General features: G+C 56.9%; 58 protein-coding genes and 1 pseudogene (1 of these 59 running past the window's edge). 40 read left to right on the forward strand and 19 right to left on the reverse strand.

The annotated features are described in order from the left end of the window. Positions 1-134 precede the first annotated feature (134 nt). The gene (locus tag PSQ90_RS13090; RefSeq protein ID WP_282210738.1) at positions 135-977 is read right to left on the reverse strand and encodes an aldose epimerase family protein; all 843 of its coding nucleotides are present in this window, start codon (positions 975-977) and stop codon (positions 135-137) included. 58 nt (positions 978-1,035) lie between these two features. After that, complete coding sequence (locus PSQ90_RS13095; protein ID WP_282210739.1) at positions 1,036-2,121, reverse strand: LacI family DNA-binding transcriptional regulator; 1,086 nt, start codon at positions 2,119-2,121, stop codon at positions 1,036-1,038. 313 nt (positions 2,122-2,434) lie between these two features. Between PSQ90_RS13095 and PSQ90_RS13100 the strand changes: the two genes are divergently transcribed. The 8 genes from PSQ90_RS13100 (at position 2,435) to PSQ90_RS13135 (ending at position 10,862) form a co-directional block, all read left to right on the forward strand. Next, positions 2,435-3,598: a mandelate racemase/muconate lactonizing enzyme family protein gene (locus tag PSQ90_RS13100; protein ID WP_282210740.1), complete on the forward strand. Its 1,164-nt coding sequence runs from the start codon at positions 2,435-2,437 to the stop codon at positions 3,596-3,598. A 29-nt stretch (positions 3,599-3,627) separates the two neighbouring features. After that, positions 3,628-4,299 carry an RraA family protein gene (locus PSQ90_RS13105; protein ID WP_282210741.1) on the forward strand — a complete coding sequence of 224 codons (672 nt, stop codon included), beginning with the start codon at positions 3,628-3,630 and terminating at the stop codon, positions 4,297-4,299. Positions 4,300-4,335: 36 nt separating this feature from the next. Then, positions 4,336-4,776, forward strand: a complete 441-nt coding sequence (locus PSQ90_RS13110; protein ID WP_282210742.1) for a hypothetical protein — start codon at positions 4,336-4,338, stop codon at positions 4,774-4,776. 16 nt (positions 4,777-4,792) lie between these two features. Beyond that, complete coding sequence (locus PSQ90_RS13115) at positions 4,793-5,743, forward strand: hypothetical protein (protein WP_282210743.1); 951 nt, start codon at positions 4,793-4,795, stop codon at positions 5,741-5,743. Positions 5,744-5,889: 146 nt separating this feature from the next. After that, positions 5,890-7,323 carry a sulfatase-like hydrolase/transferase gene (locus PSQ90_RS13120; RefSeq protein WP_282210744.1) on the forward strand — a complete coding sequence of 478 codons (1,434 nt, stop codon included), beginning with the start codon at positions 5,890-5,892 and terminating at the stop codon, positions 7,321-7,323. An 8-nt stretch (positions 7,324-7,331) separates the two neighbouring features. Continuing rightward, positions 7,332-8,294, forward strand: a complete 963-nt coding sequence (locus PSQ90_RS13125; protein WP_282210745.1) for an amidohydrolase family protein — start codon at positions 7,332-7,334, stop codon at positions 8,292-8,294. A 2-nt stretch (positions 8,295-8,296) separates the two neighbouring features. Beyond that, positions 8,297-9,334 carry an aldo/keto reductase gene (locus tag PSQ90_RS13130; protein ID WP_282210746.1) on the forward strand — a complete coding sequence of 346 codons (1,038 nt, stop codon included), beginning with the start codon at positions 8,297-8,299 and terminating at the stop codon, positions 9,332-9,334. A gap of 151 nt (positions 9,335-9,485) precedes the next feature. Beyond that, positions 9,486-10,862 (forward strand): sulfatase-like hydrolase/transferase, encoded by a 1,377-nt coding sequence (locus PSQ90_RS13135; protein ID WP_282210747.1) that lies wholly within the window; start codon positions 9,486-9,488, stop codon positions 10,860-10,862. 66 nt (positions 10,863-10,928) lie between these two features. On the opposite strand, the gene PSQ90_RS13140 is transcribed toward PSQ90_RS13135, so the two are convergent. Then, positions 10,929-11,723, reverse strand: coding sequence for an HpcH/HpaI aldolase family protein (locus tag PSQ90_RS13140; RefSeq protein WP_282210748.1), 795 nt, complete (start codon positions 11,721-11,723; stop codon positions 10,929-10,931). A 468-nt stretch (positions 11,724-12,191) separates the two neighbouring features. Between PSQ90_RS13140 and PSQ90_RS13145 the strand changes: the two genes are divergently transcribed. The 9 genes from PSQ90_RS13145 to PSQ90_RS13185 all read left to right on the forward strand — a co-directional run bounded on the left by PSQ90_RS13145 (position 12,192) and on the right by PSQ90_RS13185 (position 21,924). Then, a complete protein-coding gene (locus tag PSQ90_RS13145; protein ID WP_282210749.1) occupies positions 12,192-13,052 on the forward strand; it encodes a GntR family transcriptional regulator in 861 nt (286 codons plus the stop codon). Next, positions 12,955-13,863 (forward strand): sulfatase-like hydrolase/transferase, encoded by a 909-nt coding sequence (locus tag PSQ90_RS13150; protein ID WP_282210750.1) that lies wholly within the window; start codon positions 12,955-12,957, stop codon positions 13,861-13,863. The genes PSQ90_RS13145 and PSQ90_RS13150 overlap by 98 nt, the downstream gene beginning before the upstream one ends. Then, positions 13,851-14,477, forward strand: coding sequence for a sulfatase family protein (locus PSQ90_RS13155; RefSeq protein ID WP_282210751.1), 627 nt, complete (start codon positions 13,851-13,853; stop codon positions 14,475-14,477). Before PSQ90_RS13150 ends, PSQ90_RS13155 begins: the two co-directional genes overlap by 13 nt. A 16-nt stretch (positions 14,478-14,493) precedes the next feature. Beyond that, positions 14,494-15,648: a mandelate racemase/muconate lactonizing enzyme family protein gene (locus tag PSQ90_RS13160; RefSeq protein WP_282210752.1), complete on the forward strand. Its 1,155-nt coding sequence runs from the start codon at positions 14,494-14,496 to the stop codon at positions 15,646-15,648. Between the two features lie 36 nt (positions 15,649-15,684). Next, entirely contained in the window at positions 15,685-17,625 is a 1,941-nt protein-coding gene (locus PSQ90_RS13165; RefSeq protein ID WP_282210753.1) for an ABC transporter substrate-binding protein, read from the forward strand. Positions 17,626-17,807: 182 nt separating this feature from the next. Further along, positions 17,808-18,791 carry an ABC transporter permease gene (locus tag PSQ90_RS13170; RefSeq protein ID WP_282210754.1) on the forward strand — a complete coding sequence of 328 codons (984 nt, stop codon included), beginning with the start codon at positions 17,808-17,810 and terminating at the stop codon, positions 18,789-18,791. Next, positions 18,788-19,930 carry an ABC transporter permease gene (locus PSQ90_RS13175; protein WP_282210755.1) on the forward strand — a complete coding sequence of 381 codons (1,143 nt, stop codon included), beginning with the start codon at positions 18,788-18,790 and terminating at the stop codon, positions 19,928-19,930. The genes PSQ90_RS13170 and PSQ90_RS13175 overlap by 4 nt, the downstream gene beginning before the upstream one ends. Next, on the forward strand, positions 19,905-20,942 hold the full coding sequence (locus PSQ90_RS13180) for an ABC transporter ATP-binding protein (RefSeq protein ID WP_282213066.1): 1,038 nt from the start codon (positions 19,905-19,907) through the stop codon (positions 20,940-20,942). Before PSQ90_RS13175 ends, PSQ90_RS13180 begins: the two co-directional genes overlap by 26 nt. Further along, positions 20,932-21,924 (forward strand): ABC transporter ATP-binding protein, encoded by a 993-nt coding sequence (locus PSQ90_RS13185; protein ID WP_282210756.1) that lies wholly within the window; start codon positions 20,932-20,934, stop codon positions 21,922-21,924. The genes PSQ90_RS13180 and PSQ90_RS13185 overlap by 11 nt, the downstream gene beginning before the upstream one ends. A 17-nt stretch (positions 21,925-21,941) precedes the next feature. Here PSQ90_RS13185 and PSQ90_RS13190 read toward each other — a convergent pair. The 8 genes and pseudogenes from PSQ90_RS13190 to PSQ90_RS13225 form a co-directional block, all read right to left on the reverse strand. Beyond that, a pseudogene (locus PSQ90_RS13190) lies at positions 21,942-22,289 on the reverse strand (MaoC family dehydratase); the annotation flags it as partial. Then, on the reverse strand, positions 22,247-22,390 hold the full coding sequence (locus tag PSQ90_RS13195) for a hotdog family protein (RefSeq protein WP_282210757.1): 144 nt from the start codon (positions 22,388-22,390) through the stop codon (positions 22,247-22,249). The pseudogene PSQ90_RS13190 and the gene PSQ90_RS13195, both read right to left, overlap by 43 nt. Then, on the reverse strand, positions 22,390-23,499 hold the full coding sequence (locus tag PSQ90_RS13200) for an extracellular solute-binding protein (protein WP_407648220.1): 1,110 nt from the start codon (positions 23,497-23,499) through the stop codon (positions 22,390-22,392). Before PSQ90_RS13200 ends, PSQ90_RS13195 begins: the two co-directional genes overlap by 1 nt. Positions 23,500-23,513: 14 nt before the next feature. Then, the gene (locus tag PSQ90_RS13205) at positions 23,514-24,671 is read right to left on the reverse strand and encodes a CaiB/BaiF CoA transferase family protein (RefSeq protein WP_282210759.1); all 1,158 of its coding nucleotides are present in this window, start codon (positions 24,669-24,671) and stop codon (positions 23,514-23,516) included. Then, complete coding sequence (locus PSQ90_RS13210) at positions 24,668-25,216, reverse strand: MaoC family dehydratase (RefSeq protein WP_282210760.1); 549 nt, start codon at positions 25,214-25,216, stop codon at positions 24,668-24,670. Before PSQ90_RS13210 ends, PSQ90_RS13205 begins: the two co-directional genes overlap by 4 nt. Then, positions 25,213-26,292 carry a Gfo/Idh/MocA family protein gene (locus PSQ90_RS13215; protein ID WP_407648121.1) on the reverse strand — a complete coding sequence of 360 codons (1,080 nt, stop codon included), beginning with the start codon at positions 26,290-26,292 and terminating at the stop codon, positions 25,213-25,215. The genes PSQ90_RS13210 and PSQ90_RS13215 overlap by 4 nt, the downstream gene beginning before the upstream one ends. Before the next feature lie 69 nt (positions 26,293-26,361). Further along, entirely contained in the window at positions 26,362-26,691 is a 330-nt protein-coding gene (locus tag PSQ90_RS13220; protein WP_282210762.1) for an L-rhamnose mutarotase, read from the reverse strand. Positions 26,692-26,704: 13 nt separating this feature from the next. After that, positions 26,705-27,481 (reverse strand): IclR family transcriptional regulator, encoded by a 777-nt coding sequence (locus PSQ90_RS13225; RefSeq protein WP_328517506.1) that lies wholly within the window; start codon positions 27,479-27,481, stop codon positions 26,705-26,707. Between the two features lie 228 nt (positions 27,482-27,709). Here PSQ90_RS13225 and PSQ90_RS13230 point away from each other — a divergent pair, with 228 nt between their 5' ends. From PSQ90_RS13230 to PSQ90_RS13255, 6 genes are all read left to right on the forward strand, one after another. Then, positions 27,710-29,038: an ABC transporter substrate-binding protein gene (locus PSQ90_RS13230; protein ID WP_282210763.1), complete on the forward strand. Its 1,329-nt coding sequence runs from the start codon at positions 27,710-27,712 to the stop codon at positions 29,036-29,038. A 184-nt stretch (positions 29,039-29,222) separates the two neighbouring features. Continuing rightward, entirely contained in the window at positions 29,223-30,116 is an 894-nt protein-coding gene (locus PSQ90_RS13235) for a carbohydrate ABC transporter permease (protein WP_282213068.1), read from the forward strand. Then, positions 30,113-30,970: a carbohydrate ABC transporter permease gene (locus PSQ90_RS13240; protein WP_282210764.1), complete on the forward strand. Its 858-nt coding sequence runs from the start codon at positions 30,113-30,115 to the stop codon at positions 30,968-30,970. Before PSQ90_RS13235 ends, PSQ90_RS13240 begins: the two co-directional genes overlap by 4 nt. Positions 30,971-30,979: 9 nt before the next feature. Beyond that, positions 30,980-32,065: an ABC transporter ATP-binding protein gene (locus PSQ90_RS13245; protein WP_282210765.1), complete on the forward strand. Its 1,086-nt coding sequence runs from the start codon at positions 30,980-30,982 to the stop codon at positions 32,063-32,065. Beyond that, positions 32,065-33,180, forward strand: a complete 1,116-nt coding sequence (locus tag PSQ90_RS13250) for a mandelate racemase/muconate lactonizing enzyme family protein (protein WP_282210766.1) — start codon at positions 32,065-32,067, stop codon at positions 33,178-33,180. The genes PSQ90_RS13245 and PSQ90_RS13250 overlap by 1 nt, the downstream gene beginning before the upstream one ends. An 8-nt stretch (positions 33,181-33,188) precedes the next feature. Then, positions 33,189-34,463, forward strand: coding sequence for an L-fuconate dehydratase (locus tag PSQ90_RS13255; RefSeq protein WP_282210767.1), 1,275 nt, complete (start codon positions 33,189-33,191; stop codon positions 34,461-34,463). Between the two features lie 2 nt (positions 34,464-34,465). Here PSQ90_RS13255 and PSQ90_RS13260 read toward each other — a convergent pair whose 3' ends face one another. Continuing rightward, positions 34,466-35,137 (reverse strand): GntR family transcriptional regulator, encoded by a 672-nt coding sequence (locus tag PSQ90_RS13260; protein ID WP_282210768.1) that lies wholly within the window; start codon positions 35,135-35,137, stop codon positions 34,466-34,468. A 237-nt stretch (positions 35,138-35,374) separates the two neighbouring features. On the opposite strand from PSQ90_RS13260, the gene PSQ90_RS13265 reads away from it, so the two are divergent. From PSQ90_RS13265 to PSQ90_RS13320, 12 genes are all read left to right on the forward strand, one after another. Beyond that, on the forward strand, positions 35,375-36,499 hold the full coding sequence (locus PSQ90_RS13265; protein WP_282210769.1) for an enolase C-terminal domain-like protein: 1,125 nt from the start codon (positions 35,375-35,377) through the stop codon (positions 36,497-36,499). Between the two features lie 9 nt (positions 36,500-36,508). Further along, complete coding sequence (locus tag PSQ90_RS13270) at positions 36,509-37,624, forward strand: ABC transporter ATP-binding protein (protein ID WP_282210770.1); 1,116 nt, start codon at positions 36,509-36,511, stop codon at positions 37,622-37,624. Positions 37,625-37,660: 36 nt separating this feature from the next. After that, positions 37,661-38,929: an ABC transporter substrate-binding protein gene (locus tag PSQ90_RS13275; protein ID WP_282210771.1), complete on the forward strand. Its 1,269-nt coding sequence runs from the start codon at positions 37,661-37,663 to the stop codon at positions 38,927-38,929. A gap of 62 nt (positions 38,930-38,991) precedes the next feature. Further along, complete coding sequence (locus tag PSQ90_RS13280) at positions 38,992-39,927, forward strand: carbohydrate ABC transporter permease (protein ID WP_282210772.1); 936 nt, start codon at positions 38,992-38,994, stop codon at positions 39,925-39,927. Between the two features lie 12 nt (positions 39,928-39,939). Beyond that, on the forward strand, positions 39,940-40,827 hold the full coding sequence (locus PSQ90_RS13285) for a carbohydrate ABC transporter permease (protein ID WP_282210773.1): 888 nt from the start codon (positions 39,940-39,942) through the stop codon (positions 40,825-40,827). A 91-nt stretch (positions 40,828-40,918) separates the two neighbouring features. Then, positions 40,919-42,169, forward strand: a complete 1,251-nt coding sequence (locus PSQ90_RS13290) for an ABC transporter substrate-binding protein (protein ID WP_282210774.1) — start codon at positions 40,919-40,921, stop codon at positions 42,167-42,169. A 58-nt stretch (positions 42,170-42,227) separates the two neighbouring features. Next, positions 42,228-43,190 (forward strand): carbohydrate ABC transporter permease, encoded by a 963-nt coding sequence (locus PSQ90_RS13295; protein WP_282210775.1) that lies wholly within the window; start codon positions 42,228-42,230, stop codon positions 43,188-43,190. Between the two features lie 3 nt (positions 43,191-43,193). Beyond that, on the forward strand, positions 43,194-44,039 hold the full coding sequence (locus PSQ90_RS13300) for a carbohydrate ABC transporter permease (RefSeq protein ID WP_282210776.1): 846 nt from the start codon (positions 43,194-43,196) through the stop codon (positions 44,037-44,039). A 9-nt stretch (positions 44,040-44,048) separates the two neighbouring features. After that, on the forward strand, positions 44,049-45,125 hold the full coding sequence (locus PSQ90_RS13305) for an ABC transporter ATP-binding protein (protein WP_282210777.1): 1,077 nt from the start codon (positions 44,049-44,051) through the stop codon (positions 45,123-45,125). Positions 45,126-45,144: 19 nt separating this feature from the next. Next, a complete protein-coding gene (locus PSQ90_RS13310) occupies positions 45,145-45,369 on the forward strand; it encodes a hypothetical protein (RefSeq protein ID WP_282210778.1) in 225 nt (74 codons plus the stop codon). Beyond that, complete coding sequence (locus tag PSQ90_RS13315) at positions 45,351-46,313, forward strand: enolase C-terminal domain-like protein (protein ID WP_282210779.1); 963 nt, start codon at positions 45,351-45,353, stop codon at positions 46,311-46,313. The genes PSQ90_RS13310 and PSQ90_RS13315 overlap by 19 nt, the downstream gene beginning before the upstream one ends. 4 nt (positions 46,314-46,317) lie before the next feature. Further along, positions 46,318-48,237, forward strand: coding sequence for a hypothetical protein (locus PSQ90_RS13320; protein WP_282210780.1), 1,920 nt, complete (start codon positions 46,318-46,320; stop codon positions 48,235-48,237). Here PSQ90_RS13320 and PSQ90_RS13325 read toward each other — a convergent pair. Genes PSQ90_RS13325 through PSQ90_RS13345 form a run of 5 tightly spaced genes read right to left on the reverse strand, consistent with a single transcriptional unit; the run spans position 48,234 to position 51,190 of the window. Beyond that, the gene (locus PSQ90_RS13325; protein ID WP_282210781.1) at positions 48,234-49,019 is read right to left on the reverse strand and encodes a sulfite exporter TauE/SafE family protein; all 786 of its coding nucleotides are present in this window, start codon (positions 49,017-49,019) and stop codon (positions 48,234-48,236) included. The genes PSQ90_RS13320 and PSQ90_RS13325 overlap by 4 nt on opposite strands. Positions 49,020-49,039: 20 nt before the next feature. Then, the gene (locus tag PSQ90_RS13330; RefSeq protein WP_282210782.1) at positions 49,040-49,363 is read right to left on the reverse strand and encodes a TIGR01244 family sulfur transferase; all 324 of its coding nucleotides are present in this window, start codon (positions 49,361-49,363) and stop codon (positions 49,040-49,042) included. A 26-nt stretch (positions 49,364-49,389) separates the two neighbouring features. Beyond that, positions 49,390-50,256 (reverse strand): MBL fold metallo-hydrolase, encoded by an 867-nt coding sequence (locus tag PSQ90_RS13335; protein ID WP_282213069.1) that lies wholly within the window; start codon positions 50,254-50,256, stop codon positions 49,390-49,392. 47 nt (positions 50,257-50,303) lie between these two features. Further along, positions 50,304-50,759, reverse strand: a complete 456-nt coding sequence (locus PSQ90_RS13340) for a DUF6691 family protein (RefSeq protein ID WP_282210783.1) — start codon at positions 50,757-50,759, stop codon at positions 50,304-50,306. After that, positions 50,759-51,190: a YeeE/YedE family protein gene (locus PSQ90_RS13345; RefSeq protein ID WP_282210784.1), complete on the reverse strand. Its 432-nt coding sequence runs from the start codon at positions 51,188-51,190 to the stop codon at positions 50,759-50,761. Before PSQ90_RS13345 ends, PSQ90_RS13340 begins: the two co-directional genes overlap by 1 nt. An 82-nt stretch (positions 51,191-51,272) precedes the next feature. On the opposite strand from PSQ90_RS13345, the gene PSQ90_RS13350 reads away from it, so the two are divergent. The 5 genes from PSQ90_RS13350 (at position 51,273) to PSQ90_RS13370 (ending at position 55,298) form a co-directional block, all read left to right on the forward strand. Further along, positions 51,273-51,584: an ArsR/SmtB family transcription factor gene (locus PSQ90_RS13350; protein ID WP_282210785.1), complete on the forward strand. Its 312-nt coding sequence runs from the start codon at positions 51,273-51,275 to the stop codon at positions 51,582-51,584. Between the two features lie 67 nt (positions 51,585-51,651). Beyond that, positions 51,652-52,035: a nuclear transport factor 2 family protein gene (locus tag PSQ90_RS13355; protein ID WP_282210786.1), complete on the forward strand. Its 384-nt coding sequence runs from the start codon at positions 51,652-51,654 to the stop codon at positions 52,033-52,035. A gap of 115 nt (positions 52,036-52,150) precedes the next feature. Beyond that, positions 52,151-52,900 carry a GntR family transcriptional regulator gene (locus tag PSQ90_RS13360; protein WP_282210787.1) on the forward strand — a complete coding sequence of 250 codons (750 nt, stop codon included), beginning with the start codon at positions 52,151-52,153 and terminating at the stop codon, positions 52,898-52,900. After that, positions 52,893-54,029 carry a mandelate racemase/muconate lactonizing enzyme family protein gene (locus PSQ90_RS13365; RefSeq protein ID WP_282210788.1) on the forward strand — a complete coding sequence of 379 codons (1,137 nt, stop codon included), beginning with the start codon at positions 52,893-52,895 and terminating at the stop codon, positions 54,027-54,029. The genes PSQ90_RS13360 and PSQ90_RS13365 overlap by 8 nt, the downstream gene beginning before the upstream one ends. 69 nt (positions 54,030-54,098) lie before the next feature. Next, positions 54,099-55,298, forward strand: coding sequence for a mandelate racemase/muconate lactonizing enzyme family protein (locus tag PSQ90_RS13370; RefSeq protein ID WP_282210789.1), 1,200 nt, complete (start codon positions 54,099-54,101; stop codon positions 55,296-55,298). Positions 55,299-55,302: 4 nt separating this feature from the next. Here the strand turns inward: PSQ90_RS13370 and PSQ90_RS13375 are convergent, their stop codons facing one another. Together PSQ90_RS13375 and PSQ90_RS13380 are read right to left on the reverse strand one after the other, a co-directional pair. Next, a complete protein-coding gene (locus PSQ90_RS13375; RefSeq protein ID WP_282210790.1) occupies positions 55,303-56,076 on the reverse strand; it encodes an exodeoxyribonuclease III in 774 nt (257 codons plus the stop codon). After that, positions 56,073-56,240 carry the 3' end of an alpha/beta hydrolase family protein gene (locus PSQ90_RS13380; RefSeq protein ID WP_282210791.1) on the reverse strand. 477 nt of this gene lie beyond the right edge of the window, so only the last 168 of its 645 coding nucleotides appear in the window; its start codon lies off the right edge, out of view — the gene reads right to left on this strand; it ends in the stop codon at positions 56,073-56,075. The genes PSQ90_RS13375 and PSQ90_RS13380 overlap by 4 nt, the downstream gene beginning before the upstream one ends.

A 56,240-nucleotide genomic window follows, 5' to 3' on the forward strand; every position in this document is an offset into this window, starting at 1 on the left:
CCGGATAGGGATTTCATCAAGAAGTTCGAGATAGCGGGCTAGGTATCTTTCCGCAAATTCGGCAGATCGCGGCGGCCTGTTCGCGGTTGATGTGGATCGTCCGGGTCAGCCAGCCATCGAAGCCAGGCTGTTGGTCAGGTCGAAAGGCTGATTTCAATCTGCCATTTGCAGCTGCCGCCGGGCGCAAGTATCCGGTGTGTTGCTTGAGTGATTGCCTCATCCAGCTGCCCCACCGGCGCCGTTGTTGGTTCAATGGCGATCTGGTGGGTGGGATTGTCCTTTGGCCAGCCGCCATAAGACAGCCAGAGACCGATGAAGGGCACGTCCTGCTCGGCCCATGAGAAGTGGATGCCACCGTTCGGGCCCTGAACGCCCATGCGTGCGCGGCCATCAATTTTGCCGTAGGACTTTTGCGCCAGACCGTCCTCGATGCCGCGAATGGGGCTTAGATCGGCCGACTCACCATCATCGGTGCAGATGTCGAGGATGCCTTCCACCGCGAATGTTTCGTCGGGCTGGCAGGCTAGAAGGCAATGCTGGCTCCAGAGCCAGGGCAGGGCTGTGCCGCTTGTCGATTGGAGTTCATAGGCCGCGACCAGTTTTGCGCCATCCACGGTTAGTCGGCGCGTAAAGCGGTAATTGGGATCGATATAAGTGCAGCTGATCTGGTTGGCGCTGCTGGTGTGCGTCCACTCGCGCGCCCAGAGGTCGCCGTGGTCACGCAGATTGCGCCCCCACGTTGGATCGGTGCATCGGCTGACGGTCGGGAAACATTCGTCCCAGCCACGTGAAGGAGCGCCTGTAAAGTCCGCCTCATTGTCTGTGGCACCAACCAGCGGACCCTGCGTCAACCAGTTGCGACCGGTGCGCCGGTCTATCAGTGAAACGACCCTTGCACCAAATGCGGGCGCGACTTGAACTTCAAGCGCATCCGAACTGAGTTGGCAAATTGACCTGGATCGGAGGGTATGGGACATCAATTTCTCTCAACCGATAGCGGCAGCGCGTGGTTGTTTTTTAAATGGGCCGAGACAGCTATTCGGCGGGTGTCGTCTGTTCGACGTGTTTCTTGATTGCTGGTGCCCGCCGCGTGGGCTGAACCTTACCGATGGATTTGCGCAAAACCAGTTGGCTGGACTGAATGATGGTTCTTGGGGGAAGGGCGTTGCCGGCGAAACGATCGAGCAGAAGTTTTGCGGCCATACGGCCGACCTCGCGCATGTCGCGCTCGATGGCGGTGATTGGCGGACCAGCGATTTCGGCCAATTCGGTATCGTCGGCGCCGACAAAGGAAAGCTGGTCAGGGATAGAAAGATCCAAAGCTCGCACGGCCTTCAGGGCGCCAAAGAAAAAGTCGCTGCCTGCTGCGATGAGGGCAGTGGGCGCTGCGCCGTTGGTAAGCAAGTCATAGGTTTCGGAGGTGCCGTAGGCAGCGCCCCGTCCGGCGCCATCTGTACGCATCAAGTCCGGATCGACGGTGATCCCCGCCCGCTGCAAAGCGTTGCGATAGGCTGCAACTCTGAGACGGCCGGGGCGGTTAAGCGCCGCGGTTACAAAACCAATTCGTTCGTGTCCCATCGCAATCAGTTGCGCCATAAGCGCTTCCATTGCCTGAGTGTGCTCGACAAAGACACGGTCGGCGTCAAGTTTGATCTCGCGATCAACCACAACAATTGGCACGCCCATCATCTGCAATTCGCGGGCAGTTTCTGCCGATGTTTCATCGACCACTGAAACAATCAGACCATCCAGTTGACGCTGGCGCGCGGCCTGGAGAAAGGTGATTTCCTGGGAGACTTCGGATTCCGATGAAAAGGTGAAAAGCATGTAGCCATTTTGGGCCAGCACTTCTTTCACACCGGCAATCATCCGCACAAAAACAGGGCAGCCCAGATCGGGCACCAGCATGCCAACGGTTTTGGAAATATTGGTGCGCATGGCGCGGGCGGCGGCGTTCGGCTGGTAAGACAGGTCCTTCATGGCCGCGAGAACCCGGGCGCGGGTCACCTCGGAAATGCGGGTGCTGCCGCCTGCTACGCGTGAAACCGTTCCCATCGATACGCCCGCAGCCGCAGCGACTTCGCGAATGGTGGCGCGGGGGCGGATGGGGTTACTCGTCATGGCCATATCTCTGAATTGCGCATTCTCGTATGGTCTACTTAGCATGAATATGTCGCAAAGACCACGGATTCATGTGATGACGTTTGCATTGGCTTTCTCGATTTCCGGTCACTGACAATATCAGAGTTAAATCAAAGTGTTAACGCGAATGTTCAGAACTATGGTGACATAGGTGACCGAAAAGACGCTTGACAAAGTCGGGCGTTGTGGCGACGTTTGCACAGATGTCGGTTACCGGTGGGTCGCATTGCTGTCGCGATTCAAATCGTGCAATACCCAAGCGCGCAATAGAACGTCTTAAGGCTTTAAAACAATGAAAATTTCCAAGGTTGAAGCTTTCCCAATCAAGTTGAAGCGGGAGGACGAATATACGGAAAATTTGCGCGAAGAGGACATGAACGATTTTGGCGATTACGTCATTGCGCGCAATCAGTGGACGTCGATCTACCCCAAACACATCGAAACCACCCTGGTGCGGATTGAAACCGATACTGGAATTGTTGGTTGGGGTGAGGCTTTTGCGCCGGTGGGCCGACGTACGCCGGCGACAGTAGTTGAGGACATCTGCCGCACCGTCATTATGGGCCATGATCCCCATGATGTGGAATATCTATGGTACCGCAGTTATAGCGCGATGCGCGAGCGCGGCCATGGCACTGGGTTTTTCGTCGACGCGCTTTCGGGCGTGGACCAGGCCCTGTGGGATATCGTTGGCAAGTCCCTGAACAAGCCAGTTTACAAGCTTTTGGGTGGTCAATATCGCGATAAGGTTCGGGTTTATTCCGGCTTTGGCGGTACTGACCCGCAGACAATGGCGGGCCAATCGGCTGAAATGGTTCGGTTGGGGTATACCGCCCTGAAGCTGCACGTTCGGGTCAGCAATTCGCGCATTCTCGATATTGTCAGCGCAGTGCGTGAGCGGGTCGGAACCGATGTGGAATTGATGGTGGATGTGCACACCACCCGCTCGGTTTCCGAGGCGATCCAACTGGGTCGGGGGCTGGAAAAGCTTGGTGTGAGTTGGCTTGAAGCGCCGGTCGCACCTGAAGATGTTTCAGGGCACGCCGAGGTGGCGCGCGCCCTCGACATGGATGTTGCGAGCGGCGAGTGGCTGCGAACGTCATACGAGTGGAAGCCCTGGTTTGAAAACCGCGCGCTGGATATTCCAATGCCCGATATCGGGCGCACCGGGATCAGCGAAGGCAAGCGCATCGCCATGCTTTGCGACTATTACAATATGCCGATGGCCCCGCACATTGGAGCTGGTTGCATTCTGGCGATTGCTGCGGGACTGCACGTGTCGCTGGCCGCCCCACGTTTGCAAATCATGGAGCACGGCCATCATGCCATGCCCATCAAATCCTCGTTCGCCGATGTCTATCCTGACGTGGTGAACGGCCATTTTGTGGCGGATAATCGCCCCGGATTAGGGGTGGAAATCAATGAAGACAAAGTGCGCGCCATCACCAGCTATTGATATTTTTACTGCCTGAAAGGTCGACCTGAATGCTGCAAGTTTACAATGATTTTGAACGCCGCCCGGATTTGTTGGCCAAGTTCGACGCTGTGGTCAAAAGTTACTCGGCGAGCTGCATTTTTGCTGACGTCATGTACCGAACCGGTGTGATGCATTCTGGTATCAAGCCGCCATTTCGCGCTAAAACTGTGGGGCAGGCGCTCACGGTGCAATTGTCCAAGGGGGATCTTGTCGACCCACTCAAGGCGCTTGAAATGGGCACCGAGGGTGACATCATCGTCGTGGATGCTGGCGGGGATATGCAAACGTCGGTCTGTGGTGGACTAATGGGCGGACTGGCCAAAAACCGTGGTATTCGTGGCATGGTCGTTGACGGCACTGGACGCGATATTGATGAGCTGGAAGATATCGGGTGGCCGATCTGGACACTTGCCATAACGGCGCGGGGCACCCACACCATGTTCTCCCAGCGCAAGGAAGAACTGTCGATCAATGTGCCGATCAGTTGTGGCGGCGTGGTCGTGCATCCGGGTGATTTTGTCGTGGCTGATACCAACGGCGTTGTTGTCGTCCCGTTGAGTGAGGCCGAGCGCGTTGTGGGACTGGCGCAGGAACAGGCCGACCGAGAACAGGCAACGCGCGAATGGGTGGCCAGAGGCAAGACCATTGATGATCTGCTGGCTGAGTTTGGCCGCATCTAAAAGACAATAAAACTAGGCCAATTGGGGGAGACTGTGGTGAGCAGCGATAGGCTGGGTGTAACCGTAATGCCCGAATATGTGCAAAGCGAGGGCGCCGAAGCAGTTCTCGATCGTCTGGTTGGCCAACTTGGTGCCAATCAGATTACCACCTCTCCCTATGTAGCGGCTCAAACCAAGCCGGGCGAAGGATTGCGCGAGCCGCCAGCGGACGCCGGGGCAGGTGCTGTTCGCCTGCTTGATCGGCCTCTTTGGGGGGCGGGCGCCGTCTATATGCGTGCCGCGCCAAGTTTTGTGCCTGATGACGCGCTCTATGCGCGGGGTAGCTATGCACCTCAGCCCGCCGATGAATTGACGCACACTCAGGGTCATCTGGTTGGCGATTTTCTGGGGCTGGCCAAGCGTCGGGGCGTCGAAACGCATTTTGCAGGTAATGGCGGCCATTCCGCCGTGTTTGCGGGTGCAGTTTGGAGGGCCTAACGCCGCCGATGAATCCATGCTGCCGGATGGTCGTATTTTGCCGCCACGGGTGGACAAGAATGCCAGCCTGGCCGCCAGTGGTGTGCGTGACTATATGCGGGCGCTGATCGTCGACTTATGTCGTAATTATCCCGAGGTCGACGCGTTCAAGTTCGATTGGCCGGAATATCCGCCCTATGATTTTTTGGCGTTATTTGCCGACTATAACCCGCAGGTGCGCCCTTACGCCGAGGATCTGGGTCTGGATTTTGATCAACTGGCAAGCTCCATGGCGGGGTTGATGGGGAAAATCATCGGGGGTGAACTGCCCGATCTAGGCCTAATGGACGCAAGAGATTTTGGCGATGTGTTGGCGAGGCTGCAAGAATTTTGTCCGGCCCTGACAGACCATTTGGCATTGAGGGCGCATCTGGTTGAGCGCTATGCGGCGTTTCTGCGGCAATGCGTGGATGAGGCCAGTGGCGGGACCAAGAAGATGATCCTGCAAGGTTTTCCGACGCCCTGGGATCAGTTGTCAGGGTTTGCGGTCAAACCGCTTTCGCAGCATGCCCATGGATTGGCGGTTAAATTTTACACGATGCATTGGCCAATGATGCTGCGCAATTATGGTGACCGCCTCGTTTCGGCAATGCCGGAGCAGGATGCTGCAATCGCCCAATCGCTATCGCGCCTGTTTTTATCGCATAGCCCGGCATACGCGAGCATTGGCGACTTCCGCTATCCCGAACCCGGCCAGCGGCACGGCATCAGTGCGGCAACGATTGCGGCCAAGTTCACGCCGATGCAGAAAGTGGCTACCGTGCCGATTGCTGGCATTGCGCATGCCTATGGGCCGATACCGGATGTGGTGGAGCGCTTCAAAGCTATCTGGAATGCCTCTGGGCGGCACGTGGAAATCAACCGCTACTGCTATATGGGCAATGCCAAGATTGACGCCTTGGCCGAAGTTGTCAAAGGCGATGCCTAGCCAAGTAGGCGAAGGCGTGCGTGAGCGTTGATTAATATCGAAATGGTATTAAACCATCCCAAAAAGGGTATTGGCGGTATTTGTTGAAAGGGGGTTTAAGGTTGGGTACGCGAAGGAGCGTTGTCGGACCTGTGAGGAGTTGAACCTTGAAGCCGCAAAATCTCATTGTCATCATGGCCGACGAGCATCGGCGCGATTATCTGGGCGCGAGCGGGCATCCGTTGGTGCAAACGCCCAACATCGACGCCCTGGCGGCGCGCGGAACGCGTTTTACGGCCGCTTATACGCCTAGCCCGTTATGTGTTCCGGCTCGCTCCTCATTCGCCACCGGTAAGCCAATTCGCGATGTTGGAGCGTGGTGCAACGCCTGTGCTTACACTGGTGAACAGGAAAGCTGGCACCATAGGCTGCGCGAGGCGGGGCATCATGTCCATTCAATCGGTAAACTGCACTATCGCGGCGCCGAGGGCGACGACAATGGCTTTTCTGAATCCGAAGTGCCGATGAATATCGTCGACGGCCTTGGCGATGTGTTGGGGCTTATTCGCAATCGAAATATCGAGCGTGGCGCTGCCAACAAGATGGCCGACATGGCGGGGCCGGGCGAGTCGGTTTACACAACCTATGATCGCGATATTTCGGGGCGGGCACAGGTCTGGTTGCGCGAAACTGCGCCGCAGATCACCGACCAGCCGTGGGTGCTTTTTGTTTCGCTGGTAGCGCCACATTTTCCGCTGACGGCGCCGCCTGAATTTTTCTATCTTTATGATCAAAATCAGATCGAGATGCCAAAGCAATATGGCGACGATGAACGCCCGCAGCACCCTTATCTCGATGATTATCAATCGGTTTTCGCCTATGACCGGTTTTTCAAGGATGGTGCCGACGTCAAGCGAGCAATTGCGGCCTATATGGGACTTTGCACTTTCGTTGACCATCAGGTGGGTGAGATCCTCAAGTCGCTGGATGCCTCGGGGCTCGGCGAGGAGACGCGAATTGTCTACACGAGTGATCACGGCGATAATCTGGGTGCGCGGGGCCTATGGGGCAAGAGCACGCTTTATGAAGAGTCAGTGGGTATTCCGCTCATCGTTTGTGGACCGGATATTGAGGCCGGGGCCGTGCGCGATCAGCCGCGCTCGCTGATCGATGTTTCGCGCTTCATCCTCGATGCGACCGGGGGCGATTCATCGGGATTTGGGGAGGTCGATTTATTCAGCGATGCCGAGGTGCCGGTAGTTTCGGAGTACCATGGCACCGGCTCGCGAAGCGGGGCATTCATGCTGCGTTCGGGGCGGTGGAAATATGTGCATTATGCTTTGTATGACGCCCAGCTTTTCGATCTTGAAGCCGATCCTGAGGAGTTGAACGATCTTGCGGATGACCCGGCATATGCCAATACGGTCAAGCAATGCCTTTCCATTCTGCTATCGCGGCTGGACCCTAAAGCGGTGCATCTGGAAGCCTTGGCAGACCAGCGTCGACGCATTGATGCGCTTGGCGGCGAGGGGGCAATCTTGGCACGCGAGGACTATGGATTTTCGCCACCGCCCGGCGTTCGCGCCCGCGTCGGCCAGTAGTCTTTGCCATGATTGAGCCAATGACGGTTGGCGATCAGGGGGCGATCATTGCTCGTATCGGCCCACTGGTTGACAGCCACCATCACCTGTGGGATCTCGATGCTAATCGCTACCCCTGGTTGCAGGATAAAGTGTTCGATAATGCCCATTTCGGCGATTATGCCGCCATCAGGCGCAACTATCGCGCGTCGGACTATTTGTCCGACCTTGGGGCGGTTCAACTGTTAGCATCCGTGCACGTTGAGGCTCACTGGCGTGGGTTTATTGACAGCGCCGGGGAAACGGCGTGGCTGGATCGGGAAGCGAGTGAACAGAATGTTCCGTCCGCCATTGTCGGCTATGCCGATTTGACGGATCCGAATCTTGAGGTCACGCTTGATGAGCACATGCGTTCGCCCCGGTTCCGGGGCGTGCGGATGATGACCAAGCGACAGCGGGCGCCTTCGGGGGCCGAATTGCTCAGCGATCCCGCCTTTTGTCGCGGCTTGGGAATTGTGCATGAGCGGGGGCTCAGTTTTGATCTACAGGCGCCGCCGTCGATCATGGCCGCCGCAGCAGATCTGGCTGATGCCTTTCCCGATCCATCAATAATATTGACCCATGCTGGGCTGCCGCTGGACCGCAGTGCGGCGGGCGTGGCGCTGTGGCGGCACGGCATCGCCGCCCTGTCGGAACGTGCCAATGTCACCGCAAAGCTTTCCGGGCTTCCCATGACCGACTGGCACTGGGATGTCGAAAGCCTGAGGCCATTTGTGGAGCACTTGCTGGCCTGTTTTGGTGCCGACCGCGTGATGTTTGGCAGCAATTTTCCTGTCGACAGTCTGTTTTCGAGTTTTCCCAAACTGGTGGCAGGTTATGGGCAGATTGTGGGGGAACGCGGCGACGCGGCGATTGATGCAGTTTTTCGCACGACGGCGGCGCGGGTTTATCGGTTGGATCTTTCTAGCCCAATTTCAGAAGCAGGGAAATGACCATGGCCTTGGCAATTCCAGATTCGGTCGAACCCATTGGCAGGGCGGGCCTGCATGTGTCCCGGCTTGCCTATGGTGGCGTGCCGTTGGGAAATTACCCTACCAAGCTCAGTGAGGCCGAAGCGGCTGCGGCGATCAGTTGCGCCTATGATCTAGGCATCCGGTATTTCGATGTGGCGCCGCTTTATGGTCATGGGTTGGCCGAGCATCGGCTGGGGGCAGCGTTGCGTGGGGTTTCGCGCGACAGTTTTGTGCTTTCCACCAAGGTCGGGCGGCTCCTTGTGCCGGAACCCAGCGCAGCGTTGAAGGCTGATCCGATGGCCGGAATATTTGAAGATCCATTGCCGTTTTCGCTGACCAATGACTATAGCTACGATGGCATCATGCGGTCGGTTGAAGATAGTCTGCAGCGGATGGGGCTGGCCTCCATCGATATCCTGCATATCCACAATATTGATCCCAACAATCACGCGCCCGATGTGCTTGAGGCATTGTTCAGCCAATGCATGGCCGATGGCTATCGGGCGCTGGAGCAATTGCGTAGTGAGGGCACCATCAAGGCAATTGGGGTGGGTAATAATTCGTTGGCAATGTGCGAGCGGTTCGCGCGCGCCGGTGATTTTGATTGTTTCATGATGGCCGGACATTTCAATCTGCTGGATCAGGGTGCGATTGAAAGTTTCTTGCCCTATTGCAAAAGCCGCGGCATCCGGATTCTCTTGGGGAGCCCATTTGCGTCGGGCCTACTGGTTGCCAAAGAGCCGGAAAGAGCCTTCTACATGTACAAAAAGCCCAATGAAGAAATACTGGGCCGCGTCCATTCAATCCGTCGTATCTGTGCGGATCATGGCGTGAGCATTGCGGCGGCGGCATTGCAGTTTCCGCTCTTGCACCCCGTAGTGGCCTGCATCGTTCCCGGCATGCGGACTGCCCAGGAAGTGAGTGAATGTGTTAAAGCATTTACCCAGAATGTGCCGGGCGGGTTATTTGCAGACCTTCAGTCTGCCGGACTGATCGAAGGAGGCCTGACGGTTCAGTAAAGGCGCCGGTCGCCCGCACGATAAATGAGTTGATACTCATTGATCAATCAGTCATAAATCACATGAACTGCCGCCCGATTTTCGCTGAACTAGAGCTTAACCTTCAGAACAGGCCCGCTGGCCATTTCTAATACAAACCTCAAGAGATTTCATGCCCCGTCAACCGAACTTCATCTTCATTATCGCTGACGATCATCGTTTCGAATCCCTTGGGTTTAATTGTTCCGAGGTCGAAACGCCGAATCTGGATCGATTGGCAAAATCGGGGGTGGTATTTGACAATGCGCATTGTCAGGGCAGCCTGCATCCGGCCGTTTGCGTGCCCAGTCGCGCATCATTGATGACGGGGCGCAACATTTTTGCACTTCGCGGTGGGAGTGCGCACGAACCGACAATCGGCATTCCCGAGGATTTTGATACCTTTCCGCAGTTGCTGGCCGGGGCGGGATACAAGACGCATGCCGTTGGCAAGTGGCACAATGATTTTGGCTCATTTACCCGCTCGTTCGTGTCGGGCGACCGGATTTTCTTTGGTGGCATGAGCGATCACGACAAGGTGCCGCTGCACGACTTTGATCCTGCGGGCAAATATGGCTCAACAGAGCCACGCCTTGAGGCGGGTTTGTCTACGGATATGTTTGAGCAATCGGCCAAATCCTTTCTGGAAAATGTCGGCACTGACGACCCGTTTTGCCTCTACATTGCCTTTACGGCCCCGCATGATCCACGGACGCCACCCGATGGGTTCAAGGTTGACCCGAGCAGCGTTTCCTTGCCGGATAATTTCATGCCCATTCATCCCTTTGACAATGGCGCAACGGTGCTGCGCGATGAGTTGCTCGAAGCGATGCCGCGGACGCCAGAGGCGGTGCGCCAGCATCTGGCGGATTATTACGGGATGATCAAACACCTGGATAATGCCATTGGCAATATTTTGGAAACGGCCGAGCGGGCTGGCGCGCTCGACAATACGGTGGTCGTTTACACGGCTGATCATGGACTGGCGCTGGGGCAGCATGGTCTTATGGGCAAGCAGAATGTTTATGAGCACAGTCTCCACATTCCACTGATTATTGCGGGGCCGGGCGTGAAAGGCGGGCAGAAACTGTCGCCGCTAGTCTGGCACGCGGACACGCGCGCGACGGTGCTTGATCTGGCCGGATTGCAGACTGAAGCCAATTCCGATGGCGGCAGCTTGATGCCGCTGATCAATGGGAATGGTGATGTGCCAAGAGAAACGTTTGGCGCAGCCTATCGCATGGGGCAACGCATGATCCGAAATGAGCGTTACAAGCTGATCCGCTATTATCAATCCGGCACACATGACAAAGATGAATTGCCGGGATTGCCGACCCCAACTTTGGGCTCAGCCCTTGAGCAAATTTTCGATCTTGAGAGTGATCCTGGCGAAACAATCAATCTGGCATTTGTGCCTGAAATGCAGGATGTCCGCGCCCAACTAAGCGCAGCACTTGACGCCTGGCAGACACAGGTGGGCGATCCACTTGCGCGAAAGGACGCCAGCTAAGCCAAAGGAATGTGAGGCAGATCGCCCTGAAATCTGGTTGGGTTCTGCCCCACATCTGTATCAATTTTAGCGTTGGTCGTATCTTGAGACGGTTTGGCGGGCATTTGCGAAAAGCAGACCGCAGTCGCTGGTTACCGAGACGAAGTCGAAGCCGGCGTCGAAGAAGCTGTCGGCCTGGGCGGGGGACAGAGCCAGTGTGCCAGCAAATTTATTGGTTTTCCGCACGCGTTCCAGTGCCTTGTTGACGATTTCGGTGATCCTTTCGCCGCCGCCCTGTCCAGGAAATCCAAGGCTGGCCGAAAGATCTGACGGTCCGAAGAAGACAGCATCGACACCGTCGACCGCCAGGATATCTTCGAGCCGATTCAGCGCTTCCCCGGTCTCGATCTGCACGATGAGAAAAAGACTGTCGGATGCCTTGGTGAAATAGTCGGGAACGGCGCCGTACCGGTTGGCGCGGTGCATGCCGGCCATGCCACGTTGACCACGAGGCGGATAGTGCATGGCATTGACTGCTGCTTTTGCTTCTTCGGCAGTTTGCACGAAAGGCAGCATGAAGCTGCGTACGCCCGCATCAAGATGTCGCTTGAGCAACAATTCATCATTGAGGGTCAGGCGGACAATTGGAATTGTCGGCGATGGATCGACGACGCGTAGATGAGAAATTACGTCGTTCAATTCGATGGGCGCATGTTCACAATCTATCAACAGCCAGTCAAATCCTGCCCAAACCAGTCCTTCAATGGCATTGGTTGAATTCAGCTGCGTCCAAATTCCAACCTTGGCGCGCTGCTCCTGCAGGGCAAGCCGCATAGGATTGGTGAGGTCTGGAAATTTGGGACGAGGGGGACGGGTGCTCATGATTGGGCCTGTTTTGAAAGTTGAAAGGTCGAGATCGGCGCGCTGACATTAGGCTGAGTGAGGGAAAATTGGTTGAAGACGCGGGGTAGCAGTATGGCCGTTGCCGTTTAATTCGGAATGCCAGCAAACTGCTAAACGTTTGCACAGTTCAATGTTGCCGGCCACAAACTGCCTTTTAGCTGGATTGTCGGGACGTTTTGTATGATTGCAAGCACTTTTATCGGCATCATCATCAGAAAAAAGTTTGAGCGATGTTGACGTTTGCACAAATTTTTCCGATGGTGCGTCGAGGAGACAATTTCGAAGATTTGCGGTCGTATCTGTGCCCTTGAAAGGGTGTTGATGGCAATTGGCCGTGGTCACGACAGATAAACATCCTATTAGTGGTACTTTTGTGGTTGCAAAGGTTCTATTAATAGGACTATACAATTTGGTAAAGAGGCGCAATCGCAGAAAATGGAACACGCGTTGGCGAGTTTGCAGCAGATCAAGGCATTTCAGAGCTCCCGCCGCAGCGGGCAGCCGCTGTATATGCAAGTTGTCGATCATTTTCGGCAGCATTTGACCGAGGGGCTTTGGCAGCCCAACGATGTGTTGCCGTCGCTGGATGTGTTGACCGAGACGCTGGGTGTTGCGCGCGTAACCGTTCGTGATGCTGTTAAGATTCTGGCAGACGAAGGTTTGTTGCGCCCGGAACGCGGGCGGGGCACCATCGTTACCGACAAGGCGCGCGGGCACCGGCCGCTCAGGCTTGAAGCGCGGTTTGATAATCTCAATTCAGCACTGCGTCTGGATCGGCCGGCGGTGAGCAATATTGCCGAAGGCGAGGACGTGCCGGTTATCGGCGACCTGCCGGGGACGCTTGCGGATTCCTACTATTTCATTCGGCGCGTCCATCTGCGCGACGATCTGCGCTACTGCCTGATTTCGCTCTATCTCGACTATGCGATTTTCGATCTGGCGCCGGAACGGTTTCGCGTCGAGTTGGCAATTCCGGTGCTCAATGAAATTGCGTCGGGCGAGATTGCGCATATCAACCAATATGTCCGCTTCGGCAAATGCGACGAGGAAACCTCCGTGCAGCTCGAATATCCTGCCGGTGATCCTGTGGCCCATATTCGCCGGGTTCTGCGCAATGCCGAGGATCGGATCATCTACTACGCCGAAGTGACCTATCGCGCCGATATCCTTGAAATGGATACTGAGGTCCATCGCGGCAACGGGGTGGCCAATGACCAAGCGTCCAAACGTCATTCTCATCTCCTCGGACCAGCAACGCGGCGACTGCATTGGCGCGGAAACGCGTCAGGTCAAAACACCCAATATTGACAGGATCGGCGCCAATGGCGTGCGGTTTTCCAAATGCATCACGCCGCACCCGATGTGCCAGGCCGCGCGTGCCTCGATCCTGACTGGCAAGCTGCCTTACACGCATGGCGTTCGCGACAATGGTCGTGATCTTGATGAAGCGTTGGCGGGGCAGGGGCTGGGCGCCATTTTTGCCGCCGCCGGTTACGATAGCCATTTTATCGGGAAGGCGCATTTTTCGTCGCACCAGACATTTCAACCTACCGGGAAGCCAGAATGTCTGGCCAGCGCAAAGGATTATCCAGAGGACTGGCAGGGGCCGTTCTTCGGATTCGACAAGGCGCAGTTAATGCTACGCCCGCACCACCACACCAAATGGGCGGAGCCGCCCGAAGCGCTGCATCACGAATATTGGCTGGATCAGGATGGTCGCGGGGGTGAGCGGTGGGCGCAGGCGGCCGAGCATTTGCCGCCAAAGTCGCACCATTTTCAGGCCTGGCGTTCGGCGCTGGACAATGAATGGCACTCGTCGCCCTGGATTGGTGATCGGGCAGTCGAGTTGATCAACGGCAATAATGAAAAGCCCTATTTTGCCTGGGTTTCATTTCCCGATCCGCATCCGCCGTTTCTGGCGCCACGCCCGTGGTCCGATATGTATGACCCGTCCGAGGTGGATCTGCCGACCCATTTTGAACTGGATCTGGACCGGCGTCCCTGGTGGCATCGGATGTTTCTCGAAAAAAGAATACCCAGCAAGGCGTTGAGAATAATCAGGGCGGTGTCGACTGGGGTCAGAAGGGGGCGCTCAACGAAGCGGCGTTGCGCGACATAACCGCGATCTACTACGGCATGATTTCAGCTTTGGACCATCAGGTCGGTCGGATGCTGGATGTGCTGGAGGCTGTCGGCGAACTTGAAAATACGATCATCATTTATATCAGTGACCACGGGGAGTGGCTCGGTGATCACGGCCTGCTGCTCAAAGGGCCGATGCTCTATGATGGGTTGCTACGGGTTCCCTGTCTGATCCAGGGGCCGGGTGTGCCGCAAAACCGGGTCATCGGGGATCCGATCAGTACGCTCGATATTCGCAGCACTTTGGCGGATTTGTGCGGGCTGGATGCAGAAGGTGACAATGGCACGTCGTGGCGCGGTCTCATGGACGGTGGCGACAGTCGGGATTTTGCGCTGTGCGAATGGGAAGTCGACGCCAGCCGCTCTGGCATCGATCTGGATCTGCGCACGGTGCGCTCTGCGCGGCATCGGATGTCGCTCGATCTCCTGACGGGGACAGGCGAGCTTTATGATCTGCAAGACGATCCCCACGAAATGGAAAATCTGTTCGACGACGCGGGACGCGCCAGCGTTCGCCGTGAATTGACCGACATGATCAGGAGCCGCCCAGCGGATAAAATTCCTGCGGCACCCCGTGTTGGCTGGCACTGAGATAAGGAAGTTGCCTGTGAGTAAAATTGCCTCCATTGAACCGTTGCTTGCCCGTGTGGGGAAGCGCAATCAGCTGTTGGTTCGGGTTGAGACCGAGGACGGAATCGTTGGCTGGGGCGAATCCGGGCTTTCGGCGCGTCCAGAGGCTGTGGCTGCAACGCTGGACTATTTCGCAAAATTTCTGGTTGGGCAGGATTCGCGCAAGATCGGGCGTATATGGCAGGAAATGTATCGCAGCCAGTATTTTGAAGGCGGACGGGTTTTTACTGCTGCCATCTCGGCGATGGATCTTGCGCTGTATGATATATTGGGCAAGGCGCTTGATGTGCCGGTCTATCAGTTGCTCGGTGGGCGCCAACGCGACGTTGTTCCTTCCTTCGCCAGCGCCACCGGGCAAAGCTATGATGAGGTGCGTGACCAAGTCAGCACTCTGGTCGAGGCTGGTTGGGATTGTGTGCGGGTTACGCCGAGCTACTACGATACCGGGGTCATTTTTGAACCCAACAAATCCATCGCCCAGTCGGCCCGTGATCTGATTGCGCTGCGTCAGCAATTTGGCCCTGAACTGGTCATCGGCATTGACTATCACCACCGGTTGTCGCCAGCAGAAGCTGCCAATTTCTGCAATATGCTGCCACCGGGCACCCTGAATTTTCTTGAAGAGCCAATTCGCAACGAGACGCCCGAAGCCTACGCAATGCTGCGCGGCATGACCGATGTGCCGTTTGCCATCGGCGAGGAATTTGCGTCCAAATGGGCAGCGGGTCCCTATCTCGAGCGCGGCCTGACGCAATATATGCGACTGGACATCTGCAATATTGGTGGGTTCACCGAAGCGATGAAAGTCGCTGGGTGGTGTGAGCGGCATTATATTGATCTGATGCCGCACAACCCGCTGGGGCCTATCTGTACCGCTGCGTCCGTGCATCTGGGAGCGGCTGTGCCCAACTGGAGCTGGCTGGAAACCCGGCAGAGTCCGGTGGAAGCGCTCGGCTTTCATGATCCCGAAATTTTCCCCAAGCAAGTGGCAATGGAAGGGCCGGTTTACATCGTTCCTGACGCGCCGGGGCTTGGGGTCGAAGTTAATGAGGCGCTCATTCGCGCTTCCAAACCAACTCATGTGGAACCGCCACATCTGAGGAGACCGGATGGTTCTGTAACCAACTGGTAGAATGACATTTTTTGTGTAACTGCAAGGGAGGACAACATGCAGCACATCAAGTCGAAAAAGGGACGGTGGAGTTTCCGTCTGGCATCAGCGGGAGTTGTTGCGGCACTCTGTTTTCCGGCATTTGCTTTTGAAGAAGCGCCGATGCTCAAGGAAATGGTCGATGCGGGCACACTGCCGCCTGTTGCAGAACGCATGCCCAATGAACCAATGGTCATGGAAGTAATTGAGCAGCCTGGTGAATATGGTGGCACGTTGCGCCGCGCTATTCTGGGCGGTGGTGACCAGCATAATCTCGTTCGCACAATCGGTAGTGAAAATCTGGTGCGGTGGGATGCGACCTGGAGCGAAGTCAAACCCAATATTGCAGAAAGCTGGGAAGTATCACCCGACGCCAAGACCTTCACCTTCAAATTGCGCGAAGGCATGCGTTGGTCAGATGGCGAGCCGTTCAACGCCGACGATATCATGTTCTGGTACGAGGACGTGTTTTCCAATCGTGAACTGACGCCAACTTGGGATTCCAACTATGTTGGTCCCAACGGACCAGTGGTGGTAACCAAAATCGACGACTATACGGTCAAGTTCTCGTTTGATACGCCAAATGGCCTGTTCATTCAGAACATGGCATATGGTTTTGGCTATTATCCGACTGCCTATGCCAAGCACTACCTCAAGCAGTTCCACATCAAATATAATCCTGATGTGCAAAAGCTGGTTGATGCCGAGCCCGCAGCTTCTGATTGGGTGCAATTGTTCGGTCTCAAGGCTGGGGCGATGGATACCCCACTGTTCTGGCAAAATCCGGATCGCCCGACGCTGCACGCCTGGCATCTGAACAACGCCTATGGTTCGACGGATCGCGTGGTTGCGGAACGCAATCCCTACTATTGGAAGGTCGATTCCGAAGGACAGCAGCTCCCCTATATCGACAAGATCACCTATGATCAGGTGGAGGATGTCGAAACCATTTTGCTCAAGGTCTTCAACGGCGAAATAGACTATATGAACCGGCACGTCGGTCGCCCCTCCTATCGGGCGGTGTTGACCGACAATATGGAGCGCGGCAAGTATCACTTCTTTGATACAAATGACTTGCCAGCCAGCACGGTCAATTTGATGATGAACCTGACCAATACCGATCCGGTCAAGCGTGAGGTCGTCAACAACAAGAATTTCCGCATCGGTATCAGCTACGCCATGAACCGGCAGGAAATCATCGATCTGTTGTACTTTGGTTCGGGGCATGCCGCCCAGGCATCGCCACAGCCAGGCTCGGTGCTCTATGACGAAGAATTCTCCAAGGAGTACACTGAGTATGATCCGGACAAGGCCAATGAATATCTCGACAAGGCAGGTCTGACCGAACGCGACAGCGAAGGGTTTCGGCTTGGGCCTGATGGTAAGCGTTTCACGCTGACCTTCATGGTCGCCGACGTGTTTGGGGTTCAGTTCCCCGATGCCATGGAACTGGCGACTGCCTATGCGGCTGATGTGGGCATTGACTTCCAGGTACGCGCTACCGACCGTTCGCGCTTGATCGAGATGACCACCAACAATGAGCAGGACGCCTATATCTGGAACTGTGGCGGGGGGCAGGCTGACGCTTATACCCAGCCGATGTGCTATCTGCCTCAACCGAGCAATTCCGTGAACTGGGCACGTTTGTGGGCTGAGTGGGGCGTTGACCACACCAAGGGCGAAGAACCACCGGAAAATGTCAAGGCGATCTTTGACGCCTATGACGAGGTGAAGGCTGCTGCGACGCCAGAAGAACAGAAAGCCAAGATGAAGCATGTTCTTGATCTGGCCAAGGCCGAGTTGTTCACTGTGGGCCTGGTTCAGAACGAGCCAGCATTCGGGATTGCACGCAACAATATGCGCAACATTCCCGATCCGCTGCCTATCGCTGGACAGCTTTGGTATCCGGCTCCCTACACGGCACAATTCTACTTCGAAGGCGGCAAAGCGCTGCCCTGATGTCCTGATGTCGTACCGCTGGTCCGGACGGTGTCTGGACCAGTTCGGGGACTTACAAGCAAACCTTTTTGTCGGCGGTCTAGCTGCCGACATTCGACCCACAAAGGACTTTGGGTAATGCCTGCATTTGCAAAATGGCTGGTGGTTGTTGCCATCGGTTCAACAGCGGGAGACACGATGCCATGTTCGGTTTTCTAGCGCGTCGGATTCTTTATATGATTCCGACCCTGTTTCTGGTGTCGATCGTCACATTCGCCATCATCCAGCTGCCGCCCGGGGACTATCTCGACACGTTGGCCGCCGATATGGGCGAGGCCGGTTCGGACAATAACGCGGCTATCGAGGCACTGCGCCTGCAGTATGGTCTGGGCGAGCCGATGTATGTGCAATATGGCAAATGGATGAGTGGCATCTTGCTGCACGGCAATTTTGGCCTGTCCTTTGAGAAAAACCGCCCCGTCACGGATTTGATCTGGGATCGATTGGGGTGGACCTTCCTGATTTCGTTGCTGACGCTGGCCTTCATATGGCTGACGGCGCTGCCCATCGGTATCTATTCGGCGGTCAAAAAATACTCGGCAGGGGACTATATCGCGACGTTTTTCGGCTTCATTGGGCTGGCTATTCCCAATTTCCTGCTGGCGCTGGTGATGATGTATGTGGCGTTCCGCTATTTTGGTCAAAGCGTTGGGGGGCTCGTCAGCCCGCAGTATCTTGATGCGCCCTGGACGTGGGCCAAATTTGGCAATCTGCTAGAGCACATCTGGATGCCAATATTCGTGATTGGTACCTCAGGTGCGGCGGCGCTGATCCGCATCATGCGGGCCAATCTGCTCGATGAGCTTTATCGGCCCTATGTGGTGACGGCACGCGCCAAGGGCATGAGCGAATTTCAACTGCTGTTGCGCTATCCGGTGCGAGTGGCCCTTAACCCATTCATTTCCACTATTGGCTGGATCTTGCCGACCCTGGTTTCGGGGGAGATCATCGTTTCGGTGGTGATGAACCTGCCCACGACCGGCCCCATGCTGCTGCGGGCGCTTTTGGTGCAGGACATGTATCTGGCCGGTTCGCTCATTCTTATCGTGAGTGTTCTTACGGTTGTGGGCACGCTCATTTCCGATTTGCTTCTGGCATGGATCGACCCAAGGATCAGATATCAATGACCCAATCTTCAACCATTCCACTGGCGGAAGACCTCGCCGAGCACTCGCCCGTCGTTCTGGGGCCCTGGTCTCTGGTGTGGCGCAAGTTCCTGCGCCATCGGTTGGCTGTGATCAGCGGTGTGATCATCATCCTGATCTATCTGATCGCGGCGTTTGCTGAATTTGTTGCGCCGATCGACATCGGAAAAACCAGTGTGCGTCATACGTTTGCGCCACCGCAAATGATCCACCTGTTTGCGCCGGGCGACGATGGTTCAACGGTTTTCCTGCCGCACGTCAAAGGGCTCAAGACAACCATTGATACTGAGGCACGGCGGCGCTCATTCGAGGTTGATGAGAGCAAGATCATTCCGCTCGGCTTCTTCGTGCACGGGTTCGAATACAAACTGTTTGGCATCATCGAAAGCGACGTGCATCTGTTTGGCCCCAAGAATCCGCGCGATCCATTCTACCTGTTTGGGGCCGACCGTTTGGGGCGGGACATTCTCAGTCGAATTATCGTTGGCACCCGCATTTCGATGTCGATTGGTCTGGTTGGCGTGGCCATGTCGCTGGTGATTGGCGTGCTGTTGGGTGGGATATCCGGCTATTTTGGCGGGTGGACCGACAGTTTGATCCAACGCTTTATCGAGTTTATCCGATCCGTGCCGACGATCCCATTGTGGATGGGGCTTGCCGCCGCCATACCGCTCGACTGGCCACCGCTCCGAACCTATTTCGTGGTGACCCTGATTGTGTCGATGATCGGCTGGACCAGTCTGGCGAGAGAAGTGCGCGGGAAATTCCTGTCGCTGCGCAATGAAGATTTCATTGTTGCCGCACGGCTTGATGGGCTGAGCCATGGCGAAGTGATCCTCAAGCATATGGTGCCTTCGTTCTCGAGCCACATCATTGCGTCGCTGACCCTTGCTGTACCCTTGATGATTTTGGCGGAAACCTCGCTTTCGTTCCTCGGCATTGGTCTGCAACCGCCTATCGTGTCGTGGGGCACCTTGCTCAAGGAAGCGCAGAATATCCGCTCGATTGCGCAAGCACCGTGGCTGCTGATCGCGCCTGGTACCGTGATCGTCATCGCAGTCCTAACCTTCAATTTCCTAGGAGACGGCCTTCGTGATGCCGCTGACCCCAATGCACACTGATAGCCCAGAGCCGCTGCTGCGCATCCGCGGGCTCAAGACGCACTTCTTCACCGCCGATGGCGTGGTCAAGGCAGTGGATGGTGTTGACCTGGATGTTCAGCAGAGCCGAACCACCTGCATTCTGGGTGAAAGCGGTTGCGGCAAGTCGATCATGGCGCGTTCCATCCTGCGCATCGTTGATGCGCCGGGCCGGATCGTTGATGGCAGCATCATTTACCGGGCGGCCGATGGGCGGACGGTAGATCTAGCGGCGATGAGTCCGACTTCCAAGGCCATCCGCGAAATTCGCGGCAGCGATATTTCCATGATCTTCCAGGAACCAATGTCTTCGCTGGGGCCGATCCAGAAGATCGGCAAGCAGATCAGCGAAACCATTCTGCTGCATCGCAAGATGAGCAAGGCCGAAGCCAAGGAAGCTGCCATAGAAATGCTTGACCGGGTTGGCATTCCCAACCCAGCCAAACGTTATGAATCTTATCCGTTTGAGCTTTCGGGTGGCATGCGACAGCGCGCCATGATTGCCATGGCGCTGAGTTGCCAGCCGCGCATGTTGATTGCGGATGAGCCGACCACGGCGCTGGACGTTACCACGCAGGCCCAAATTCTCGATTTGATTGCGGATCTCAAGGAAGAGTTCGACATGTCGGTGATGCTCATAACCCACGATCTGGGCGTGGTGGCAGAAGTGGCCGAAGATGTGGCAGTCATGTACATGGGCAAGGTCGTCGAGCGGGGCGATGTCTATTCGGTATTTGAAAATCCGAAGCATCCCTATACGCAGGCGCTGCTTGAATCGGTGCCACGCATTGGTGGAGTTCGCAAGGCGCGGTTGCCCGCAATCAAGGGCATGGTGCCACACCCGTTGGCGCGACCATCGGGCTGTTCGTTCCGTACCCGTTGTGAGCGTTATATGCCGGGAATTTGTGACAAGACAGAACCTGTACTGACCCAGGAAGGCTCCTCAGAAGTGGCGTGTTTCCTTTATTCCTCGGAGCTGGCCAATGTCCGATAAAATTCTGGAAGTAAACGGGCTGAGCATGCACTTTCCGCTCAGTGGCGGAGCGTTTCGAAAGTCCACAGCCGTCGTCCGGGCGGTCGAAAATGTTTCGTTTGCTGTGCACCGTGGCGAGACGTTCGGTGTGGTGGGGGAAAGCGGTAGCGGCAAGACGACGCTTGGTCGTTGCATTATGCGTATTCTAACCCCCACGGCCGGTACGATTCAGTTTACCGGCAAGGCGCAAGAACCAGTGGAACTGGTCACTAGCGACGATAGCCTGTTGCGCTCGATCTGGCGCGATATTCGCATGGTTTTTCAGGACCCTCAGTCTTCGCTCAATCCGCGCCTGCCGGTGATCGAGATTGTCGGGCAGTGTTTGCGAAAATCGGAAAAGCTCTCGGGAAAAGCGCTAGCTGATCGCGTGTCGATGCTGCTAACCAACGTGGGGCTGCGCCCTGAAATATTGCATCGTTATCCCGGCGCATTTTCGGGCGGGCAGCGCCAGCGCCTCGGCATTGCGCGTGCATTGGCGACCAATCCGCAGTTGGTGGTCGCCGATGAGGCGGTTTCGGCGCTCGATGTGTCGATCCAGGCGCAAACGCTCAATCTGATGCAGGATCTGCAAGAGCAGTTCGACCTGACCTATATTTTCATTGCCCACGATCTGGCGGTGGTTGAGCATATTTGCGACCGGGTGGCGGTCATGTATTTGGGGCAGATCGTCGAACTGGCCGAAAAGGATGAGTTGTTCAACTCACCAAAGCACCCCTATACGCGCGCCTTGCTGCAAGCTGTTCCTGTGCCTGATCCCCGCAAGCGTCCGGCCAAACGGGTGCGTCGTGGTTCGGGCGAAATTCCAAGCGGTGGTTTGCGGCTTGATGCCTGCCAGTTCGCACCACGTTGCCCACATGCGCAAGATATTTGCCGGAATTCCTCCCCGCCTGAAAAGCAGGTCGGCGGCGCGGCAGTGCTCTGCCATTTCGCCGGAGACATATGAGCGCGCTGAGCGCCGCCCTAAATCGGGCTGCGGCGCTTGGCCAGATAGATGTGATCGCAGGCCAGGACCACTTCGTTGCGTTGATTGATAACGCGCACTTCCTCGGTAATGCGGCCATGATCAGACCGTTTCGGATCGTCTTCGAGTTTTGCGATCTTGAGCTCGGTATGGATGGTGTCGCCGATAAAAACCGGCTTGGGAAAACGCAGGCGATCGTAGCCATATGAAAAGGCCAGCGGGTTGATCTCGGTGGCGGTCAAGCCAATGCCGATGGCGAAAGTCATGGTGCCATGGGCGATGCGCTGGCCCCATTGGCTCGATTTCATCGCTTCTGCGTCCATGTGATGGGGGAAAAGTCCCCGGTATGGCCGGCATGCACAACGATGTCGCTTTCGGTGATGGTTCTTCCGAACGTCTTGCGCGTGTGGTTGAGGACATAGTCTTCAAAGTAGCATTCCTGTTCCATCAAAAGCTCTTTCGGAATAGTTGGTTGAGCGCCTCAATGATGGCGACGGGTTCTTCGCGTGACAGCAGGCCAGCATTCAGACGTCGGGCCGCTGCGTCCTGAAACGCCATGTAACCATTGTGGCGCGGGCGGACCCAAGCGTTTTCCAGTGTGGCGCGGGTGTTCCGATAGAAATCGTCGACGGCGCTGTTGACGTCATCGTCTTCCCAAGCGAGGCCATGACCCGGTTGCCCACCCGATTGAGCGTATAACCCCCGTTGCACGGGCGCACTTGCGACCCAATGGGCATAATCGATTGCTTCAGGCTTGCGGCTGGAAAACGCCGAAACTGCTATTCCTGTGCCGCCGAGTGCCGATCCGACTGGACCATGTTCGCCAACGGCCGGGATATCGGCAAATTTGAGACGTTTGGGCCGGAAATCGGCCAAGCCATAGCTCAAATAGCCATAGCCCAGCGGCATTACGGCAAATGGACTGTCCGACATTGCCATGGCCTCGGACGCGCCGATCGGGTCCATTTCGAATTGGTCGGCATTGATATGATCGGTTACGGCCCGCAGTAGCGTGATGATCTGAATGCCGGTTTGAACATCGAGTAGTTCGGCTGTGTCTGTGGTGGAGCAGGAATGGCCGAGGTTGGCAGCAAGCGTATAAAGGCACATCAATGAATGGGGCGCGCGCATTGGCAAGATGATTTGGCCCTTTTGGGCCAAGTCGATCACCTGATCCCATTCGGTCAAAGGTTGGGGCAATTTGTCAGGCCGAAAGGCCTGCACCTGCGCGGCGGCATCAATGGGAAATGCCCACTGACGCCCAGCCCAATTGTAGCTGTCGAACGATTGGCCGACGCTATTGGCCCGCATTGCCTGCAATTCGGCTTCGCGCCCGGTGACATCGAGCGGCGCGAGGCAGTTTTCGGCCGTGATCTGCCCAACATGGGGATGGTCGATCACGATCAGATCATATTGGCGCGCCAATTCCTCGACCGGGAAGCTTTCGAAATCCTGGAGGCTTCGTTGGTCCCAGACAATCTCAACGCCTCGATCGGCGTGCCATTGCCGTGCCGTCGCAACCATCGGATCGTAACCGCGTGGATGGCTCCACGTCATGCCCTTTAGTGCGCTCAAAGGTCAAACTCGGCCCGGATGGCAGCGTTTTGCTCGCCAATCAACGGCGCGGCCCTGCTGGTGCTGGCGCGCTCACCATTGACGCGGAGCGGCGAGCGAGTGGTAACGATGTTGACATTGTCGGGCCGGGTGACGGTCTGAAGCATGTCGAGTGCCTTGAACCCCGGGCTATCCATCAGTTCGCGCCAATCGAGCACTTTGGCACACCAGATGTCGGCAGGCTCAAGGATTGAAAGCCAGTGCTCGCTTGAGGCCGTTTTTAGCCGATCAGCGATAATCTGCTTGATGGCATCACGGGCCGTAAACCAAGTGCGTGGGTCTTCATATTCTGTCAGAGCGTCGATTTCGAGCAGGTTGCGCAGGTTGTCGATGGGGGTCATGGCGATGGCAATATAGCCGTCGCTGGTTGGATAGACCCCATAAGGGGCCGACAAATAGGCATGCGCCGAGCGGAAGGTGCTGCGCTTGGGGATGCGTCCGCCGTCGTTAAGATGGGTCGTCAGCACTTCGAACTGGAAGTCCACCAGAGCCTCAAGAAGTGAGGTTTCGATGTGGGCACCTTCGCCTGACATGCCGCGCCGCACCAGCGCTGCCAGAATGCCTTGTGCTACTGCGGCGCCGGCAAGCATATCGGCGATTGCCAGCCCAAAGGGAACCGGACCCTGATCGTCATCGCCATTGAGCCACATGACGCCGGAGCGTGCCTGGGCGAGCAAGTCTTGTCCGGGACGATCAACCCATGGACCTTCTTCGCCGTAGCCGGTGATCGAGGCATAGACAATGTCGGGGTTGAGCGCCTTAACCGTCTCGTAGTCGAGGCCGAGCCGAGAGATAACGCCGGGACGAAAATTTTGCAGGACGACATCGGCCTTACCGAGCAGTTTGCGCAGTGCGGCCAGATCATCAGGTTTCTTGAGGTCGAGCGCCAGGCTTTCCTTGGAGCGATTGATGGCGTGGAAAATGGTTGAATCGCCGCCAATTTCTGTATCGCTGAGATAAAGGCGGCGGCTCAGATCGCCACCCTCAGGCCGCTCGATCTTGATAACGCGAGCGCCCAGATCCTGCAGCCGGAGGCTGGCATAGGGGCCGGAAAGGAACTGGCATAGATCAACCACGATGAGGCCATCGAGAAGGCCTGGTGTCTTTGTACTCATGAGGGTTTCTCGATTTGATCTGCAAAGGTTTCGGGGTTGCGGTATCTGACCGTCTGGAGATGTTCGCAATAAAGCACCAGCTCGCCCTCGCCCTTGTAGACTTCATAGCTGGCGCGGCAGAGGCCAAGCTTTTGATATTTCGGGCGTTTGTCGAGGTTGGTGCGGATGGTATAAATGGTGTCGCCGATAAAGGTTGGCTTAATGAACCGCAGCCGGTCGTAACCGTAGGAAAAAGCGTTGATACAATTGGTGGCGACCAGCCCCAGTCCAGCGGAAAAGACCAGTGCCCCGGCAATCAACCGTTTATCGAACTGCCCTTCTGTCGTCGCGAAAATATCGTCGGCGACGTAGGGGTGCATGTCGGTGACCAGGGCGTTGAATTGCATCGACTCCCCCTCTGACATGGTGCGACGGAGCGAGCGAATTTTGTGGCCAACAGCCCAGTCCTCATAGAACCAGTTTTCGGCATTCCAGACCGGAAGTTCTGCGTGTTCGGCGGGCATGGTTTTGGGAAATGTGGAGGAGACGCCAACAGTCGCGCTCATGGTTTTTCCTTAATCTGGGTTGCGGGCGATCTGGCCGATTCAAAGGCTGCTTCAACAAGCGCCATCGTGTGCCAGGCGTCTTCGACGGATGTCATCAACTGTGAATCCTCGCCCGCCGCAAAGCGCTGCAGGTTGCTCATCGTGCCGATAAAGGCGTGGGGGAACCAGCCGCCGGAAAGCGGAACGGACTGCCAATCCTGTCCCCGACGCACGATCCAAAGCTCGTCCGGTTCACCCTCAGGATAATTGAGTAGCAGGCCGAGTTTGACGACTGCGGCGCCATCGGTACCCTCAATGCGAAAGCTGGCGTCCTGAAATTGGCGGCCGAAATCGTGGTCGTGATTGATCGACAGGGTGGTGCGGATGCCATCGGCAAAATCCAGAATGGCGCTGGTGCGGGTTTGGGCCAATTCGTGGTTGGGATGGCCCATGGTGCGGACATGGATGCCGTTTGGATTGCCAAGCAAGGCGCGGATCATATCGAGGTAATGAATGGAGTGAACCGAGATTTCTACCCGCTCCATTTTCTTGAGGAACGGAAACAGATCCCAGGGTGTCACGAGGTTCAGGTGGACCTCAACATCGACCAGATCGCCGAGCCAGCCGCGTTCAACGGCGTCGGCAACTGCCAGCATCATCGGCGAGAAGCGCAGTTGGAAATTGACCGCCGCAACAAGCGATTTTGTACGGCAAAGCTCGAGGATCCCTGTCGCTTCGCCCAGGTCGCGGCCCATTGGCTTTTGCAGCAAAACGGTTGCGCCTTCAGGAAGTTCGGGCAAGACGTCAAGGTGGGCGGCAGGGGGAAGCGCGAGGTCGAAAACGGCGTCTGGCGTGGCGATGGCGTCGGTCAAATTTGGGAAGACAGGGATGTTCCACTTGGCCGCGAGTGTCTCGGCGCGTGTTGCGTCAATGTCAAATATCCCCGCTACGGGGAGATCGGCTAGTCTGTAGGCTGGCAGATGAGCGTCGTTGACGATCCCCCCGGCGCCGATGATGACGATGGGGCGCGGCGCAGTTGGACGTCGCCAAGCCTGGCGTAAAGGCGCCTTGTCGTCCATCTTATCCTCCCCTAGCATGCAATCCGATTATTCTTATGTGAATATAATGTTCACATATAAGCGAAATGTGCAAGTCGCGCCGACTGCCTAGTCCACATGGAACACTTCTTCGGTGGAGGCCCACCATTCGTCACCGGTGCGAGTGGAGAGGGGGCGTTGCATGGGCATGCAGACGGCCCACCATTTCTGGGTTACGGGGTCGGCGGCCATTCTAGCCATGTCGGCGGCGTGGTCGTTGCCGACGTATTCGTAATAGGCAAAGAGGAGATTTTCGGGCTCGCGCAGGAAAATGGAATAGTTGGTTATGTTGCTATTCTTGATCTGATTGAGAACATCGGGCCAGACGGCGGCGTGGACCTTTTTGTATTCGGCAATTTGTGCGGCATCGAGACCAATTACGGATCCATAGCGTTTCATATTCTTCTCCTCATTATTGTACTTCGGCGCCGGCGCGTTTCGAAAGCTCTATGCCGGCGGCCTGCATCATAGCCAATGCTTCTGTGATATTGGGTGCGTCGGCCTTGTCTATGCGTTGGCTATAGGGACAGGTGAAGGCGGCGATGACAGATCCCAAGGGTCCAAAGACCGGGACTGACAGGTTGAAGACGCCGACGACCTGGGCGCTTGGCATATTTTCATAGCCCAGATGGCGGATGGTCGAAAGGCGTTGCTCGAGACCTTTGGGGAGAGCCTTCGCGCCAATAAGTCCTTGTTCTTCCAGCATTAAGCTGGCTTCTTCCGGACTATGGTAGGCAAGGAAAATGTGACCTGACCCGGTGTTGACAAGTCCGACCCGACTGCCAACGCGGATGGAGACATTCCAGTATCCGGGGCCATCCATCTGGGCGACGACGACGAGGTTGCCACGATCGTGGATGACTAGATGACATGCCTGTTCGGCTTGAATGGCAAACTGGCGCAAGACCGGTTTGGCCTGGTTCACAAGGCGATTCATCGGGGGGCGGGCATGGCCGAGTTCGAAGAGTTTCAGGGTGATTTCATAGCGATCTTCGAGGGTGCGGCGCACGTAGTTGCGACGGACCAGACGCTCGAGCATGCGGTAGATTTCATTGGGGGAGCGACCAAGCGACTTGGCGATCTCTGCCTGGCTCAATCCATCGTCGGTTTCGGCCAAAAGTTCAAGAATATCAAGACCTTTATCAAGAGCAGGGGCGCGGTAGCGGTCGTCGTCTTCTGTCGTGATCAATATTCTGCTCCCGTTTACCGATCCATACCCTGACTTGTTAGCAAGGGTTAGCATCGGGTTAGCTCTGATTGTCACGCATTTGGCAAAATTGGGCGATTTTTGCGACCGTGATGCCGGTTGACGTCATAGCAATCATTGTGCTTACTTACAAATAGATCTTTCAAATATGAGTTATCAAGCCTCAAAAGAGGCAACGACCGAAAGGTCCCCTGTGGAGGAGAAATCGCGATGGTTAGTAAAATCCTGGCTAAAACCCTTTTGGCGTCCTGCGCCGTTGTCGTTCTGTCTGGCACCGCGCTGGCGCAAGAGTTCGACTATGGGTCATTCCCCGACTACACGCTCAAGGTGAAGCTGATCGGCGGCACCCAATATGAAAAGCTCTATACGCGCATTCCTGAATGGGAAGCGATGACGGGTGCCAAGGTCGAGATCGTGTCGTCCAAGAACCATTTTGATCTTGATCGCGAGATCAAGCAGGACATCGCGACCGGCCAGATCAGTTGGTGTGTAGGGTCGAACCACACCAGTTTTGCGCCGCAATACGGCGATCTTTATATCGACCTGAAGGAAATGATTCCGGCTGAAGAGTTGGCCAAATACGTGCCGGGCACGCTGGCTGCTTCCGAGGTTGATGGACGGCTGGTGCAGTTGCCGCGCGTGACTGATGTTTCCAACATCTATTATCGCAAGGACATCTACGAAGACCCTGACAACATGAAGGCGTACAAGGAGAAGTTCGGCACCGACCTGGCGCCGGCCAAGACCTTTGACGAACTCAAGCAGCAAATCATCTTCCTGGCTGATCCCCCGAACCTTTATGGCACTGCCTTTGCCGGCAAGGACGAGGGAATGTCGGGTCGTTTCATGGAAATTCTGCGCGCCAACGGCGGCGATCTGTTTGACGAAAACTGGAAGCCGATCTTCAATTCGCCCGAGGGCGTAGCCGCGCTTGAGTGGTTCAAGGAAATCTATGATGCCGGTGCGGTACCCGCTGGCACGGTCAATTATACCTGGGACGATATCGGACAGGCCATGGCCGCTGGACAGTTGGCAATTGACCTTGACTGGCCCGGCTTTGCCGGATTCTACAGCGATCCCTCTGCCTCCAAGATCTCTGACGTTCTCGGCTTCGCCGTGTCGCCTGTTGGTAGTGCAGGGGTTCGTGGTGGCTGGTCCGGTTCGCACTCGTTCTCTGTGACCCAGGCGTGCGACAACAAGGAAGCTGCTGTTTCCTTTGCAGTTTTCCTGACCAATGATGAGAGCGAGATGATGGAAGCCGAGGCCGGCAATCTGCCGACACGGAGCAAGACGTTCGATGAAGTGATCAAATACTTCAATGAGAACAACAAGCCCGCATTGGCCGAAATGTTCCCGATCTGGCAGGCCTCGTTGGCAGACGCCCGGACGCCGCCATTGATTCCGCAATGGATCGAGGTTTCCAACATTTTGTGGCCTCAGTTGCAGGCAGCCATCGTGGGTGAAAAGACCCCGCAGGAAGCTCTCGACAAGGCCGCAGCGGATGCAACCGTGATCATGGAAGACGCTGGATTGCTCTAGATCCTCCCTGCTGCTCCGGCCCTGGCTGGAGCAGCGTATTTCGCAATATTCGTCCGGGCCTGTGTCCGGACGAATTCGGATTGGCAGGCACTGCCGACCACATGATCATTTCGGGGGTGCAGGTTTGAGCGCAAGTGTTGAGACTATGCCGCATGATAAGGGGCGCAATCGCATTGGGGCATTCATGCGCTCGCCCGCGGCAACGCCCTATCTCTTGCTGCTGCCAGCGGCGCTGGTCATTCTGTCAGTGGTTTTGTTGCCGCTGCTGGTTTCCTTCTGGACCAGTTTTACAAGCTATAATCTGACCCGACCGGCAACCCTTTTTAACTTTATTGGCCTGCGCAATTATCAGCGGCTGATGGGCAATACCGATTTTTGGTGGGCTTTTGGGCGCACGATCATATTCATTACCATCGCGCTCAATCTTGAGATGTTGCTGGGTCTAGGACTGGCGCTTCTGGTCAACAAGATAACCTGGGGCCAGCGTACCCTGCGCACCATCATGATGTTTCCGATGATGTTCTCACCCATTCTGGTGGGTTTCCAATTCAAATATGTTTTCAACGACTCTATCGGACTGGTCAACAATGCACTGTTTGACCTTGGCTTGATCAAGCAGCCGATTGCGTGGCTGGTTGATGGAAATTTGGCCAATTTCTCGATCATTTTCGCTGAAATCTGGATGTCGACGTCGATCTTTGCCATCCTGTTGCTGGCGGGCTTGATGGCGCTGCCAAAGGAGCCGATCGAGGCGGCGCGGGTGGATGGCTGCAACCCGTTGCAGGTGTTCCGCCACATTACGCTGCCGTTCCTGATGCCGTTCGTTTATATTGCCATGACCATTCGTTCGCTGGATGTAGCGCGGGCTTATGACATGGTGCGGATCATGACCAATGGTGGCCCGGCGGGGCGGACCGAGTTGATCTGGACGCTGATGACGCGCACCGGCTATCAGAACAGTCAGATGGGCATGGCCAACGCCATGGGCTATGTCTCGATCATTCTGTCGATCGTCTTTACCTTCTACTTCTACAAGAAGCTGGTGAGCGCGCGTACCTTTATGGGAGGCGCACAATGAGCCAGTTGACGATCGAAAAGCCCTGGCAACGCTGGTCTATCCGCTTTGGCGTGTTTGTCGCCATGGCCATTCTGACCATACCCGGCCTTTGGGTAGTGCTCACGGCGTTCCGGCCCAATATCGAGGTGTTGGCGCGGCCCGCCGTGTGGATACCGCAAAACCCCACGCTGGATAATTTTGCCCGATTGTTCGGCCTGTCGAGTGAGCAGCAGGGCCTGCCGGTAGCGCAATATTTCATCAATTCCCTGGTGATCTCGATTACCTCGACGCTGGTGGCGGTCGCCATCGGCATGGCGGGTGGCTACGCGTTCGCGCGGTTCCGGTTTCCGGGCAAGGGTGGGCTGTTCCTGGCCTTCATGCTCAGCCGCACAGTGCCCGGGGTGGCGTTGTCGCTGCCGCTCTTTATCATCTGGGCACGGCTTGGGTTGATCGACACCTCATTTGGCCTGATCCTGGTTTATCTGGCGGTCAACATCCCGTTCACTATCTGGTTGACCGATGGGTTTTTCCGCCAGATTCCGGTGGATCTTTCCGAAGCGGCCCAGATTGATGGCTGCACGCGTTGGCAGGCGTTCTGGAAAGTTGAATTCCCGCTGGCTCGTTCGGGGCTGGCGTCGGCGGCGATCTTTGCGTTCCTGACATCGTGGAACGAATATGCGCTGGCCAGCCAGCTGACGCGAACAACTGCCTCAAAAACCATGCCGGTTGGCTTGATGGACTTTACGGCCCAGTTCACTGTTGACTGGACGGGCATGAGCGCCATGGCTGTCCTTATCATTATTCCCGCGTTGGTTTTGACCTTCGTTGTCCAGAAACATTTGATCGCCGGCCTGACTTTCGGCGGCGTCAAGTAAGGAAGCATCATGGCTGAAGTTCGTCTCGAAAAAGTCGTCAAACGCTATGGCAAGATCGAAGTGGTGCACGGCATCGACCTTGAGATCGCGCATAATGAGTTTGTGGTGTTGGTGGGGCCGTCCGGGTGCGGCAAGTCCACAACGTTGCGCATGATTGCGGGACTGGAGGACGCCAGCGACGGCGCCATCACCATCGGGGACCGGGTGGTCAATGAGTTGCCGCCACGGGCGCGCAACATCTCGATGGTGTTTCAATCCTATGCGCTTTATCCGCACATGACGGTGCGCGACAATCTGGGATTTGGCCTCAAGATTGCCGGGCAGGACGAGGCACTGATCAAAAAGAGTGTTGATGCAGCCGCCGAAATCCTGGGGCTGGAACCCTATATGGATCGGCTGCCGGCCAATCTCTCGGGCGGGCAGCGTCAGCGCGTGGCCATGGGACGGGCCATTGTGCGCGATCCCGACGTTTTTCTGTTCGATGAGCCGCTATCCAATCTCGATGCCAAGCTGCGTGGTCAGATGCGGGTTGAGATCAAGAAGCTGCACCAGCGGGTCAAGACAACGGTTATTTATGTGACCCATGATCAGGTCGAGGCGATGACGCTGGCCGACCGGATCGTGATCATGCGGGACGGTTATATAGAGCAGATCGGCACGCCGACCGAGGTTTTCGAACGACCGGTCAATACGTTCGTCGCGGGCTTTATCGGTTCGCCTCCGATGAACCAGCTCGACGCCGTGGTGCGCGGGGGCAAGGCAGTTCTGTCCGATGGGGTCGAAGTGCCATTGGGGCCGGACCACAAGGTTAGCGAGGGACAGGCGATCATTTTGGGCTTCCGGCCTGAAAGCTTTGCGCCAAAAGGGCATTCGCTGCATGGGGAGGCCAATGCGCTGGCCATTGAGCGGACCGTCAATATTGCGGAGCCATTGGGCACCGAGACTATCCTGTTTGCCGATCTGGGCGGGCTGGAGGTTCAGGGCAAGATGCTCAATCCGCGTGTGGTCAAGGAAGGCGAAACGCTCGGCTTCACGCTTGACCTGAGCAAATTGCATGTCTTTGATAAGGCCAGCGGACGGAGCGTTAGCGCGTAATGGCAAAAATTGTCCGCATTGAGCTGTTCATGGTTGACCTCAAGCCCAAGGTCAAACGCCAGGACGCCATTCAGTCATTTGTTTCCCAGGAGACCCCGTTTGTTCGGATTACCGACAGCGATGGGGTGGTGGGGACAGGCTATAGTTACACCATTGGCACTGGCGGTCATTCGGTGATGGCGCTTTTGGAGCGCACGCTGTGCCCGGCGCTGATCGGGCGCGAGGCGATGGAAATCGAGCGCATCTGGCGCGATATGCTGTTCATGACCCATGCAACGACAGTGGGTGCGATTACCGCGATTGCCATGGCTGCCGTTGATACAGCGCTGTGGGATTTGAAATGCCGCAAGCTCGGACTGCCGCTGCATTTGATGGCGGGCGGGGCACAGCCTGAAGTCGCACTTTATACCACCGAAGGCGGGTGGCTGCATATTGAGCAGGCGGCGCTGGTTGAAGACGCGTTGCGCGCCAAGGCGGCAGGTTTTGGCGGGTGCAAGCTCAAGGTGGGGCGGCCCATTCATCAGGACGTGCAGCGGATCGGGGCGGTGCGCGAGGCGGTGGGCGCCGATTTCGAGATTTTTACCGACGCCAATCAGGCGTTTGCCGTTGACGAGGCCATTCGGCGGGCACGCGCCTATGAACCGCTGGATATCGGATGGCTAGAAGAGCCGTTGCCAGCCGACGATATTGCCGGCCATCAACGCCTGAATGCGCACACCAGCGTGCCGATCGGGGTGGGAGAGAGCATATATTCGGTGCTGCATTTCCGTGAATATCTGGAGCGGCACGCGGCATCGGTCATTCAAGTCGATGTGGGGCGCATTGGCGGGATTACGCCCTGGCTCAAGGTGGCGCATATGGCTGAGTGCTTCAATATTGCCGTCAGTCCGCACTTTCTGATGGAGCTGCATGTGTCGCTGTGCGCGGCGGTGCCCAATGCACGGTGGGTCGAATATATCCCGCAGCTCGATGATCTAACGAGCGAGAAGATGATCATTGCCGATGGCAAGGCGCGACCATCCGATGCGCCAGGGCTGGGGATCGACTGGGATTTTGCAGCGATTGACCGGCAGGTGGTCGAGGGCAGTCGGTCGACCATGGATCAGAATAGCTGAGAAGGCTGATGAGCAAGATTACCAGTTTGACTGTGCATGATTTGCGGTTTCCGACGTCGGCGGCGCTGGACGGCTCGGATGCGATGAACCCTGATCCGGACTATTCGGCGGCCTATGTTATTTTGGGCACCGATGGCGCGCATGAGGGCCATGGGCTGACTTTTACCATCGGTCGGGGCAACGAAGTTGTGTGTGCGGCCATTGAAGCGTTGCGCGGGCGGGTTATTGGGCTGGAACTGGACTGGATAAGCGCCGATCCTGGCCGTTTCTGGCGGCATGTAACCGGGGACAGCCAGTTGCGCTGGATCGGGCCGGACAAGGGGGCAATGCATCTGGCGACCGGGGCGGTAGTCAATGCGGTGTGGGACCTTTGGGCCAAGGATGCGGGTAAGCCGGTCTGGCAGCTGGTGGCCGACATGACGCCGGAGCAACTGGTTTCGATTGTTGACTTTCGCTATCTCAGCGACGCGATCACGCCGGGCGAGGCCCTGGCGATATTCCGCAAGGCGGAGGCAGGCAAGCCTGAGCGGATGGCAACGCTGCGGGCGGAGGGTTATCCCTGTTACACCACCTCTGCGGGGTGGTTGGGCTACTCCCATGAAAAGCTGAGGCGGTTGGCAAGCGAGGCGATCGAGCAGGGGTTCGACCACATCAAGATGAAGGTCGGGCAGGATTTGGACGACGATATCAGGCGGCTGGAAATCGTGCGCGAAATTATCGGGCCGGAGCGGCTGTTGATGATCGACGCCAACCAGGTGTGGGAGGTCGATGAGGCCATCGACTGGGTCGGGAAATTAGCGCGGTTCGATCCCTATTTCATCGAGGAGCCGACAAGTCCCGATGATGTTTCGGGGCATCGTGCCATTCGCAAGGGGATTGCGCCGATCAAGGTGGCGACCGGGGAGATGTGCCAGAACCGAATCCTGTTCAAGCAGTTCATCAAGGACGGGGCGATTGATATCGTGCAGATCGATGCCTGCCGGATCGGCGGGCTGAATGAAGTGCTGTCGGTGCTGTTGATGGCCGCCAAGTTCGGGTTGCCGGTGTGGCCGCATGCTGGTGGGGTAGGCCTATGCGAATATGTCCAGCACCTGTCGATGATCGATTATCTGGTGGTATCGGGCAGCAAGCAGGGTCGGGTGATTGAATATGTCGACCATCTGCACGAACATTTCATTGATCCGTGCGTGATCCGGAATGCCGCCTACATGCCACCTGCGGCGGCAGGATTTTCAATTGAGATGAAACCGGCATCCATCGCTGAATATACGTTCTCGGCTTGATATCAGGCGGCGAAAGTGCGGTGAGTCGAGGCACGGAAATGGGCCTCGAGCGCGGCAATGGCACCGGGCGTGTCGCGGTTTTCGAGGGCATCGAGGACCTGCAGATGTTCGTCAATCGTATCAATGAGTTGACCGCGAAAGATTGAGCGCTGGTGCACACGGCGGGCCATCGAAATGTTTTCCTGCACGCGCGCGTGATTTTGCAGGATCGCCCGGTTTTCCAGCGCCTCGACAATATCGCGATGCATGCGGCGGTCAACGTAGGTAATCTGGGCCTGAGCCTCTTCAAATTCGACGGAGCCCTGGAGCTGGACGCGGCACTCTTCATGGCGTTCGCGCATGTTGGATAGCCACGCATCGGTCACCTGATCGCCAAAGGCGCGCAGAGCGTAGGTCTCGATCATGATACGGAACTGGTAGTTCTCGCGGATAAAGGCGACCTCGGGATAGATGATGCGAATGCCGGTACGCGGCTTGATCTCGACCAGACCAAATTCTTCAAGCAGGACCAGGGTTTCGCGCAGGGGCGAAAGCGAGATACCCAAAAGCTCGCACAGTTCATTCTGGGTTACGATCATACCGGCCGTCAGGGTGCCCTGCTGCAGCGCTTCGCGGAAGCGGCGGTAGCCTTCATTGCTTTGTTGTTCATTGTCGGGGCGAGAAATCTTATCCATCTGGCTAGCCTTAATTGCGCCGAGGAGATTGGTCCAGCATCCATTGTTAACATATCAACAGTCGTTTTGAAAATATCTTAGTGCTCTACAAGGTCCGTCGCCTATGGGATTATTCCGCGCAGACGTGGGTAATCCCACCAAAGTCTAGTGCCTGAGGCGATAAAAGGGCTTGTCGGCGCCCCGGTAATATTTCATCATCGACAAATAATATCTCAATGGGGCCGCTGGAGGATGTCGATGAAGATCACTGGGTTTACTGCGTGGTTGGTGGAAGCCGAGCCGGGGCCGAAATTCATCTGGCGCAATGGTTTGCCTGGTTCGCACGGTGATATCCCGCGCGGCAGCATGCCGCGCAAGGCAGTGATCCGGATGGAAACCGACAGCGGGATCGTCGGGGCAATTGAGATCGGCCGGGGCGATGCGGTGGTTGATCTGGTCCGGCGCCGCTATTCGGGATTTATCGGGGAGAACCCGCTATTGACCGAGCGGATGTGGAACCTGATGTGGGAAATCGACCGGGTCGAGGAAGTGCACATGCGCTCGCTGGGCCTGTTGGACCAGTTGTGCTGGGATGTGAAGTCGCAAGCGGCAAAAATGCCGATCTACCAGATGCTGGGCGGCAATGATCCAAAAGTGCCTGCCTATGCCTCGACGGTCACCTGGCCAACACTTGGAGAATATGAGCGCTATATCAAGATGAGCCGCGATCTCGGGTTCAAGGCCTTCAAGCTGCATGCGTGGGGTGATGTGAAGCGGGACATCGAGCTATCGACCAAGCTGCGTGAGTGGGTTGGGCCGGATGCCGATCTGATGTTTGATGGATCGGCTGGCTGGGACTATGTTGACAGTCTTGAAGTTGGACTGGCGCTGCAGGACCTTGGCTTCCTCTGGTACGAGGAACCGATGCGCGAATTTTATCTCGGTGCCTACGCCAAATTGTGTGAAAAACTGACGATCCCGGTTTTGGCTGCCGAAACTTCGGACGGCGTTCACTGGAACATGGCGAGCTGGATCGAAAACCGCGCGTTGGACATGACAAGGGTTTCCACTTTTTACAAGGGTGGCTTTACCGGTTCGATGAAGATTGCCCACATGGCCGACAGTTTTGGCATGCGGGCGCAGGTTCACGGCATGGGGCGCGAAAATGCGCAGCTGTGCGCGGCCATCGCCAACAATGACTATTACGAGCAGCTGGTCATGGACGAGGCTCAGATCAAGGGTCTCGACAAGCTTGGCCCGTTGGCCATTACTGATGGCTATCTCAATGTCACCGATGAGCCGGGATTGGGCTACAGTTTTGATTTTGACGAGCTGGATCGCAAGGCGCTGACCAAGGTGAGTGTTACCGAGAAAATCGAGTAGGGCGACGTCATGGCGAGTGTCGAACTCAAGGCAGTCACGAAATCATTCGGCCCGGTCAAGGTTATCGAGGGGATAGATCTCGCGATCGAAAAGGGCGAGTTCGTCGCTTTTGTCGGGCCGTCGGGTTCGGGGAAATCGACATTACTGCGCATGATCGCGGGTCTTGAGACTGTCACTGGGGGTGACATTCTGATTGATGGCAAGGACGTCACCTTCGCAGAACCCTCTGACCGGGGAATTGCCATGGTGTTCCAGTCATATGCGCTTTATCCGCATATGAATGTCTATGACAATATTGCGTTCAATCTGAAATTATCCAAGTTCGACCGTGCCGAGATCGACACTCGGGTGAAGGAGGCGGCACGCATTCTTCGGCTTGAGGAATTATTGTCGCGGTCACCTGCCCAGCTTTCGGGCGGGCAGCGCCAGCGTGTTGCAATTGGTCGCGCCATCGTGCGGCACCCCAAAGTGTTTTTGTTTGATGAACCGCTGTCCAATCTGGATGCGGCGCTGCGGGTGCAGATGCGGCTTGAGATCGAACGGTTGCACCGCGAACTCGGAGCGACAATGATCTATGTGACCCATGATCAGGTCGAGGCGATGACGCTGGCGGACCGGATCGTCGCGCTTGACGAGGGCGTCATTCAGCAGGTGGGTCCGCCGCTGGAGTTATATGCGGGGCCCAGCAACAAATTTGTCGCCGGGTTCATCGGCTCGCCAAAAATGAACATGCTGCCTGGCACTGTGCTGACTGTCGCCAATGGGGTGGCCAGCATTGGGCTGGACGCCAATAACGAGGCACGATTGGACCTGCCACTCAAGGGCGCCAACAAGGGTGACGCGGTTACCGTCGGTGTCCGGCCGGAGGGCCTCGAACTGATCGCGGCGGAGGATGCGGTGCCAGACGGTATCACCGCTCTGCCGGCACGCGTCGAGTCCGTCGAGCGGTTGGGCAATATCACCTTTGTCTATCTCGATGCTGGAGCACCTGACGTCGTCACAATTCAACTTATCGGACATTCACCCCTGACCAGTGGGAAACAGGTTCGGGTCGGGCTGCGGGCGGACCACGTCCACATCTTCAATGCCGGGGGCAGCGCAATCACCACGGCCAAGAACACCTAAGCCGGTGGGAAATCGGCGTATAACAGGAGGAATAACATGCATAAACTGAAAACAACGACGGCAGTTGCGGGCGGATTGGCGCTGGCAATGATGGCGGGTGGTGCCTTGGCACAGGATCAGGTGACGCTCAATATCTGGTCGGATACACCCCGCCTGTCGATGTTCGAGCTCTATGATCAGACCCATGACAATGTCACGCTGAACGTTACCACCGTGGCACCAGCCGATCTGATCGCCAAACTGCAACTGGCGATGCAGGCCAAGAGTGAAATTCCTGATGTCGTGTTCTTGTCCGATATTGGCTACACCGCACAATTGTCGACGCGGCGCTCCAACTATCTGATGGATCTGACCGACAAGGTGCCGCAGGCGCTGCAGGACGAATTTTATCCCAATGGCAATTCGCCCTGCGAGGTCAATGGCAAACTGTACTGCCTGCGCAACGACCTAGCCCACATGATGGTCTGGTACGACAAGCCATTGATGGAAAAGCTGGGCAAGGCGGTGCCAACGACCTACGCTGAATTCGAAGCGCTGGGCGCTGAATTGGGGCCTGAAGGCTATGTGCTGGGTTCGGCTGTAGAAGCCTTCCCACTCTATAGTTTCCTGGTGTCGGATGGTTGCGATATGGCCATGCCGGTCGAGGGCAAGCCCGACACGCTCAAGATTGATCTGACGACCGACAAATGCACCAAGCCAGCTGCCATGGTCGACGCCATGGTTGCCAATGGTAGCCTTGCCAAGGTTGGGCCATTCGAGCCTGATTTTGTCAATCTGGCCAAGACCGGCAAGGTGCCGCTGATCATCGGGCCAACATGGTTCGGCGAATATGTGATCAAGCCAACCTATGAATGGCCCGAGGGCACGTTGGCAGCTGCAATGCCGCTAAAGTGGGACGACCAGGACCAGCCATTGACCTGGAGCTGGGGCGGGGGCACCTATGGCGGCTGGAAAGACACCGCGCATCCCGATGAAGTGGTGGATGTTATCGAATGGATGGCTACCGACGTCGCCAACCAGACCGATGCTGTGACCTTGCCCGCCCACGAGCCTTCAGCAATCGCCTGGGGCGCCAAGCTCAAGGCTGACTCCTACTATGCCGACGCTGACGTGTTCGATGTGGAAGTTGGGTCCGCCAAGTACAGTCACCCCGGCTATGTCAGCCTGCGCTTCAGCGTTTCGGACGCCATTGCCAAGGTTATCACCCAAGGCATGGGTGGCGGGGGCACCGTTCTGGGTGCCTTGCCCGCACTACAAACCGAGCTGACCAATCTGGCCAAACTCAATGGCTATACGGTCGAATAGTTGAAAAACGAGGCGCCCTGAGTGCAGGGCGCCCAGCTTTCATACGGGGCGCAGAAACCTTCATGAGCCTAGCTACCAGCCCAGCATCCGCACAGCCAATGACCGCCAGCCGGGTAAAGCAGGAACGGCGCAAGGCGTTTCTTGACACGCGCATGTCGTATCTATTGTTGTTGCCCTATCTGCTCTTGCTGTTGATGTTTGGCCTGGTGCCGATTGGCTATGCGTTCGGCCTGAGTTTTTTCGACACCATCGACATGGTGTTCTGGGGCCCGACGAACTACCAGTTCGTCTTTGATGATTTTCGCGTGCCGGCCAGCGTCGTCAATGTGCTCACATTCGTTGCGATCTGGGTGAGCATGACGGTGATCTGCGTGGGGGCGCTGTCGCTCATGCTCGACAGCGTGGGGCGGCGAGCGGCAACGATGTTGCGCACCGTCTATTTCCTGCCGGGCGCAGTTACTTCATCAGCCATTGTTGTGCTGTGGCTGTTTGTGCTTGATCCGTCGGTCAGCCCCTTCCAGCCTATCCTGCAAATGGTGGGTTGGGTATCACGGGCTGATGTGATCTCGGGAATCGGGCTGGCGGGTGTCTTTGCGCTGATGGCGTATTTTTCGGCCTCGGGCGGATGGATCGTCGTGTTCGGCGGCGCCTTGGCGAGCCTGCCAACCGAGGTGATGGAAGCGGCGCGCATTGATGGCGCCAGCCGATTGCAGCTGGCGCTGCGCATCAAGCTGCCGATGATCTGGCGATCAATCGTATTGATGGGTATTTTGTCATTTGCCACGGGTCTACAATTATTCGTCGAGCCGCAATTGATGGGCATGGCCGGCACCCAATTTGCCCAGAATGACTGGTCGCTCAACCAGATGGCGTTTCAATATGCCTTCCGCATGGGTGATTTCGGGGCTTCGGCCGCGCTCAGCACTATGCTGGTGGGGTCCTCTATCGCCATTGCGCTGGTGATCGTTTTTGCCACCAATTTCTATAAACTCGATTGAGGAAGTGAGCTGATGGCCAGCCGTACTTTGCAGTCTCGCTTCAGTCTGGGTCGTTTTGTTGTCTTTGCGGCATTGGCGTTCGCCGTGTGCTTTTACGGCATACCGCTGCTGTGGCTGTTCATGGCAGGAACCCGCTCGGAAGCGTCGCTGTTTTCCGATACCCCGTTCACGATCGGCAGTTGGGCCGCGTTCAGCCAGACATGGACCAATCTGACCAGCTACAATAATTTCCAGATTGGAACCTGGGCCGCCAATTCTGCAATCTATTCGGTGGGTGGGGTGTTGCTGTCGCTGGTGGCGTCTATCCCGGGGGGATACGCGCTGGCACTTTCGGAATTTCCCGGACGCAAGCTGATCCTGATCATGACGATGATCGCGATGATCACGCCAAGCACGGCGGTGGTGCTGCCGATCTTTCTCGAGATGAACCTTTTGGGGCTCAACAACACTTATGCCGGGCTGATCCTGGCATCCGGGTTTTTCCCGTTTGGGGTCTATCTCGCCTATGTGTATTTTTCGACCTCGTTACCCAAAGGGGTGATGGATTCGGCGCGGGTGGATGGCTGCAACAGGTTTGAGTTGTTCACGCGGATTGCGCTGCCGTTGGCGCGTCCGATTGTGGCGCTGGTGGCGTTTTTCAGTTTTCTGGCGATCTGGAGCAACTATTTTTTGGCCTTCGTGCTGCTGAGCGACGACAAGCTCTACAATCTACCGGTGGGGCTGACGGCGCTGGTGAGTGGCTCGGGGGCGCTGAGCAATCTGCCGGCCAATGATGTGCCGATTAAAAAGCCGGAGGTCATTCTGGCGGCGATCATCGTGGTGCTGCCGGTATTGCTGATTTTTATCGTGGCGCAACGGTTTGTGCGCTCTGGAACGTTGTCGGGGGCAGAAAAAGGCTGAACCAGCCGCGCTTCTGACGGGAGGTCCGGCCCTGGCCGGATTTGGAACTGTTATCCGCATTGGGCGGGTAAAATACTGGGAGGACGAAGCAATGAACAAGAATTTCAATCGACGCTCCGTATTAAAAATTGGGGCCGGGTTAATGGCCGCCACCGCGCTGACGCCAAGCCTGGCGTTCGGGCAGACAGCCAATATCAATTATTGGCACACCTTTACCAGCCAGTCCGAATTTGCGGGGCTTGAAGAGGTGATGAAGCTGTTCAAGGCAGCGCATCCAGACATTGTGGTGACACAGGAGAATATTCCGAACCCCGATTTCATGGCCAAGATCACGGCGGCTGTTCTGGCTGACAGTCGGCCAAACGTGACGATGGTGTCGTCGGAGCGGTTTGCCGATCTGTTGGCTATGGGGGCGCTGACCGATATGACCGAGCGGCTCTCCAGCTGGGATAAACGCAGCGATTTCGATGATAGCCGGTTTGATTCAATCACCAAGGACGGCAAGATCTATGGTCTGCCCGCGTTCAGTTTTGTCGATTGGATGTATTACCGCAAGGACTGGTTCGAAGAAGCTGGCATTGCGCCGCCGACAACTTACGCAGAAATGCGTGATGCGGCGATTGCCATTACAGACCCATCCAAGGGTCGGTATGGGTTTGGGCTGCGCGGTGGTCCCGGCGGTCAGAACTATATCAACAATGTGATGGAAGCCTTTGGTTCACCCGTTCAGCAGGGCGACCAGATCGGGCTTGATCGGGACAAGGCGATTGAAGGCATCGCCTGGTTCTCGGGGCTGTTGACCCAGGACAAGGTTGTGCCGCCGAGCGCGCCAAATGACGGGTTCCGGCAGGTGATCGAAGGGTTCCAGACCGGACAGACTGGCATGATCTGGCACCATACCGGCTCGTTCCAGGATATTGCATCCAAGCTGGAGCCGGGGGTCGAGTTCGGCACCTTGGCGATGCCGGCGGGACCGGCGGCGCGAGTGGCGCGCCTGGCCTATGCTTATAACTCGATTACCAAGGACGAAAACGCGGATGCGTCCTGGGAGTGGATCAAGTTCTGGGGCGAGCCGGATGCGGCTATCGCGTTCCTCGACAAGACCGGCTATTTCCCCGCATCCAACTCGGCGTCGGCTGATCCGCGTATCGCCGATAATCCACTCTACAAGCCAGCGGCTGAAACGCTGGTTTTTGGCAGGCCGCAGCCTAGCTTCCCAGGGCTTGCCGGGTGGCTGGAAAGCGTTGTGCTGCCTGCCTTCCAGCGGGCGTTGATTGGCGAGGCTACCCCCGAGCAGGCCGTCGATGAAATGATCGATGGGTTGAACCAGGCCATCGGCTGACCGTGTGGGGCGGCCAAACCTGGCCGCCCCATAATCTGACTGAATGGCAGGAGCCGACATGACTTCCAATCCGCAATCCATAATGGCGTCGTCCAGACCGCTCTCGACCTGGGACCGGATCAATCCGGCGCGCTATATCGGCGAATTGTCGGAAACGCGGTTCTGGATGTATTTGCTGCTGCTGCCCAGCGCGCTGCTGATCATGGGCGTGGTGATCTATCCAACGCTTTATGGTTTTCAGCTGAGTTTTCGGGAGATGCGGTTGAACCGGCCCGATCTGGGTACGGACTGGGTGTTGCTCAAGCACTATCAACGGATGCTGTCGGACCAGATATTCTGGATTTCGCTGCGCAACACGGCGGTGTGGGTGACAGCGGCGGTGATAATCGAGTTCAGTGTCGGGCTTATCGCGGCACTAGCACTTAATCGTAATCTGCCCGGCACCAAGGTTTTGGCTGTCTTTATCCTGTTACCGTTTTTCCTGCCCAATGTGGTGGCCGGGCATATGTGGGCGCTGATGCTCGATCCGCGGCTTGGGGTGATCAACGATTTGTTGGTCAAAGTGGGGTTGCTGGGTGGATACAAGGCCTGGTTTGCCGATCCATCAACGGCGATGGCAGCGGCGATCATTGTTGAGGCCTGGCACAGTTTTCCGTTTTTCACGCTGCTGCTGCTAGCGGGGCTCAAGGGTGTTCCGAGCGATCTTTACAAGGCAGCCGACATTGACGGGGCAGGGTCAATCTCGCAGTTGCGATTGATCACCCTGCCGATGCTCAAGACAGTGATTGCGGCGGCAGTCATCTTGCGGGTGATCGGCCTGGTCAATTCGCCGGATCTGCTGCTGATCCTGACGAGCGGGGGGCCGGGACGAAGCACGCAGGTGCTGTCGCTCTATGCCTTCCAGACTGCCTACAAGGACTTCAACTTCGGCTATGCCGGGGCGCTCTCGGTCATCATGTTCATTTTCCTGATGATGTTTGCCTGGGTCTATGTCCGTCTCTCCAAAGTCAATCAGGATTGAACCATGGCTTTTGCACGTTCACGCTCAAAACTGGTCTGGGACATTGGCAGCTACGTGGTGCTGATCCTTCTGGCATTCATTTGTATCGCCCCGATTATCTGGACCTTCCTGACTTCGATCAAGCTGGAAGAGGATATCGTGACCCGGAACATGATCTATATTCCGACACGGATCACATTTGAGCACTATGTCAATTTGTGGAACCAGTCCGGATATCCGGTGCTGGTGATCAACAGCATGATCACGACGTCGGTCACGGTGCTCATCTGCATGTTGACCGGTACGATTGCGGCCTATTCGTTCTCGCGGTTTCATTTCCGCGGTCGTACGCAACTAATGCTGGCCTATCTCATTGTGCGGATGTTTCCGGCTGTTCTGATGATCGTGCCGCTGTTCATCGTCATGCGTCAGGTCGGGCTACTCGACAGTTCGGTGGGGCTGGCAGTTGCCTACACCAGCTTCTTGCTGCCGCTGTTTGTATGGATGCTCAAAGGCTTTTTCGATGCGGCGCCCAAGGAACTGGAAAGCGCGGCGCGCATTGATGGAACAACCCGATTAGGGGCGATGTTCCGCATTGTCATTCCGATTGCGCGCAATGGACTTCTGGCAACGGCTGTGTTTGTCGGCATTGCCGCGTGGAACGAATATCTGTTCGCCCTGATGCTGACAACCAGCCAGGGATCACGCACCTGGCCGGTTGGGCTGCAACTCATGGTCGGCGAATTCCAGCTGCCATGGGGCATGCTGGCCGCTGGCGGCATCATTTCCATCCTCCCCGTTATCGTTCTGTTTGCTCTTGTGCAGCGGGCGATGGTTGCCGGCATTACCGCCGGCGCAGTCAAAGGCTAGGAGCCCATCATGGCAACACTTTCCATCAAGGGCGTACGCAAGAGCTTTGGCTCGGTCGAAGTGCTCCACAATATTGATCTCGAGCTGGAGGACGGTGGCTTTCTGGTGCTGTTGGGACCTTCGGGGTGTGGGAAATCCACCCTGTTGTCGATCATTGCCGGATTGGAGCCATCGTCAGGCGGCGACGTGGTGATCGGAGATCGCACTGTCAATGACGTGCATCCCAAGGATCGCAACATAGCCATGGTGTTCCAGTCCTACGCGCTTTATCCAACCATGTCGGTGCGGCGCAATATTGGCTTCGGGCTGGAGATGCGCCGGGTTGACACCAGCAGTCGCGAGGACGCGATTGCCCGGGCGGCGGATCTGTTGCAGATCTCGCATCTGCTCGACCGCAAGCCGGGGCAGCTTTCGGGTGGGCAGCGCCAGCGTGTCGCCATGGGGCGGGCTATCGTGCGTAACCCCGACCTATTCCTGTTCGATGAGCCGCTTTCAAACCTTGATGCCAAGCTGCGCGTGGAAATGCGCACCGAGATCAAGCGGCTGCATGACCGGCTGGGGACCAGCGTTGTCTATGTCACCCATGACCAGGTTGAAGCCATGACGCTGGGCACCAAGGTTGCGGTGATGAAGGGTGGGGTCATCCAGCAATTGGCTGATCCGCAGACCATTTATGAAAAGCCGGCCAACATGTTTGTGGCGGGTTTTATCGGCTCACCGACGATGAACTTTTTGACCGGCACGCTGGAGCAACACAATGGCGGGCTGGCCCTACACCATGGTAGCGCCGTTCTGGCGTTGACGGACATTGAGCCGGGTGCCGAGGCATTTGTTGGCAAGCAGGTGGTGGCCGGTATTCGCCCCGAAACCTTCAGCAAGGGGGAAGGACCCAGTTCACTGACCGGCACCGTTGATGTGGTGGAGCCGACCGGCCCCGACACGATGGTAGTGCTTGATGTGGGTGGGCAGATGATTTCGGCGCGACTGGGTTCGCGTGAGCGACCCCATCCGGGCGAACCGATGACCCTGAATGTCGATACCAGCGCGCTTAATCTGTTCGATCCCGACACCGGGAACCGCATTTAAATCCTGAAAGGCACGACAAATGAAAGATCTGCGCATCAAGCGCCTGACGGTGCACGAATATAAATGGCAGCAGCGCGACCTGAGCTTTGATTACAACGGCTTCAACAATGTCTACCTCAAGGGCGCAACGACCGAGCATACCGATTATGTTTTCACAATCGAAACTGAAGCGGGCGTTACCGGTGAATATGCTGGGGGGTCGGGGTTTCCTATGCCCAGGTGGGCATGGCGGCGCGTTATCTGATTGGCAAGAATGCGCTGCATCGCGAAGTGATCTGGAACGATCTGAAGCGTGCCCTGCGCAAGCATGACCGATTTGGCATGGGGCCTATCGACTGCGCGCTATGGGACATTGCCGGCAAGGTTTATGGGGCGCCCATATCTGAACTTTTGGGCGGCTGGCGCAAGACGCTACCCGCCTATGCCTCAACCTATCATGGCGACGAAAACGGTGGGCTGGACAGTCCCGAGGCGTTTGGCGAATTTGCGTTGCAATGCAAGGAAATGGGCTATCCCGCCTATAAGATTCATGGCTGGGGGAATGGCCCGGTCGACCGCGAAGTGGCTGCCGTTCTAGCAACCCGCAAGGCGGTCGGTGATGGCATGGATCTGATGATAGATCCGGGCTGCGAATATGAAAACTGGAGCGATGCACTCAAGGTGGGCAAGGCCTGCGACGAAGCCAATTATTTCTGGTACGAGGACCCCTACAAGGATGGCGGCCACTCGGCCTATGCGCACAAGAAACTGCGCCAGATCATCAAGACACCAATTCTTTTGGGCGAGCATGTGCGCGGTCTTGAGTTGCGTGTCGACCAGCTTATTGCCGAGGGCACCGACTATGTACGCGCTGACGTTGATTATGACGGTGGCATTACGGGGGTGATGAAGCTGGCCCACGTTGCCGAAGGGTTTGGGGTGGATTGCGAGATCCATGCGCCGGGCCATGCGCCCCGACACTGCATGTCGGCCATTCGCAACACCAATTATTACGAGTTGGGGCTGGTCAATCCCAAGGTTGCCGGACCCAAGGCACAATGCCCAATCTTTGCCGACGATTATTCCGACGATCTGGATGCAGTGGATGCCAATGGCTGCGTGCCGGTGCCCGATGGGCCGGGGCTGGGGATCAACATCAATTGGGACTGGCTGAAAAAGAACGAGACCGGCAAGGTCGTATACGAGTAGCACCATGAAAAACCCTGTTGAAGACGTGCCGTTTATCCATGCGCAAAAAAAGCAGGGACTGCCGAAATGGGCGTTATTGCAACGCCAGATTTTCGCGACGCTGGACGTTGCAGCGATTGAATTTGCGGACCGTTATACGCGCAGCGACGGCACGCTGATCTGGCGGGAAGAATGGCCGGGCATGGATGGGTCGGACGATCCCTATGAGGGGTTCATGAACATGCCGCTCTATTATGCGCTGGGGGGCAGCAAGGCGGTTTATGAGCGGTCACGGACTATCTGGGACGGGATCACCTGGCAATGGACTGAATATGGGCAAATTCATCGCGAGTTCGATGCCTATTATGACTGGATGCATCACGGCGAGAGCAACCTGTTCTTCTATTTCTTTGGATTGGCTGATCCGGCGGTGGCCAAGGATCGACAGCGGACGAAGCGCTTTGCCGGGTTTTATAATGGCGAGGATGCAGAAGCGGCCAATTATGACGTTGAAAAGCGTCTGATCCAATCGCCGATCACCGGCAGTCGCGGGCCGCGTTGGGTCCAGACGGGTGAGGACTGGTCGACGCATCGGGAAATTCTCGACAATTACCTGCCGCCATTTGAAGATTTGCCGGGGATTGATCGCTATGCCGCCAAGACACCCTGGTCGGATGACGCAACTTATGCGGCGATATTGGAGCGGATAAATGCGCGCCAATCCCGTGGCGATGTACCGCTCAGTCTGACGGCGACATCGCTGATGACCCATGCATTCTTGTATGGCGGCGAGGAAAAGTACCGCGAGTGGGTGCTGAATTATCTGGCGGCTTGGGAGGAGCGCACGGCGCGCAATGGCGGCATCATTCCCGACAATATCGGGCTGTCAGGCGAAATTGGCGAATATAATGATGGGAAATGGTGGGGCGGCTATTATGGCTGGCGCTGGCCGCACGGTTCGTTTTCGATCCAGGAGCCACTGTGCGTGGCGTGCTGCAATGCGGCAGCGCTGACCGGAGACATGAGTCAACTTGATCTGGCGCGTGGGCAGATCGACATGCTGTGGTCGCTGGGCAAGGACGACAACGGGCACTGGGTGGTGCCGAACCGGCACTATGATGAGGGGTGGCGCGACTATCGGCGAGTGCATCCAATGTATGCGGTATATCTATGGAACCTGTCGATGGACGAGGCCGATGCTGAGCGAGCTGAGCGCGGCTGGTCGGCGGAATATTTCGATAATGTCAATCCGGCCTACAATGGCTATGGCGTGACCAATGGCGGCCATATGGGGTTCAATGGGAACACCGCGCAATGGTTCGGGTTCATGCGCGGCAAGGACGCGGATTATCCCGAAAAGCTGCTGGAAGCCAATCTGGCAACGATTGCCAGCCAGATCGAGAATTTCCGGAAGCCGGAAAATGATCCGCTGACCATGGATCATTATCGGGAATCCATGACCATTCATATGTGGCAGCAGTTGACACCGATGATCATCGAGGGGTTGGCGCAGCTAACGCTGGGCGGGCCGATGCATGTCTATCATGGCGGGTTGCAGCACGCGCGGCTCCGCTATTTTGATGCGGACACCCAGCAGCCGGGGCTGCCACCGGGCGTGGCAGCGCTGGTGGACAAATTGGGCGCGGACAGTGCCGAAGTAACGCTATGCAACACAGACCTTTTGGCGGCGCGTGAGGTGATCGTGCAGGCAGGAGTGTTCGGCGAACACGCGTTTACCTCTGTCAAGGCAGTCGAAGAGGACGGGGATGTTGTCGAATTGAGCGGTCGTTGGGTGCGGGTCTTGTTGGAGCCAGGGGCGACCACACGATTGCGGTTTGGCATGGTGCGCTTTGCGCGAGCGCCGTCGTACGATACGCCCTGGGTCAAATCGGCGGGTGCGATTGCACCGTTGCGAGGGCGGAGGCTGGATGAGGTTTCAGGTTAGAAAAACGCTGTGAAAGTCTGGGCACCCATATAGATTGCGACGATAATGACGAGGCTGGCGAAGGCCACATTCAAAACCCCCTTCCTTTCAGAAAGCGCGACCGCGGCACGGGTTCCCAAGAGACCTCCGATTAGTCCGCCGCCGATGAACAGGGCAGCCAGGGGCCAATCGACGAGGCCAGAGAAGGCATAACTGAGGGCGGTGGTCAGCCCGAAAGCCGTGACGGCGACGAGGGATGACCCGATGGCATTCAAGATCGGCATGCCGGTCGAGGCGACAAGGCCGGGAACAATCAAGAAGCCGCCACCAATGCCAAAGAAGCCGGAAAATGCGCCCGTCAGACCGCCATATCCTAAGACTTTGGGGGCTTTTTCCAGATTGCAGGTTTCGCCGGGGGTGCCGGGATTTCGTCGCGAGCGGAACATCAGCGCGCCGACGATCGCCATCAGAAGGGCAAACAGGAACAGGAGTTTTTGCCCGTCGATGGCTTTGCCCAGGAGCGATCCAAAGAAGGCGCCGACGACGCCGGCTGCCGTGAACATGGCGGCGCACCGCCAGATGACGTTGCCGCGGCGAGCGTGGGACACCAGATTCATCGCGGCATTGGCGGCGACCGCGAAGGCGCTGGTGCCGATGGCAACATGGGCGACCGGTACGCCCACCACATAAACCATTAGCGGGACGGCCAGAATGGAGCCGCCGCCGCCGAAAAGGCCCAGCGTGAAACCGACGAGGCTGCCAGACATCACGCCCAATAAGTACTGGAAGGGCTCAAGGAACATGGTGCGACTTTCGGGTTGGGCTAACGGGTCGCTTTATAGAGGCTGCCGGCGCGGCCGCCAGAACGGCAATAACCAAGGATGGGGCCACCGGCATCGGCCTCGGCTTGCTGAAAGCGAATGAGTTGCCCTTCGGTGAGGGGGCCTGAGACGGGAATGTGGAAGGCCTTGAGGCCTGCAACTTCAGCCGCCCTGGCGATGTCGGCAAAGGCGGGTTGGCCAGGGTCTTCATTGTCGGGGCGGGCGCAGATGATGGCCTTGAAGCCGGATTGGGCCAAGGCCGCGAGATCATCTGGCTGGATCTGGGCTGCGGTTGCGAAGTGGTCGTCCACCTGCTGGATTTTCATGGGGTTGGCTTTCTGTCGAAGGGAAATCAGAGGCTATTGATGGGGACTTTGAGGTAGGTCGTGCCGTTGTCTTCCTCGGGCGGCAGTTTGCCGGCGCGCATGTTGACCTGCAACGAGGGAATAATCAGTTTGGGCATCGACAGGGTTTTGTCGCGGGCTTCGCGCATTTTGACAAAAGTGTCCTCATCGGTGCCGTGGCCGACGTGGATATTGTGGTCACGCTCGGCGGCGACGGTGGTTTCCCACTGGATGTCGCGGCCATTGGGGCCGTAGTCGTGGCACATGAACAAGCGCATTTCGCCCGGCAGCAGCAGGAGCCGCTGGATGGAGCGATAGAGCGTGCGTGCATCGCCACCGGGGAAATCGGCACGGGCCGAGCCGCCGTCGGGCATGAACAGGGTATCGCCCACAAAAGCCGCGTTGCCTATGACATGGACCATGTCGGCGGGTGTGTGGCCGGGGGTGAACAGGGTGTGGGCGGTTAGATTGCCGATCTTGTAGGTGTCGCCCTCCTTGAACAGGCGATCGAACTGGGAGCCGTCACGCTGGAAATCCGTGCCTTCGTTGAAAATCTTGCCGAAGGTGTCCTGGACGAGACAAATCTGGTCACCAATGCCGAGCTTGCCACCCAGTTTCTGTTGGATATAGGGGGCGGCAGAGAGGTGGTCGGCGTGAACGTGGGTTTCGATCAGCCATTCGAGGCGCCAATTATTGTCGCGGATATGGGCGATGATCTGGTCGGCACCGTCAAAGGTCATTTTGCCGGCGGCGTAATCGAAGTCGAGGACGGAATCGATCACCGCGCAGGCAGTGGAGGCCGGGTCCTTGACGATATAACTGATCGTGCTGGTGGCGGTGTCGAAGAAGGACACAACTGTGGGACTCGTCGTCATGTCAGGGACAAAAGGGATGGGCTGAAGCGTGGTCAATTTGTTTCCTTTCAATTGAGCGAGGGTTGCGGGGTGAGGGAGCGGGTCGACAATTGGGTCTTGCGCAGTCGGCTGACCAAAATCATGGCAACGAGCATGGCGGCGACGAACGCAAAGGGTGATGGCTCACCCAGGCCGAGTGCAGGAATGGCGCCGCCGGGGCAAAAACCGGCAATGCCCCAGCCGATGCCGAACAAGGCTGATCCACCAATCAGGGGCAGGTCGAGTTCGCGGCTGGTCGGGAGATGGAATTTTATGTCAAGAAGTGGTGATTGCTTTTTGAAGACCAGACGGTAGCCGAAAAATGTCACGGCGAATGCTGAGACCATGACCACGAGAAGGCTGGGGTCCCATGTGCCGAGGGGATCGAAGAAATTGAGTACTTTGGCTGGATTGCTCATGCCGGAGATCACGATACCCGCGCCAAATACGAGGCCGATCAGGGCCGCAGACACTATGGATCGCATCAAAATCCTCCCAGTACATGGCGAACGACAAACACCGTCGCAAATGTTGCGGCCATGAATACGACCGTCGCGGTGATTGAGCGAGGCGAAAGGCGGGCATTGCCGCAAACGCCATGGCCGCTTGTGCAACCACCTGCAAAGGATACGCCAATTCCGACGACAGCGCCGCTGAAAAGTACCGCCCAGAGGGGTGAGTCGCTGGCAAACTGGAGGGATTGTCCGGGCAGGTTGATGAACAGCAGTGGGGCGGCAATGGCCCCGACAAGAAAGGCCAGACGCCAATTCTTGTCCGAACCTGCGGTTGAAAGCGCGCCAGAGACAATGCCGGTCATGCCCGCAATGCGCCCGTGAATGGCCATCAGTGCGACGGCAGCCCCGCCAATAAGCACCCCGCCCAAAAGGGCCTGCCAGGGAGTAAAGTCTGTTATCATTTTGTTTGTGCCGCGTTATAGGTTGAAGGCTTACATCAGCGCCGCCGATATTTGTTGCATTAACATATTCGAATGTTCTAATATGTCAACCATGGACGTCAAGGAACTTGAACCCAGGGCCGAAGAGGCCGCATTGTTGCTCACCGCTATGGCTAACACCAAGCGGTTGTTGATCCTGTGCAATTTGCTGGGTGGCGAGCGCAGCGTCAGTGAATTGTCTGAACTGGTGGCATTGGAGCAATCGCCCTTGTCGCAGCATCTGGGGAAGTTGCGGGCGTTGGGGCTGGTCAGAACGCGGCGCGATGGGCAATCCATCCGCTACAGTCTGGCGTCCGATAATGTGACGAAGGTGCTTGAGGCGCTCTATGATATTTATTGCGCGCCAGAGTCGTGAGCCGGTCGGCAAGTTTGCCGCGCAAGTGCGCTCCATCTCCCAAGTATTGCAAAATTAGGAAAATGAGATGCCGAACCGCGAGCAGAACAAGGCAAACGCCATCGCGTTCTATGAGATGATGTTTAACGACTGCGATCCGCGCGAGGCCATCGCGCGCTACACGGGAGTCGACTACATTCAGCACAATCCGCATGTAGCCACCGGCAAGGATGGTTTTATCGACTATTTCGAGCGAATGCAGAAAGAATGGCCGGATAAGCACGTCGAGGTAAAACGCGCAATTGCCGAGGGCGACATGGTGGTTCTGCATTGCTTCCAGCATTGGCCAAACGACCACGACTATGCAGGCATCGATATTTTCCGTTTCGATGAGAATGGCAAAATTGTCGAGCACTGGGATGTACTGCAGGTGGTTCCGGAGCACTCGGCAAATCCCAACGGCATGTTTTAGCGGCCCGTCCGGTCAAGCGCCCCGGAAGGTCTCGTCCACGGCGCAAAGGACTTGCAAAAGGCTTATTATTAGGACTATAGATTTTGAAGGGTGGATGCTGCGAGGGACGGTTCGCGTGAATAAAGAGCAGATCAAGCCGTTTCAGATTCTGCGTGGTAGTCGACAGCCGCTTTATATGCAGGTTGTCGATCATTTTCGACAGTATTTGCGCGCCGGTGTGTGGGCACCCAATGATGTGTTGCCGTCGCTGGACCAGTTGACCCACGATTTGGGCGTCGCGCGCGTGACCATTCGGGACGCGATCAAGATACTGGCGGACGAGGGACTGCTGATTGCGGCGCGTGGGCGCGGTACAATTGTGACGGAAAAAGCCCGCGGACACCGGCCGCTCAAACTTGAGACCAATCTGGAGCGGTTGAGCGCCAGCCTTCAGCACGACCGGCCTGATTTTTCCAATATTGAAGAAGGCATTGAGATGCCGGTTGTCGGCCCCGATTTAGGCCTGCTGGCGCCGTCGTACAACTACATCAAACGTGTGCACGTGCGCGACACGCTGCGCTATTGTGTGATCCGGCTGTATCTCGATAGCGACCTGTTCAATCGCGCGCCGGAGCGGTTTCGTCGTGAACTGGCTGTGCCCGTGCTTAATGAACTGGCCGACGCGGATATTATCTGGGTCAATCAGTTGGTCCGTTTCGGCAAATGCGATGAGGAAACCTCGCAAATGCTGAAGTATCCGGCGGGGGACCCGGTGGCGCATATCCGGCGCGTGCTACGCAATCAGGCAGACCGGATCCTATATTATGCGGACGTTACCTACCGCGCCGATATCCTGGAAATCGACACGGAGGAGCATCGTGACTAGATTTGCCCGGGTCGAAACCTTCGTGTTCCGCTATCCAATTGAAACGCCGGTGCGGACCGCGTTGGGGGTCATGTATGATCGACCAATGGTGCTGGTAGCGGTAACGGACCGCAACGGTATGACCGGCTTTGGCGAAATCTGGTGCAACTATTCAGCTGTCAGTCCCGAGTATCGCGCAAGGATTGTTGATCAGATCCTAGCGCCGCTCCTGTTGGCGAGTAAATTGGAAACCCCGGCCGAAATCAGCGAATTTCTGCGCCAGAAAACCCACCTGATGGCGTTGCAGTCGGGTGAGCAGGGGCCGTTTTCGGCAGCGATTGCCGGCCTCGATATTGCACTCAATGATTTGACAGCGCGGCAAGCGGACATGCCGCTTTGCGCTATGCTGGGCGAATTCAGAGAGCATGTGCCGATTTATGCGAGCGGCATCAATCCCGAACGACCCGAGGAGGTAGTGAGCGCCTTTGCGCGGCTTGGTTATGGCGCATTCAAGGTTAAGGTCGGGTTCGGCCAAGAGCTCGATTTGCGCAATTTGTCAGCCGTGCGGGCGTTGGGGGACGATTTTGTTTTGGCCATTGATGCCAATCAGAATTGGGATTTACCGACTGCTACAAGCATGATGAATCTGACGGCCGAGTTCGATCTGGCATGGGTTGAGGAGCCGATGGCGGCGGACCGGCCAACCGGGGATTGGGACGCGCTGGCGGCGGCGACCAACCAAAAGCTGGCGGCGGGCGAGAATTTGACCAGTTGGGAGCTGTTGGAAGCCGCCATTGCCAAAGGGATTTTATCAATCATTCAGCCTGATGCTGCCAAATGGGGCGGGATCAGCGGGTGTCTCGCGGTGGCGCGCAGCGCTCAGCAACATGGCCGCCAATATTATCCGCATTATCTCGGTGGCGGGATCGGGTTGATTGCCTCAGCCCATCTGCTGGCGGCGGCCGGTGGCGATGGGTTGCTCGAAGTCGATGCCAACCCCAATCCCTTGCGAAGCGCTTTTGCCGATCAATTTTTGCAGGAACCGCATCGCGGAATGCAACTGACAAATCGCCCAGGGCTAGGATTTGAACCGGATCTGGAGCCATTTTCGAGCTATTCCACCCATTATCGGTCGGTTGAACTCAACTGATAAGTTGGCTCGACAAATGCCGGTAAAGACGCAATTCTCTGAGTCATAATTGAGGAGGGGGAGTTCCGGATGAAGATCACGGACATAAAATGCGCCGTCATTGCCAGCAGTCCTGTAATCCGCATTACCACGGATGAAGGAATTACCGGGTGGAGCCAGATCGAGACACCCAAGCCCTATCTGCAGCCCATCGTGATGCAGCTGAAAAGCTGGCTAGTGGGGCAGGACCCGGTCAATGTCGAACGGGTGGTCAAACGCATCCGGGTACGGGGTGGTTTTAAACCATGGGGCGCAGCTGTCAGCGCCATTGAAACCGCGCTCTGGGACATTGCAGGAAAGGCCGCAAATGTTCCCGTCTATCGCTTGTTGGGCGGCAAGGTGCGCGATCAGGTGCGTACCTACCGCACGCTTTATCATCATGAAGCAGGTGTGGGGCACACGCCGGAGGACTATGTGCGTTGGGCAGAATATGGCAAGGCGCTGCCGGAAGGCTTCACCATGTTCAAGCTGCCGACCTCGTTTCACTCGTCGATGGTTTCGGACATGGAGGGGTTTCACTATGGCGCCGTCCAGAAGGATGCGCCGTTTCCTTATCCGCACAAGGGGCTGATAAGTCAGTTGGGGTTCGAACATCTGGTTGCCTGCGTGACGGCCGCCAAGGAAACGCTGGGCAAGGGGATTGGTCTGGCGGTGGATGCCGGGCCGGGATATCTGGCTCATGACGCACTGCGTTTTGCCAAGGCAATGGAGCCGCTGCATCTTTTGTGGGTCGAGGACATGATTACGGGTGATTATTCGCCGTTCGTCAATCCTGATGTTTTCCGCGAAGTCACCCGCGCGACGACGACGCCGATCCATACCGGCGAGCAGATATATCTGCGGCAGAACTTCAAGGCGTTGATCGAATCCCATGCGGTCAATGTTGTTGGTCCCGATCCTTGCGATTGTGGCGGTATCGCCGAACTCAAGTGGATTGCCGAATATGCGGATCTGCACGGCATCGCCATTGCGCCGCACGGAACGGCCAATGGCATTTTGGGATTGGCGGCGCTAATTCAGGTTTGCGCGACGCTGCCCGACAATTTCATCGCCTTTGAGTTCCCGGCACGATTTGAGTCATTCTGGTACGATATTACCGAGGGCTTTGACGGGGTGCCGGTCAAGAATGGCATGATTGATGTGCCGGATCGGCCGGGGCTTGGGGTCAATTTGATCCCTGAGGCGGCTCGCAAGTATCTCTCCGAGGAAGATGCCGATTTCTTCGATTAAGGAATCAAAGCTGAAGCTCGATCCAGGCGGGCGCGTGGTCACTCGCGTCTGCTTGGCCACGGACTTGCCTGTCGATGCCACCGGTTTTTAGCGCCTTTGCCAGATCGCGGCTCAATAAGAGGTGGTCGAGTCGCAGGCCGGCATTTCGCGGCCAACGGTTTCGCATGTAATCCCAGAAGGTATAGAGCGTTTCGTCTGGATAGAGGGCGCGCAGGGCGTCGGTCCAGCCCTGCGCGAGCAATTGTTCGAATTGAGCACGGGCGGCCGGCTGGACCAGCGCATTGTCGCGGTATGAGGTCGTGAGGTAAATGTCGCGGGGCTGGGGGACGATGTTGTAGTCGCCCGCCAGAACCACCGGCAGGCCGGTGTCGAAAAGTTCGGAGGCATGGTTAGTGAGGCGATCGGCCCAGGCCAGCTTATAGGCATATTTGGGGCCTGGTTGCGGATTGCCGTTGGGTGCGTAAAGTGAGGCGATCAGGATGCCGTTGACGGCCGCCTCGATGTAGCGCGCCTGATGATCATCATCGTTGCCGGGCAGGTTGGTGCGCGTGAGAACTGGCTCGCTGCCGCGCGCCAGAATGGCCACGCCGTTCCAGGACGATTCGCCCTGCCAGACGGCGGCGTAACCCGCGTCTGCGATGGCGGTGGCGGGAAACTGACGCTGGCTTGCCTTGAGCTCCTGCAAACAGACAATGTCGGGCGCGGCGTCGGCAAGCCAGGCCATCAGATTGGGCAGGCGGCGGTTGATGCCGTTGATATTGTAGGTGGCGATTCTCACGGAGCGATGCGCCGGACCCATTCATCAAGGCTTTGCGCGATGGTTTGAAGATGATCGGCGGTTGAAAATCCCGAAATGGTTTTGCGCGGCTTGAGGTCGTGGTCGCCATCCTCGAGCAGTTCGACTTCAATGGTTGGGGCGAGATCGTAGCTGGCGATTTCTTC

It is taken from the genome of Devosia rhodophyticola (assembly GCF_028816475.1).
GTDB classification, from domain to species: domain Bacteria; phylum Pseudomonadota; class Alphaproteobacteria; order Rhizobiales; family Devosiaceae; genus Devosia; species Devosia rhodophyticola.

What these genes read in the sequence shown, in the direction of transcription:
- PSQ90_RS13335 (WP_282213069.1), bottom strand. Translation starts at nt 50,256, where the DNA reads ATGACGACGAGTCCCACAGTTGTGTCCTTCTTCGACACCGCCACCAGC.
- PSQ90_RS13230 (WP_282210763.1), top strand. Translation starts at nt 27,710, where the DNA reads ATGGTTAGTAAAATCCTGGCTAAAACCCTTTTGGCGTCCTGCGCCGTT.
- PSQ90_RS13240 (WP_282210764.1), top strand. Translation starts at nt 30,113, where the DNA reads ATGAGCCAGTTGACGATCGAAAAGCCCTGGCAACGCTGGTCTATCCGC.
- PSQ90_RS13295 (WP_282210775.1), top strand. Translation starts at nt 42,228, where the DNA reads ATGACTTCCAATCCGCAATCCATAATGGCGTCGTCCAGACCGCTCTCG.
- PSQ90_RS13275 (WP_282210771.1), top strand. Translation starts at nt 37,661, where the DNA reads ATGCATAAACTGAAAACAACGACGGCAGTTGCGGGCGGATTGGCGCTG.
- PSQ90_RS13320 (WP_282210780.1), top strand. Translation starts at nt 46,318, where the DNA reads ATGAAAAACCCTGTTGAAGACGTGCCGTTTATCCATGCGCAAAAAAAG.
- PSQ90_RS13350 (WP_282210785.1), top strand. Translation starts at nt 51,273, where the DNA reads ATGTCAACCATGGACGTCAAGGAACTTGAACCCAGGGCCGAAGAGGCC.
- PSQ90_RS13220 (WP_282210762.1), bottom strand. Translation starts at nt 26,691, where the DNA reads ATGAAACGCTATGGATCCGTAATTGGTCTCGATGCCGCACAAATTGCC.
- PSQ90_RS13330 (WP_282210782.1), bottom strand. Translation starts at nt 49,363, where the DNA reads ATGAAAATCCAGCAGGTGGACGACCACTTCGCAACCGCAGCCCAGATC.
- PSQ90_RS13355 (WP_282210786.1), top strand. Translation starts at nt 51,652, where the DNA reads ATGCCGAACCGCGAGCAGAACAAGGCAAACGCCATCGCGTTCTATGAG.
- PSQ90_RS13315 (WP_282210779.1), top strand. Translation starts at nt 45,351, where the DNA reads ATGGCGGCGCGTTATCTGATTGGCAAGAATGCGCTGCATCGCGAAGTG.
- PSQ90_RS13270 (WP_282210770.1), top strand. Translation starts at nt 36,509, where the DNA reads ATGGCGAGTGTCGAACTCAAGGCAGTCACGAAATCATTCGGCCCGGTC.
- PSQ90_RS13090 (WP_282210738.1), bottom strand. Translation starts at nt 977, where the DNA reads ATGTCCCATACCCTCCGATCCAGGTCAATTTGCCAACTCAGTTCGGAT.
- PSQ90_RS13180 (WP_282213066.1), top strand. Translation starts at nt 19,905, where the DNA reads ATGCCGCTGACCCCAATGCACACTGATAGCCCAGAGCCGCTGCTGCGC.
- PSQ90_RS13345 (WP_282210784.1), bottom strand. Translation starts at nt 51,190, where the DNA reads ATGATAACAGACTTTACTCCCTGGCAGGCCCTTTTGGGCGGGGTGCTT.
- PSQ90_RS13165 (WP_282210753.1), top strand. Translation starts at nt 15,685, where the DNA reads ATGCAGCACATCAAGTCGAAAAAGGGACGGTGGAGTTTCCGTCTGGCA.
- PSQ90_RS13175 (WP_282210755.1), top strand. Translation starts at nt 18,788, where the DNA reads ATGACCCAATCTTCAACCATTCCACTGGCGGAAGACCTCGCCGAGCAC.
- PSQ90_RS13265 (WP_282210769.1), top strand. Translation starts at nt 35,375, where the DNA reads ATGAAGATCACTGGGTTTACTGCGTGGTTGGTGGAAGCCGAGCCGGGG.
- PSQ90_RS13125 (WP_282210745.1), top strand. Translation starts at nt 7,332, where the DNA reads ATGATTGAGCCAATGACGGTTGGCGATCAGGGGGCGATCATTGCTCGT.
- PSQ90_RS13280 (WP_282210772.1), top strand. Translation starts at nt 38,992, where the DNA reads ATGAGCCTAGCTACCAGCCCAGCATCCGCACAGCCAATGACCGCCAGC.
- PSQ90_RS13255 (WP_282210767.1), top strand. Translation starts at nt 33,189, where the DNA reads ATGAGCAAGATTACCAGTTTGACTGTGCATGATTTGCGGTTTCCGACG.
- PSQ90_RS13300 (WP_282210776.1), top strand. Translation starts at nt 43,194, where the DNA reads ATGGCTTTTGCACGTTCACGCTCAAAACTGGTCTGGGACATTGGCAGC.
- PSQ90_RS13235 (WP_282213068.1), top strand. Translation starts at nt 29,223, where the DNA reads ATGCGCTCGCCCGCGGCAACGCCCTATCTCTTGCTGCTGCCAGCGGCG.
- PSQ90_RS13150 (WP_282210750.1), top strand. Translation starts at nt 12,955, where the DNA reads ATGACCAAGCGTCCAAACGTCATTCTCATCTCCTCGGACCAGCAACGC.
- PSQ90_RS13105 (WP_282210741.1), top strand. Translation starts at nt 3,628, where the DNA reads ATGCTGCAAGTTTACAATGATTTTGAACGCCGCCCGGATTTGTTGGCC.
- PSQ90_RS13200 (WP_407648220.1), bottom strand. Translation starts at nt 23,499, where the DNA reads ATGACGTGGAGCCATCCACGCGGTTACGATCCGATGGTTGCGACGGCA.
- PSQ90_RS13260 (WP_282210768.1), bottom strand. Translation starts at nt 35,137, where the DNA reads ATGGATAAGATTTCTCGCCCCGACAATGAACAACAAAGCAATGAAGGC.
- PSQ90_RS13340 (WP_282210783.1), bottom strand. Translation starts at nt 50,759, where the DNA reads ATGCGATCCATAGTGTCTGCGGCCCTGATCGGCCTCGTATTTGGCGCG.
- PSQ90_RS13215 (WP_407648121.1), bottom strand. Translation starts at nt 26,292, where the DNA reads ATGCTAGGGGAGGATAAGATGGACGACAAGGCGCCTTTACGCCAGGCT.
- PSQ90_RS13195 (WP_282210757.1), bottom strand. Translation starts at nt 22,390, where the DNA reads ATGGAACAGGAATGCTACTTTGAAGACTATGTCCTCAACCACACGCGC.
- PSQ90_RS13250 (WP_282210766.1), top strand. Translation starts at nt 32,065, where the DNA reads ATGGCAAAAATTGTCCGCATTGAGCTGTTCATGGTTGACCTCAAGCCC.
- PSQ90_RS13245 (WP_282210765.1), top strand. Translation starts at nt 30,980, where the DNA reads ATGGCTGAAGTTCGTCTCGAAAAAGTCGTCAAACGCTATGGCAAGATC.
- PSQ90_RS13130 (WP_282210746.1), top strand. Translation starts at nt 8,297, where the DNA reads ATGGCCTTGGCAATTCCAGATTCGGTCGAACCCATTGGCAGGGCGGGC.
- PSQ90_RS13115 (WP_282210743.1), top strand. Translation starts at nt 4,793, where the DNA reads ATGCTGCCGGATGGTCGTATTTTGCCGCCACGGGTGGACAAGAATGCC.
- PSQ90_RS13170 (WP_282210754.1), top strand. Translation starts at nt 17,808, where the DNA reads ATGTTCGGTTTTCTAGCGCGTCGGATTCTTTATATGATTCCGACCCTG.
- PSQ90_RS13285 (WP_282210773.1), top strand. Translation starts at nt 39,940, where the DNA reads ATGGCCAGCCGTACTTTGCAGTCTCGCTTCAGTCTGGGTCGTTTTGTT.
- PSQ90_RS13185 (WP_282210756.1), top strand. Translation starts at nt 20,932, where the DNA reads ATGTCCGATAAAATTCTGGAAGTAAACGGGCTGAGCATGCACTTTCCG.
- PSQ90_RS13095 (WP_282210739.1), bottom strand. Translation starts at nt 2,121, where the DNA reads ATGACGAGTAACCCCATCCGCCCCCGCGCCACCATTCGCGAAGTCGCT.
- PSQ90_RS13100 (WP_282210740.1), top strand. Translation starts at nt 2,435, where the DNA reads ATGAAAATTTCCAAGGTTGAAGCTTTCCCAATCAAGTTGAAGCGGGAG.
- PSQ90_RS13205 (WP_282210759.1), bottom strand. Translation starts at nt 24,671, where the DNA reads ATGAGTACAAAGACACCAGGCCTTCTCGATGGCCTCATCGTGGTTGAT.
- PSQ90_RS13370 (WP_282210789.1), top strand. Translation starts at nt 54,099, where the DNA reads ATGAAGATCACGGACATAAAATGCGCCGTCATTGCCAGCAGTCCTGTA.
- PSQ90_RS13305 (WP_282210777.1), top strand. Translation starts at nt 44,049, where the DNA reads ATGGCAACACTTTCCATCAAGGGCGTACGCAAGAGCTTTGGCTCGGTC.
- PSQ90_RS13325 (WP_282210781.1), bottom strand. Translation starts at nt 49,019, where the DNA reads ATGTTCCTTGAGCCCTTCCAGTACTTATTGGGCGTGATGTCTGGCAGC.
- PSQ90_RS13135 (WP_282210747.1), top strand. Translation starts at nt 9,486, where the DNA reads ATGCCCCGTCAACCGAACTTCATCTTCATTATCGCTGACGATCATCGT.
- PSQ90_RS13310 (WP_282210778.1), top strand. Translation starts at nt 45,145, where the DNA reads ATGAAAGATCTGCGCATCAAGCGCCTGACGGTGCACGAATATAAATGG.
- PSQ90_RS13210 (WP_282210760.1), bottom strand. Translation starts at nt 25,216, where the DNA reads ATGAGCGCGACTGTTGGCGTCTCCTCCACATTTCCCAAAACCATGCCC.
- PSQ90_RS13140 (WP_282210748.1), bottom strand. Translation starts at nt 11,723, where the DNA reads ATGAGCACCCGTCCCCCTCGTCCCAAATTTCCAGACCTCACCAATCCT.
- PSQ90_RS13290 (WP_282210774.1), top strand. Translation starts at nt 40,919, where the DNA reads ATGAACAAGAATTTCAATCGACGCTCCGTATTAAAAATTGGGGCCGGG.